Source organism: Bartonella tribocorum, assembly GCF_002778015.1.
GTDB classification, from domain to species: Bacteria; Pseudomonadota; Alphaproteobacteria; order Rhizobiales; family Rhizobiaceae; genus Bartonella; species Bartonella tribocorum_B.
Genome location: NZ_NJPP01000007.1, coordinates 1 through 57,671, shown reverse-complemented (window position 1 = coordinate 57,671; position 57,671 = coordinate 1). Strand labels below are relative to the sequence as shown.

The window sequence follows — 57,671 nt, the reverse complement described above, 5'->3', positions numbered from 1 at the left end:
AACCAGCCCCCTCACAAGAATACCCTTTAAAACAGCGCGCAATAAATAAAGTGCACAATAAATTTTAAGCACTTGTTCATCCATCTAACATGACCCAACCAACATTGGCCCACCCATCATGGCACCCTCATTCATTTCCACACAAGCTTAAATGCCCTATATGCTCTCTCTAAAATTGCCAATAACCTTTGATCTTTAAGCCCCTCTCCCCCTTTCAGCTTAAGGAAATTCACCTTGCCTGAAAATAAACCTGGGGTTTTCTATTATGCCCAGCAAATATTTTTGACAAACTTAACCCTATCCCATGTAAAGCCATGACCCTAGTTGCAACCCAAGTTTTTGGCAATCATACCAACGTAACATTTTTCACAAGCCAAGGACATTTTGAACCAAACGTTGCTAAACCTGTTATTGGCTACAACGTTTTACAATCGTTTATCGTTTTATATCAATGAAAAAACCTCATAGAATAATGCTCTTCCCCTTCACCCCTTTTTATTCTTCATATTGCCTCTTCTCATTTTTTATATGTCATCAAATCAATCCAAGCGATGCGCTTGGATTATCACAAGCAAACATAGCCTATCGATAAAAAATAATTTAAAATAAAAAAAATTGCTCTTTTCCTCACATCCTCAAGGCTATCGGCATATAAAAGTATTCGCCATACAAAGGCACGCACAATATTGAAGACTGACAAAGAATATGAGCAACCACCATGCACTTTTTTAACACAAGGCACATCCATATTGTAATATATTTATATTATTAAGCATCAACATAATAACCGTTATGGATAATACATTGATCACTAAATAATAAAATTATTTTTTATCTACAAAATATTTTTTTAAACAGAGAAAAAAATGAAGGAAATATATCCCCCCAAAAAAATCCTTAAAACTAAGGTTTATATGGGAGTGCAGCAAGACAAACCCGTTTCAAAAAAACGCTTAATTATGAAATGACAATAGATCTTCACAGTATTTTGTATTCATAATGATATTAAATGTAGATTTAATTAAACAATTTATGTATAGTGCGATTTGCAATTTTAAATAAATTAGGGATCTTTTATGAATACAAAACGTTTAATTACACTATCTCTTTTCACTTTCATGACCACTTTAACAGCGCAAGCAGCTGATACGGTAATCTCTCAGCAATCAAGGCTGGGTATTTCAGCACCAAGTGATTTATCGTCACGGATTTCACCGGTTACTGTTTCTGCGCCTTTTTCTTGGACTGGTTCTTATTTTGGTGCACAAATTGGATATATTTCTGGTAAACACACTTTAGATTACGCATCAGAAGCAAAAGAGGGAAAATGGGCTTGGGTTGATAGAGATTTATCACCAAAGCCATCGGAATTTGCTGGGGGGATTTATGCAGGTTCTAATATTGATCTAGGACATAACTTTATTATCGGTCTTGATATGGATATGGTCTGGTCTTGGAAAAAAAATATCCAAACGGGCGCCGGAAAGCAAATTCTAGATAAATCAGACACCATTAATGCGGTCTTTAAAGAAGCTGGAATTTCTACGATAAAACCTGCCACTCTGGGTGAACCGTCCTCTAATTATGGTGATATTATTGAAAGCAGTGTAACGTTGAAAGAAAAATGGACAGGTGCAACACGTGCGCGGATTGGTTTTTCTTACCATCGTCTTATGCCTTATATTGCAGGGGGCATCGCTTACACACAGACGCAATATATCCTATCACTTTCAACAAAATCACAAAAAGATTCGACAATACTAGCTTCTGGCAATGTGTTCGATAAAACAAAAAAAATGATTGGTTATACTGTTGGTGGTGGCTTTGATCTTGCCATGACAAACAACATTATCATGCGTACAGAATATCGTTATACAGATTTTTTAAAACAGAAATTTGAAAATGATGACCTTAAAATAGGCACAAAAACGCATAATTTTCGCCTTGGCATCGCTTATAAGTTCTAATATCTTCTAAGAGAAAATTAAACGTTTAAAAACCCTGTAAAAACAGGGTTTTTTGTGTCTCTCTTCCCCTTAAAAAGACGAAGTTTTTTAAAAACAAGCGCTCAACTGTCAACAAAGGATTGTGCAACAATCCAGCTTCTAGCAAGTTTCTATCCTCTCACCCTTTTATAGAACGCATTTGAAATATAAGAGCTTTACCATTACACCATTGGCGCCCTCATTCATTTCCACACAAGCTTAAATGCCCTATATGCTCTCTTTAAAATTGCCAATAACTTTCTATCTTTAAGCACCAGTCCCTCTTTCAGCTTTTAGCCCAAGCCGGCTCTTGGTTCAATTAAAGAGAGATGTAACACGCATGCCTTCCATTTAGCATACAAAATCAGCACACAAAAGAAGCAACAGCGAATAGGGTTCATCTGTCTCAATGTGGTGTCTTAACCCTGCCAATGTATTCGCTAGTTGGATATTACTTTACATGCATCAAATACAAGCTTTGTTAGGCCAACAAAATCATAAAATCGCTCATAGAGTCGCGATAAATTGGAGCAATATTCCAGCTTTTTACAAAACGATTTGCCAAAAAACAGCCATAACAACACCTGCCTTTGCGTTTACTTATTCTGTAACGACATGGCCCTAAACGCCTTTAAAAACAGCATTTTACAACTGTTTTAATACCAAAACGAAGTATGGAAAGCACTTATTTCTAAAAAAACAACAACGCTTCAGTGAATTCCTCCTAACTTTCCCTCTAGGCTTCCCATTTCATGGGTTTCACTTAAAACTTAAAATACTATGCACAAACCCTGCTCTAAATATTTAAGCTGACCTAAATACTTAAATACACGGAAAAAACACTGGAACATTTCAAGGAGACTAGCCTTATATCACCACACTTCAAATGACCATGTTTTACAACTGTTTTAATGGCAGAGTGATGCATAGAGATCAGCTATCTGTGTTGCTATAATTTATTGTTAACAAATTGATTTTATAATGATAATTTATCATCTTGAATGAGAAACTACGAATAGCCTAGGATTCTTTCTTTTAAAATTCCAGTATTTTTCAATTAATATGATGTAACACAACAGGATCAAGGAAAATAGGCCTAAAGTGGTACGGTTTTGATAAGCCATAATCCGGCTCTATCCGCATATTTACCTTTAGGCAAATTTTTTATAAAAAAGGCAGATAATCTATCACGTGTTCTTGTTTTCCTACTGACTTTTTAAACCACCTTTTGCATTGCATTTTTGACAAATTCACCAGATATCAAGACCGCCCACAAATGGTAAAATAATTGAATAGAAATAACGCGTTATGAATGAAACAAGATGAACAACGAAATCACGTGACAGCGCATGAGATCGATTAAGTGGTGCGGGTGGTCGGACTCGAACCGACACTCCTTTCGGAACCAGATTTTGAGTCTGGCGCGTCTACCAGTTCCACCACACCCGCACTGTATGATAAAAGACAAATCTGTTATAAAAGACAGCCTTATCGATTATTCCTTTGCACTACATGAAGAAGAATAGATTCGTCAACAGAAGACTTCTTATTTTTTAAGAATTCTTATCATTTTCTTATTTGTTTTATGAAATATTTTCTTTATGGGATTTATAGCAATCTCATTTGTAAAGTTTTTACCTCTTAAATTTATAAAAAACCTTATGATCTTAAACAAATTAAAGCTTTGGACAATTTCTTTAGCAAATCGGCGTACAGCGCCACACTGGCTTGGTTTCATTGCCTTTATTGAAAGTTCTGTTTTTCCAATTCCCATAGACGTTTTATATATCCCGCTGCTCCTTATCCGTAAAAAGCGGGTTTATCGCTATGCTTTAATTGCGACGATCTGTTCTGTTTTAGGAGGCATTGCCGGTTGGTTTATCGGACATTTTGCCTATGACACCCTTGCCAAACCCATTTTAGAATTTTACGGTAAAGTTGAAAATTTTGAAGCTTTAAAAAACAGTGCAACCCTGCAATTTCTAATTATTTTGCTGATAACATCAGGCTTTTTTCATCTTCCGCCCATCAAGATTGTCACAATTTTGGCCGGCGTAATGTGTGTACCTCTTGAACTTTTCATTCTTATTTGTATTTTGTCCAGAGGTGCCCGTTTTTATCTTCTCGCGTGGCTGATTAAACATTTTGGACAAAAAGCAATGAATTTTCTCATACAGCATTTCAAATGGATTATCCTCACAGGGTGTGTTAGCATCCTTTTGATTTTTGGAATTTTTATTGTTTTTTTTAACAAGCAGCTTTTATAAGGAACAGCCCAATGGCATGTGCTTTGTCTTCCCATCTACTTTTAAAGAAGCACCTTCATCTTGAACCCAGCAGAAAAGAACAAAGTTTATGGGCTTTTTTTCTTGCTTTTTGCTTGTCTTCCACAATAGGTCTTGCCCTTGGTTTTGAACATATTGGAGGGTATATTCCTTGCGATTTATGTTTTATCGAGCGCTTACCCTATTACAGTGCTATCCCATTTTTGCTCTTAGCAGGTTTTGGTGCATGGTTTTTTCGCATGTCTTCTTGGATACAACTTTTATTTTTATGTGTTTTTGTTTTAATGAGCATCAGCCTTGTTTTAGCCGTTTATCATGCAGGTGTTGAATATGGCTTTTGGACCGCTCCCCTTAGTTGTGGTTTAAAAGTTGTGCGCAAAACCACAAGCATTAACCAACTTCTTAACCAATTAAACAACATTCACCCTCCTTCTTGTTCTGAAGCATCCGCCCGTTTTCTTTTTCTGTCATTTGCTGGTTGGAATGTTGTCTCAAGCCTATTATTCACCCTTATGAGCCTCTACATTGCTTCAAAAGGCATTCTTTCATGCCACAAAAAGCCATAACAATAGAGCAATTTTTACTCTTAAAAAACACCTTATAGCGTATGGGGTCTCCACAAGCAAAAACCTCCATCACCAAGCCTCCAGAGCACAATGACCCCAAAACATAAGGGGCCCAAAGCACAAGCCTCTATAGCGCAGCTCCATACATTTCTTCCCCCACGCCACCAACACACCACATTTTCCCAATCCTCTCTCCTTTCAACAATACTGATAGCGTTCTGCAGCAACAATTCCCTCACCACAGCTGCCTACAAGGCCCTAACATCTTTTTTCTCATCCCCTCACAGCTTGTCTTATAGCAAGAATTTTTCACGAGCCTCTCCCCTCACACACAACATTATTTAGCAATATTATTTATTCAATACCGTGATCTATAATGATCATTCACTGTTTTGCATATTGAATGAGAGTCTCGGATATCACAAGATTTTCTCACTCCAACCCCTCTCAGATATGATCAATTAATATCACCTGCTTGCACATCATAAGCGGGTGGGCCCATGTGGGTAAACATGTGGGTAAAACTGTATAGACAAGAAATCAAAATGGCTCTTATGAATGCTCTCAAGTGCCAAGGGTTGGTCCGCAACATGGGAGCAAAAAAGTATGAGAGTGCCGGCTTGCTCTTTTATGCAGCTTGAAAGTAAGAAGACTCAATGGAATTTTTTATTATTGTATGGAGATTTTGCCGCTCTACTCTTCTTATATTCTTCACATATACTCTTCACGAGAACCCTTGCAAAATAGGCTTTTTTCTCTTGAAAAAAGTCTCCTTTAAAGAATGACCTTAAATTGCAAAAGTTGTTATCGTCTTTTAAACCCCTCAAATGAATAATGACATAAGCCTCTTCTTTCCCTATATTCTCGAGCATCAAGACATTAAAAATACGCCATCGAAAACACCCCTTTATAAAATAAAGCATATTTTCTCTCTCAATGCTTTCACACGGCTTTCACGCCCCCTCTCGACTCCACTTAATAAATCTCCCCACCTAATAAATACCCCCACCTAATAAATACCCCTGAACTTCCTTTATTTTCCAGCTTTACTTTCATGACATCCCAAAACTTTTTTTCAGCGTAACCTTTTTGCAGTTTTGTAGTTTTTAACTTTTAGCTTGACTTTCAGTTTATTTTTTTTATGTTTTAGAATTATTCTAAAGTGCAAAGGAACAGAAAATGTTGAAATCGTTTTTTTCATTTGTACAGCGTAAAGCTCTGTTCTTTCGTTCAACACAAAAAAGGTTGCTTCAAGCGCTCAAAGCAAAAGAACAACATGCCGCGCTTTATTTAAAATATGCCAAAGCTCTAGAACATTATTCCTCTAAGGAAGCTGCGGTTTTTACCGCCATGGGGCTTCAAGAGCTTGAAAATTATAAGCAACTTTTGTGTCTTTCTTGCCATAATCGCGCACACACTGCTGATGAACTGTGCCGCCGAACTTCTTTTGTACAAAACAAGAGGAGCCAAGCTTCACAGAAAAAAACAGCAGCAAATCACACCATAAAAAAGCCTTCGAAAGCGCAAAAACAAACACTTTTGACATGGATTCAACCAGGTCTTGCGGGATTAATGGACGGCTCTGTCTCCACCCTTGCTCCCATTTTTGCTGCAGCTTTTGCCACAGGAGAAACGCATCAAACTTTTTTGATAGGGCTCTCAGCTTCCATTGGTGCGGGACTTTCAATGGGTTTCACAGAAGCAGCCCATGATGATGGAAAATTATCAGGACGTGGTTCACCATTGAAAAGAGGTCTTGCCAGCGGCATTATGACAACATTAGGGGGATTAGGCCATACGCTGCCCTATTTAATCCACTCTTTTTACCTCGCAACAGTGATTGCCTTTATCATCGTTTTTTTCGAACTAGGCGCCATTGTCTGGATTCAGAACAAATACATGTCGACCCCTTTTTGGCGCGCCTCTTTACAAGTCATCATTGGGGGGGCTCTGGTTTTTGCCACAGGGATTATTATCGGGAGTATTTAAAAAAACACATACCCGATATTCCATTGGTGCAGGACTTTCAATGGGTTTCATAGAAGCAGCCCATGATTGATGGAAAATTATCAGGACGTGGTTCACCATTGAAAAGAGGTCTTTCCAGCACCATTATGACAACATGAGAGGGGATGAGGTTATAGGCTGCCCTATTTGATCCACTCTTTTTACCTCGCAACAGTGATTGCCTTTATCATTGTTTTTTTTTCAAACGAGGTGCCATTGTCTGGATGCAGAACAAATCGACCCCTTTTTGGCGTGCCTCTTTACAGGTCATCACTTTACAGGTCATCATTGGAGGGGCTCTGGTTTTTGCCACAGGGATTATTATCGGGAGTATTTAAAAAACACAGACCCGATAATTTCGATCTTGCATACGGCGGTTTCTTTTAAGAAAGCATCAAATCATTTTAGACAATGCCCTTAGGTGCTCTTATGATGCTTTAATATTTCTGTAGTATTTAAAAAATCTTGCCGAACAAATCATTGAGAACTCAAATAAGCCCATGTTTCTTCATAGGCATCATCATTGATCATGCTATTCTTAAAAATTTCACGTGCTTTGGAGTCTTATGGATCAACAAGAGATGATAACCAAGCTCTGGGGACAACCTATATCAAAAACCTTTATCGACTTGTTTTATGGATATCTTTTGTTAAAGTGTTCTTTTTTCTAGAACGCATATTTTGGAAATACCTTGATCATGACGCATACTGAAACCAACGCCCCTCTAAACAACCAAGAAAATGGTGTTTCTTCTCACTCTTCACATTCTGTGACTTTATTTGTTCAACGTCTTGCACACGGAGAAGGTTTAGAACTTCCTCACTACGCGACAGCAGGTTCTGCCGGTCTTGATCTGCGTGCAGCCCTTGGAGAAGAAGAAACGCTGGTCCTTGCACCAGGGCAGCGTGCCCTTGTTCCAACGGGTCTCATTTTTCATTTATCACTTGGGCTTGAAGCACAAATACGTCCACGCTCTGGCTTAGCTTTAAAACACGGCATCACATGTCTCAACACCCCAGGAACGATTGATAGTGATTACCGTGGTGAAGTCAAAGTCCTTCTCATCAATTTGGGCCAAGAAGACTTCTCTATAAAACGGGGAATGCGAATTGCTCAAACAGTCATCGCTCCCGTATCCCAAGTCAACGTTTGCGCCATTGAACCAGAACAACAAGACAACCAAAACTATAACCAAAGCCGTGGAACAGGCGGTTTTGGTTCAACAGGGCATACTTAAAGCGAAAAATTATCAGGGCTTGGTTCTCCATTGAACAGAGGTCTTGCCAGCACCATTATGACAACATGAGGGGGATGAGGTCATACTCTTCCCTATTTGATCCACTCTTTTTACCTTGCAACAGTGATTGCCTTTATCATTGTTTTTTTTCGCACGAGGTGCCATTGTCTGGATTCAGAACAAATACATGTCGACCCCTTTTTGGCGTGCCTCTTTACAGGTCATCATTGGAAGGGCTCTGGTTTTTGCCACAGGAATTATTATCGGGAATATTTTAAAAAACACATACCCCATATTCCATTGGTGCAGGACTTTCAATGGGTTTCACAGAACCAGCCCATGATGACAGCTTTTAAAGAAACATAGGCTCATTCCAACGACTCTTCTACCTCTGGCACTTCTGGAACTTTTGGCACTTCTAGCTCTTCTGGCACTTCTAGTTTCCTTGATTTTTTTGGGGCTCTTTGGGCGTTAAAGCGTAGGAGCATACGGCGCGTTTATGCCCAAAACTCTTTCGCTAAACACGCCCCTAAAGCAGCGTCCTTTTTTTCCTATCTCTTCTTCAAGCTTTACAATCGCATACCTTTATCAATTCAACCGTCTTGCGTGTGAAACAATGAAACTTCCTCATTACAACTGGTTTTGCGGGTCTTGATTGACATACAGCCTCCTAGAGAAGAAAAAAACCGAAGAAAAAACCTTGGCACATGAGACAATGCGCTTGTTCCAACACGTCTTTCATTGATCCCTTTCATTGTGATCCATAGGGGCTTTTAAAGCACAGCATGCCCACACTTCTCACGCAGCCCACACCCTTCCATGTTTCTAACACCCCAAGAACGATTGACGATAATGCCCCAGAAGACGCATCATCTTAACTGCTCGATTGGATTAAGAATAATGCATTGTCTGGTAAAATAACAGAGCCAAATGCCATGAGACTTTCTCATTCCCAATCTGTTTGTGCACCCATCAAAGCCAAGTCTCTTATCCGTTACAAATCCCTTACAAGCACTGCTGGCCCGTGTAGATAAAAAGGAGATAAAAATTGGAAAAATTCTTCCTTTTAACCCATGTGCCAAAGACTGTCACAGTCTTGCACAATAAATTGATTTATAATAACAATTCATTGTTTTGCATGTTGAGAAAGAGTCCCGAATGCCATGAGATTTTCTCATTCCAATTTATTTTGAATCAAGCAAAACTGTTCGCTTGCACGCCATAGAGCAAGATAAGCGTGTGGATAAAAACTGTACAGACAAGGATTAAAAATGGCTCTTATGAACGCTCTCAGTACTAAGGGTTGGTCCGCGCAGCAACACCCACGCGCCGGCAAAGTGTGTGATGGTGCTACTTCTCCAAAAATATAAAGATGGTGGGGCTCAATGGATTGACCATTATACCCTTCACAAGTGCCGTCGTGAAACGGGCTTAAGTGCTCTTTAAGAGATGTTTCTTTAAAACCAGCCCGTGAATGTGCTACTGGATGGCGCTCTGTTTGACATGAAAGTCATAATCCTATTAAAAAACGCGACAAACAAAAGCGTAAAGTAATGCATAATCTACATTCCTTAAAAGAGTTTGCCATGAATGCTTTTAAGAAAAGAGGCAAAACGTATAATGATACCCGCTTGCTCTTTTTTGAAGCATCAAGATGAAGATTCCAAGCAATTTTTTAATGATTATTTTATGAGAACATCCTTCATAGATGCCGTTGCAAAAGCTTTAGATGCATGAAGACACAAAGAACAACAGTTTCTTATACCTCCCCTCTTGCAGAAAAGTTGGGAGAATTTTGCAATCCAACAAAACTTAATTTTACGATATCCAGCTCACGCGTGATCTAATCAATGAACAACAGTCCTCTCATCAATTTCACTCTATCACTTTAATGAAGCTGCTTTATTGCCTTTTTAAAAAGGCTATTTTTATCATGGGTCAAAAGCCGTTCCAGAAATATGCGCATTTACATCATCACTCATTGTTGCTGCCTCATGACCAACCCCATTAGCACCCCCTCGCTCAATAGCACCGTCTGTCACAACAGCTCCCTCTGTCCCAGCAGCTGTTTGCTGATTGCCCTCCCCTCTTGCAGCAAAATTGGGAGAATTTTGTAATCCAACAAGACTTAATTTTACGATATCCAGCTCACGCGTGGTCTAATCAATGAACAACAGTCCTCTCATCAATTTCACTCTATCACTTTAATGAAGCTGCTTTATTGCCTTTTTAAAAAGGCTATTTTTATCATGGGTTAAAAGCCGTTCCAGAAATATGCGCATTTACATCATCACTCATTGTTGCTGCCTCATGACCAACCCCATTAGCACCCCCTCGCTCAATAGCACCGTCTGTCACAACAGCTCCCTCTGTCCCAGCAGCTGTTTGCTGATTGCCCTCCCCTCTTGCAGCAAAATTGGGAGAATTTTGCAATCCGACAAGACCGATTTTACGATATCCAGCCATGCGTATTTGGTTTAACAAATCGATTACAACGCCATAATCAATTTCACTATCCGCTTTGATTAAAATTTTTGTTTCTAAATTTTGCTTGGTTTCCCTTAACAAAGTTTCTCTCAAGGCTGCTTGTTGTATCAAATGATCCGCAATATAAAGAGAACGATCTTTTTGCAAAGTAACATATAAAGGTTCATCAGGTTGAACCATTGCAGGCACTTGAGTCATAGAAGGAAGTTGAACAGGAATAACAGATGTTGCCAATGGTGCAGCAACCATAAAAACAATCAGCAACACCAACACAACATCAATAAAGGGCGTCACATTAATTTCGCTGTGCAACCCACTGTCATCTATTTCCCAGTCATCATTAAAGCTTGCTTTCATTTTGTATGACTTTTCTGTTGTTTTTGTCGATCCAGTTCACGGCTCAAGAGTCTTTCAAGAGCAGCAGAAATATCTCCTAAATCACTGCGATAACCATTCAAAGCACGCATAAGGCTATTATACATAACAACGGCAGGAATAGCGACAAAAAGCCCAACTGCCGTTGCAAATAAGGCCTCAGCAATTCCAGGCGCCACCACATCAAGCCGCGTTGTTTGCGATTGAGCAATCCCAATAAAAGAATTCATAATTCCCCAAACCGTTGCAAAAAGACCAACAAAGGGTGCAATGGCGCCAATGGTTGCAAGAACAGCGTTCCCACACGCAACACGCCGTGTTGCCGCCAGCAAGCAGCGCGACAAAAGCGAATGAACTCTTTCTTTTAAACCTTCATGAACATCGCGGACATAACCATCACGAGAAACATCGCCATATTGATTATTTTCCTCATAAAAGAGAAGATCTTTAAGCATTTGTGCACTCTTCTTTGAACTTGCTCTTTCACCAGAGCTTTCGCTTGTCCCTTCAGGAGCCATAAAATGAACCTGTTGTGTAGAAAGATAGACCTCTTTAAGAACTTCTTTGAGAAAAAATACCCCAGCACCTTTGCTGTCTTTCAAACTCGCAGCCAAACGTGTAAGAGTCTGAGCATTAAGAACCAATCGAAGTTCATGACGCACACGTCGTTTTGCCAAAGTGATCTCAACAATTTTTACAAAAGCAATTGTCCAAGACATCAAAGAAGCAAGCAACAAAAGAATGATAACAGCTTTTACCACCCAATCAGCAGCCATAAACATAGAAAAAGGAGAAAAATCATGCATGGCCAATACAGCAGAATGACTTTCTAAAGGGACTGTCTCAGATTCCATTTCTCTCTCACATTCTTATAGTCTTAATCTTTTTTATGCGCTCAATCCTCATCCTGCACAGCATCACTGTTCCACAATACCCCTTCCCTTCAAACGTCACGTTCGCCTTCCTCTTAAGAAAAAACTTGATAAATAAAGTATAGTTTTATTTCCTAAATTCTCTCTTATTCTAGAGAAATCATTCAAGAAACTTTTTTATAACCCTTCAACCCGTTTATCTTATCCAATAAATTTACTCTATAAATTTGGCAAAATGATAGACTTGTAAGAAATATCCCATACAATATTTAGTTTATAAAGATAACGCATCATATTTCTACTGACAACACATTGGCTTATTAAGAATAATTTACCATCCCTCTGTTGCATAAGTCTCTTATATTGCAAGCTTTTCTCATTTCAACGGCTTTTATCAACCCAACAAAACATTTCCTTGTATGGGATAATTTATACGGGATAAACAGTAAAGATAACACACTTGAAGAAAAAAGGATTTTTACCTCTTAAAAAAATCAATTCTTCTAAAATCCTCTTCTTACCATTAAAAATATGCCATAAATCTCTAAAAAAAGGACGGGTGCACTCTTAGAATATAATGAAGGGTGTTCATTTACCCCCTCAATGCATAAGAGACAAAAGAGTAAGCAACATTATTTTTTCTTCTCTGCTTCAAAAGCCTTAAAATTTGCAAAATTTTTCCTGCAAAATCACCACAATCATATTTTTACCCTATACCAAGTCTTAAAAAAACAAGTTCCAACGTGCTTCTTTAAAAAACGACACCATAAGATGCTAGAGAATGATGCTAACTTCCTTTCAAAAACATAAGATAATTTCAACAGATGGGAAGCTTTAGGGACAGAGCCCATCTTATAGTCCGCATTATAAGCGAGATTTATTTTATCAAAAACAATTTCAAATTCGACAAAATGAAGGGAACTAAAAAAAACTTTTTGCGTTATCCAAGCAGTAAAAATTTTCACTCCAATGCAAATGATTACGATGAACACACCAACACAAATATAAACTAACAATATACAAGAGAGGGAAAAACATCATGGCCAAGAATAAAACAACACAAACCAATAAAACAGCCGCAGAAAAAGACCTACAAAACGAGCTCCAAGGACAGTTAGAAACGTTACGCCATGAAATTTCAGGGATGACCTCAACATTAACAGATCTTGGTGCAAAAAAATTCAATGCCGCCAAAGACAAAGCAGAAAAACTGTATCACTCAGCGAAAGAAAGTGGTGAAGACATCATGTCTCAAGCAAAAGACAAAATCAGTGAACTTGAACAAACCATGAATCAATGCATTCGCAAAAATCCTGGCAAAAGCGTTTTGTTTGCCGCAGGCGTTGGTTTTATTCTTGCTCAATTACTACGTCGTTAAACAATGCATAAGTTTATCGCACCTCTTTTAAACCATCTTGTCGGTGGAGGGCTTAAAAGCACAGTCAAGCAAGTGCGCCTTCAAGCCATTTGCTGTGGGATTATTGGCATTTCATTTTTTATGGCTTTGCTTTTTTTATGTATCGTTGGTTTTCTTGCGTTATGTACTGTTGTAAAGCCTCTTACCGCTGCCAGTATCATGTTTTTAATTTGGTTTTTTCTTGGAGCTTTAAGTCTTATGATCAGTCGGATTCTTAAGGCTTATCAACGCTATGATCAACAAAAAAAGACCGAAGAACAACGCCACAAACTGATGACAGATGCAACTGTTTCCAGCCTAGCTGTTCTCAGCCAACATCTCCCTTTTGCTAAATTGAGTGTCCCCATTTTGGGACTTGCAACTTATTTTCTGTGGAAAAAAGATAAAAAAGATCGCTTTTCAAATAAAAATATGTAAAACTACTATCAAATTCTCCCCCCCCCGGGTATTTTCTTTCCTTTGGAGAGAAAATACCTTTTTATTTTCGCTATCTTTTTAGCTTTTCCAAGCTTTTGAGAAGAAATCCCTTTCATTTTAACTCAAAATTCTGTGGATCCGCTTAAATTCCTTGCACATCGCCCCCATGTTTTCACGATCTATGAAGTAACAAGCCGGCCTCATCATTATATTTGCCAAATTATATATATTTGCAGTTGGGCGTCCTCGTTTTATACCACGTTGACGAGCAACACTTAACGCTTCTTTTGTACGTGTTTGAATTAAATGTCTCTCAATCTGCGCTACCATACCTAATACAGTCGCGATGATATCACTTTGTAAACTCCCATCCATGATAAGGTTTTGTTTCGTCACGTGAAAAATTAAACCACGTTCACTAGCGGCTTTGAGAATTTCTAGGACAGCAAGAGAAGAACCAGCTATACGAGAAAATTCAGGAGTTAATAATACATCTCCTCGTTCTGCTTTTTCAATTAAAGCACCAAGCTTACGCTTGCGCCAATCTTTCCCTCTACTTGCAATTTCTTCTTCAATATGGAGTGGAGCAAAGCCATGTTTGTTAGCATATTCTAACAAACCAAATTTTTGATTTTCTGTATCTTGTCCATCACGAGAAACACGTAAGTAAGCATAAAATTTTGTCATATTCAGTAAAAACGTCAGTTTACATTTAAACTGATATATTTTCATTTAAAAAAACGTCAAATAAATATATATTTTTGCATCAGAAGAAATGATCGTTTTTGCTGATATAATATTACTCAGTATATTAAAAATATCATCATTTAAAACGGAAAGATAAGCAATAAAATTAAATTTTTAAATGTTGAGAACGCTGTTGAATAATATTAATGATTGCATCAAAAACTTCAGAACGCAAACCTTCACTCTCGAGTTCTTTCTTTAATTTTATTGCCTTATCATTGATTGAATCAGTCATTCTTTTTATTTGCTTTTTTAAGGACAATTGAGAAGCTTTAGTATCCGCGACTATTTTATAAAAATGACGCAAATATGTATTTTTAGGTATATATTCTCCTCCTATTTTCATAGCCATTTTTTGAGATAAATCTGAATAAATAGCTGTGCTTAACAAATCATATGCAGGAGCAAGTTCTGGTTTTTTCTGTTGGTAAAGTAGTGAAAAGTTTTTGCCATGCGCATCGGCATTACCAATTAAATAATTAAAAATAATTATATTAAGGAAATTCAGTTGATCAACAGCAGGACGCAATGTATGCTGGAAAATAACGGTTTGACACGCAGCAATACTAGGTCCTCCTTCACATTCATATTTAAATTCTGGAGCTATACTAAGTGCTTGACAAAAATCCTCTTGATGAATACGCAAAATTGTTCCGTTAGAAGATATTTGACGGTCATATCGAGTGATAAGACAATAAGGTGTATTATTCACAAAATGTAAATACACTTCCGGCACATTAATACCTACGAGTTTTGCCAATTTCATACAAAAAAGCTCATTATGCGCACTGTCATTAATATGTTCAATGAGAAGTTTCAAAATATGCGTGGTCGGTGCACCCCCTTTAATGAGTTGAACACGGTTATCTTTAAAGCCAACCGCTAATTTATCTTGTGCACCCGCAAGAGACAATCTGTAGCCATCTCCACCAGCAAGCATTGGACGACGTTTAATACACTCAAGAATTTCTTTCAATTGAGTATCATCAAGAGTTTCTACATCATCAGTTGGCAAATTTGGAACTTGTCCATGTGGATATAAAGCGAGAGCACCAGCACAATCTCCCCCAACAACTTCAAGCAAAGCAAAAGCATTTCGTTCAGAAAGACCTAAATAAGTTGCTAAACGATATCTTACATTATCATCGGGTAAGAGACCGGAAAAAAAGGCTTTTACTGCTTGACCTTTATAAGCTTCAACACGAGGAGGTAGAGAGACAGAGATGCCCTGTAAATCTTTATACAAATAATCAGTATCGTAGAGAAACGTGAGATCTCCACTTTTTTGTTGTTGTAATTGACCTACTAATTTTGCGTGTAAATAAACATCAAGTGTACGGGTCATAATTTTTCATTTTCAATCTGAATATCAAGACCAAGCATTGAAAGCACATGTATGGTTTTTCCAACATGACAAGACTCTTTGCCTCTTTCTAAATCACGGATAAAACGCACACCAACCCCTGATGTAGCTGCTAACTGTTCTTGTGTTAATCCTTGTTTTTTACGTGTATTTCTAACAATAAAACCCAATATTTTCATTCTGCTTTCAATCATAATCGTCCCTTTCGGGATTATTTTATCATTTTATGCTTTTATTACAAGAAAATAAACCTGTACGGGACGTTTTTATCCCATATACTCTTAAAGCCTTATCCGAAGAACAAAGAAGAGTGCATATTTTGCGTATACTTCATGCAAAAAAAAACTTCAGTAGTTAACTGTATCTAAATTGAATCCGGCTGTGTTTAATAGTTCAACAAGTTTTTGGATCGTCTCTTTTACGTGTTCATTAAAAGGAATGTAATTAATCCCTTCATAATCTAAAGGCACTTCAACATCTCGTTTTTTTAAAATAGCAATATTTCTGCAAGAAATTTTAGGAATTAACATACCCATTTTAAAAATAACATTTTGATTAGCGCGCGGTTTTGCGTCTTTTTTATCAGCAGATTTTTCATATCCAATCTCATCGGGAGTAAGTAGCACAATACCAAATTTTGGAGAATTAATTTGCATACTAATTTCTTGTTTAAAATCCTCAATAGTAGTTAAATTATCACTACCAAATTTCAGAACGTATGGTTCCAATCCAAGCTTAAAAAGAACACGTTCAGTTTGTTCTAAAGTAGTATGATCATTATATACAATAAAAATTTTTGGCATTTTTATATCCCCTATAAAATATATGCATTTATCCCAGAGGGCTTATTATTTTTTATCAACGAATAATTGCGATAAAAATTTCTCCCAATCTATATTTTCCTTTAATTTATCATTAGTCTCTTTATCAAATTTTATTTTTTTACCATTTACAGTAAAATAAAATTCAACACTTTCGATATCATCATGATTGAGCATTACCAACACCTATAATTTTAATTATGTTCCATGTTTTATTGAGTTTAATGGAAATTTTAATACCTTTGTTTTTACATTGCTCTCTGAAAGCAGGCGCCCCTATAAGCTCTCCTTCTCATCATGATTTCGGAGCCGCGTGAGAAGGATAAAACAATCCGTTTGGTTCTTTGTCAAGGACGCCGTTAGGCGCCCCAAAGGGGTTTCCTTGACCTTAAGAACCTAGGATTGTTAGTCCTTCGATAAACGCGGGTCTGATCTCATGATTTTGGTGAGCGTACGGAGAGTTTGAGAGGCGGATAGCCTCTCATTAAAAATAAGGATTAACTGAAAATATTTATATTTTTCATGTTTCTTTAAAAAGTATAAAAAACTAAAAAAGTAATTGCTAAATGAAAATGTCTTGTATATATCTCTTTTTCGGAGGGAGGGACCCCTACATGATATCCCCCGCAGGGTTGTTATAGTAAATCTCTTTCTCCATTCAATCAGAAGAACTTCATTTTATCTGTTTCGTTAGACATTTTTTCTCCTTTTTTAGTTTTTATCAAACTTATGGTGCAATTTTCTTTGAATTTGTTTGCATGTTTAAAGTTTTAAGAACTTCATTTAATTCTGATTTGAATAAAGAAATTTTTTGATCTGTTAATTTTGATGACTCATTTTTCTCTGTTTTTTGCCCGCACCAATTATTCAGCTTTTCTTCAGAAGCTTCATTGAGTAGGGCATAGAAAGAACGTTCTAGATAGAGCTCTCCTCGATTTTCTTTGGCAATCATGCCGCGCAAATATCCTCCAGATGATTTAATTAATTCTTTGCAATGTTTTTCGAAAATGATAGCAATGGCTAGAGCAGCTTTTTTAATTCCCATAGTTTTTTTAGCGTCTTCAACAGCATGAGAAGAAATCCCCTTCATTTTAGCTAAAAACTCCATAGACCCAATTAAATCTCTTTCAGATTGCAATCCATGTTTCATAAACATAGCAACATTAGGCAATGCTTGCGTTAAAAGTTCTGGTTTGATTTGAAGCGATTTGCTGTTTTTTGAAGGTAAGGTGGATTCAGTTTTGCCTTTCTCTATATTTTCATAAGCATTTTTTGTACAGTTGTCGGTTGTCTCTAGGTTTTGGTTATTTTCGTTAAGGTTTGAATTTTCTCTTTCGTTACAATTACTAATTAGATTAGGGGTTGTATATTCTATGTGTATCTTGTCAGCACAATACGTGTATCTTGTTTTTGATGTTTTTTGCGTAAAAAAACGCTGTAAAATCCACTGAAAAAGACCAATTGCTTTATGCAATTGTTTCCACCGAAGCTTTGGCTGGCCGACCAATAATGTGAAGGATTTTTTGCATTCTCGAAAAAAGCAAAGATGTAAATGGTGTCGCTTCAATTGATGCATAAGAAGCTTTAATTTGTCGCACTAACCCCTGAAAACAATGCAAAGCATCCTTTTGTCTTCTCTGAGCCTCTAAAACTTCATCAATTTTTTGTTTAAGTTCATGGTATTGAGACACAAGAATACGTAAATCAATCCCACAAGCTGTTATAATTCCATGACTACGGCTTCGCGATGAATAGCGTTTAAAATTACCAGAATCCTGCATGACAACAAGACCACAATCATAAAGGCGTGAAAGCAATATACTCACGCGTGATTCACTACGGCAAATTTCATTACCAAGACAGTAATTGCTTTTAAAAACGATAGGAACTCCACCTTTTTCAAATGAAGACGTCGAAGCTGTATTCAATAAAACTAAGAGAAGTTTTGCTTCTGTCTCTCGTATAAAACCAGCTATCTCTAATTTTCTAGCCAATCCAATTAATTGTCCTCGACTTACAACCCCCATTTTAGCAGTTTCAGCTAATTTTCTAAATTCTATATGATGTGCACTTAACTTTCTTCCGAATGTTTTTTTAACCATAATTGTTTTAACCTCTCTGTCAGAGGCAAAAAAAAGTAAAAAATACTCCTTTTCTACAAAATTTCTCTTGCAGAATATATCGCGATAAATTAAAATGAGAATTACTTAGAATTTTTAATTCGCCGCATAGGTATTTTAGAAACCCTTCTGTTAACGCAGTTGGGTTTTTATTTTTTTTGCCATTGTTTTTTCCTCATTTTGAAAGTGACTCATAGCTTTAAAAAAGCATGTCAAGGTAAAATCTATATTAAAAAACAAACACTCCCCAATGCCCCAAGGATTGTCGGGATATTTTTTCTTTTCTTACATACGAATTTGCTCAAAAAATAAAATGCGTTCCCAAAACAAAATTAAAGATGGAACCACAAAACGACATCGCTTTCACTCATATAAACCGCCAATCCCTTTTTATACACCCCCTTTATATTAAATGTACAAAGGATAAAATTCCACCATCACAGGAAGGCAAAAACTCTTTCACCAACCGCTTCTTTAGCGGCTCGATTACCGCTCTAACTGGCTGCTTACCTGCTCTTCCTCCGCTATAACTCAAGAATTGCAACCTCTCACTCAAGAAAGACCTTCTAGCACATACAGACCTTCTCTTAAGCCCCCCTCATTATCATAGAAAACATTCCCCAAAGGCCAACCGCTTTTCTTCAATGAACATTCCTCCAACAAATCATTTCAAAAACTCCCTTTTGTTTTTCAACAGATGACCTGATCGCTTATCCGTACAGCATTCAAGATTCCTTAAAGCTCAAGCACTTACAAGCGTATCATGATGAGTAATAACATCCATTAACTCTGTCACAACCGTGTCCAACACTTCTCGTGCATCACCTTCAGCCATAAGGCGGATAACCGGCTCAGTTCCAGAAGCACGGATCACCAGCCGTGCTTCTTTTCCCAATCGCTTTTCTGCTTGATCAATAGCCGTTTTGACGGGATTTTTTTTCAGAACATTTTTATTTTTAATTGTTACATTTTTTAAAATTTGCGGGACAGGTTCAAACCGTTTACACAATTGGCTCATAGTGCTTTGACTTTCCTTCATACAAGCTAAAATCTGCAAAGCCGCCACCAACCCATCACCGGTTGTTCCAAAATCACTAAGCACGATATGCCCAGAAGCCTCACCTCCAACATTATATCCCTTTTGACGCATGGCATCGACAACATAACGATCTCCAACTTTTGTCCTGATCAGTTCCAGCCCTTTGCCGTTCAAAAACCGCTCCAGTCCCAGATTAGACATAATCGTTGTGACAACCCCATTGCACCGTAATCGTCCCATTTTATGCCAATTTTCAGCAATCACAGCAATTAACTGATCCCCATCAACCGTTTGTGCTTTTTCATCAACAATGAGAACACGATCACCATCTCCATCAAGAGCAATCCCTACATCAGCACGCACTTCATGTACTTTGCGTTTTAAAGAGCTTAAATCGGTTGAACCACATTTTTGATTAATATTGGTCCCATTGGGTTCATCATGAATAGCAAAAACCTCAGCCCCCAATTCCCATAAAGCACGGGGAGCGGCTTTATAAGCAGCCCCATTGGCACAATCCACAACAATACGCACAGCATCCAAGCGAACGTCACGGGGCAACGTTCGTTTAGCATATTCAATATAACGATAAATATCCCCCTCAACCCGTTTTGCAGAACCAATTTCAGCAGAACTTGCTAAAGATTTTGAAAGATCTGTATCGATCAATTGTTCAATTCTTGCTTCCATCTCATCTGAAAGTTTAAAACCATCAGGACCAAAAAGTTTAATTCCATTATCATAGAAAGGATTATGAGAAGCAGAAATCATCACCCCAAGATCCGCGCGCAAAGAGCGACAAAGCATAGCAACAGCAGGTGTTGGGACTGGCCCCAATAAAAAAACTTCCATCCCCGCAGCCGTCAATCCTGAAACCAAAGCATTTTCCAACATATAGCCAGATAATCGAGTATCCTTGCCAATCACCACACGACGCGATTGATGTTGTGAACGGAATAAAACCCCTACAGCCATCCCCACTTTCATAGCAAAATCGGGTGTCATGGGAAATGAATTGGCTTTCCCCCGAATTCCATCTGTACCAAAATATTTTTGCACCATGACTCTTTCCTTTATTTTCTTTCCTTGGGCTTTTCTTTAAAACTCTAGCAGTATCCCCTTGGTACAATAGCCCCCTTCACCATAGATCCTCTCACCCTATAAATGAAACCATTGGACTCGCCCCTCATCTTTTTAGACAATCAAAACCCTATTCACCATCTACACATCTAAACCACTTTCAACCAATGGTGTTTGTACACCTCACCCACAAAGCAACATTATCTTCTAAAACGGCTTTACACACCCTCGACAAAAACCCACAAAGCCCCCCATCATCAAATCTCTCAAACCTAGACCAAAATCCACAAAGCAATAAACCACCTTATTCCCTGCTAAAGCCGCTATGATACAACAGCTTTAATTAATTTTTTGCTTCAATAGTTTGGCACACTTTACATCAAAAACGCGAACAAACTTCTCAAGCCTAAACCAAAACCGCAAGGCAACCCATCACCTAACCTCACACCCTTTCCAAACTTGCAAGGTAGCCCATCATCAAACCTCTCAAGCCTAGACCAAAATCCACAAAGCAATAAACCACCTTATTCCCTGCTAAAAACACTATAATACAACAGCCTTACTTAATTTTTTGCTTCTATATTTTGGCAAAGTTTACATCAAAGGCGCGAGCAAAACTCGCGCCCTTCTCAAAAAATTTAGAAGTTTTCCTAAAACAGAGTCATTTAAGCGTTAAGGCTCTTATTTTCCTTTATCAGATCCCGCAGGTTTGGACTTTTTTTCAGCACTCCTTTTACTTTGAGAAGGATTGTCTGATTTTGTGGAACCTTTTGCACCTGGTGTCTTTTTCTCATCCTTATCCGATTGCGCTTTTTTAGACTCAGTATCCTTGTATTGAGAATTGCTGGACTTTACTGTTTTCTTCCCAACAGCGCCCTCTGCTTTGCCTGCCACATCTTTAACGGTCTCTTCTTTATGGGGCGCTGTTTTAAGCGCTGTTTTAGCATCTTTTTCATCGACCACAGAGTCCTCGACCTTCACTGTTCCAGTTTTTGGAACAGAAGAAGTCCGCGGCGCATCACCCTCATCCTTCTGTGTGCGTGAAGGAGGCTTTCCTGCAATGACCTCGTTAATTTCAGCGCCCGTTAAAGTTTCATATTCCAACAAACCTTGTGCTAAAGCAAACCATTCTTTTCTTTTTGTTTTCAAAATATTGGTCGCACTTTTATAAGCATCATCAATAAGCTTACGCACTTCCATATCAATCATGCGTGCTGTTTCTTCAGAAACATTTTGTGTTCGCGCAACAGAATGGCCTAAAAAGACTTCATCTTGGTTATCGCCATAAGCAACATTTCCAAGCAGATCAGAAAACCCCCACCGTGTGATCATGGCACGGGCCAATTTAGTTGCCTGCTCAATATCAGAAGAAGCTCCCGATGTGATATTTTCCTTACCAAACTTCAATTCTTCAGCCACACGCCCCCCCATCATGATAGCCAAACGCGAAATCATCCACCGATAACTCATAGAATAGCGATCACCTTCAGGCAATTGCATCACCATTCCCAAGGCCCTTCCCCTTGGAACGATTGTAGCTTTGTGGACGGGATCAGCAACTGGCACATTAAGAGCTACGATAGCGTGTCCAGCTTCGTGATAAGCAGTGAGTTCTTTTTCCTCTTGTGTCATAGCGGTTGAACGACGTTCAGCGCCCATCATCACCTTATCTTTTGCATCTTCGAATTCTTGCATTGTCACGACTCTTTTATTACGGCTCGCGGCCATAAGAGCAGCTTCATTGACGAGATTCATCAAGTCTGCACCGGAAAATCCTGGTGTTCCCCTTGCCAAAACTTTCAAATCAACATTCGGGGCTAAAGGCACATTGCGCACATGCACTTTCAAGATTTGCTCACGCCCCGAAACATCAGGGTTTGGCACAACAACTTGTCGGTCAAAACGCCCTGGTCTCAATAAAGCAGGATCAAGCACATCTGGGCGGTTTGTTGCAGCAATCAGAATAATACTTTCATTGGGCTCAAACCCATCCATTTCGACAAGCAACTGATTTAAGGTCTGCTCGCGTTCATCATTTCCACCACCAAGTCCAGCCCCGCGATGGCGTCCAACCGCATCGATTTCATCTATAAAGATAATACAAGGGGCGTTTTTTTTAGCCTGTTCAAACATATCACGCACACGGCTTGCCCCAACCCCAACAAACATTTCAACAAAATCAGACCCTGAAATAGTGAAGAATGGCACATTGGCTTCACCGGCGACAGAACGCGCTAACAAAGTTTTACCGGTTCCTGGAGGACCAACAAGCAAAACACCGCGTGGAATACGCCCCCCTAAGCGTTGAAATTTTTGTGGTTCGCGTAAAAATTCAACGATTTCTTGGAGATCTTGTTTTGCTTCTTCAACACCAGCAACATCTTTAAAGGTAATACGTCCTTGAGCTTCATTAAGCAATCTTGCTTTTGATTTTCCAAATCCCATTGCGCCGCGTGATCCATTTTGCATTTGTCGCATAAAAAAAACCCACGCCCCAACAATAATAATAACAGGCAACAGAGAAAAAAGAAGATTGAGGAAGATACTATTTCCAGAACTTTCCGGAATAGCTTTAACATTCACGTTTTTGCTTTCCAATTTTTGTATCAAACCTGGATCACGTGGCGCAAAAGTTGAAATAGTTCGATGTTCGACAGTTTGTCCTGTTAATTTTTGACCTTGAATGGTCACCGATTTCACTTCACTATTCTCAACTTTTTTCAAAAATTCAGAATAGGAGACTTCTCCACCACCAGAACGTTGACTATCTCCATTAAAGAAAGAAAACGACACAATCAAAATCAAGGCAATAACTCCCCAAATGAGGAGAGAGCGATAATTGGAATTCATATTCAGCCCACTTAATCAAATATAGATTTCAAACAGTTCCCCTTAACATATAACCTTGTCAGCCCCTTGCCAAGAGAGGAGAGAAGGTTTATTCTCTTTTAGAGTTACTTTTCTTTATCTTTTTACCTCAAAATTAAAAAAAGGTTCCACAACATTTACCAGCGCAGCATCTTCGCGTGAGGAAAGCCAATCAAAAGGCGCCATAATCCGCTTGATAATAACATTTTTATGAATAATCGCTTGAAAAATCAACTCTGGAATATCATACCCTTTATCATTTGAAATCATCAGCAGCGATTGTAAAGAGGGAAAATGAGGCTTTTCAAGATCAAAATCGCTGTTTTGCAATAAAGATTTCAGCTGTTCTAAATTTGCTGCTCCAACCTTTATAGCCTCAGATCCATGATTTGTAATGTGATAGCGCCCATCCCATATAAGCGTTTCATCTGGTTTCACAAGAACCTCTTTCATATTTCGCCCTTCACGCCACAAAGCAATTCCCCCTTTGTTATATTCAATAACACAGCCAGCACAAGTAAAACGCTTCTTTTCTGGAGAATTAAGACAGAGTTTTTGAACAAGCGTGCTTAATTTTTGATTGGAAAGCAAATAAAATCCCCCTCCCATCAACACTGCAAAGAGCCCTACAACAAAAGGAAAACAAGAATGTTTCTGTAAAAATGGAGAAGGTTTCACAATAAAACAACGCCCATATTGAACTGTAATATCCAGAGCTAAGATCAAATCGGCAATATTTTGTGCTTGTTGACGACGCTGCCATGCGGCTTTATTTATTTTTTTAGCAATATCGACAAGCTTTTTCGCAGAAAGAGATTGGCGCACACGCACACGTTCAAAATTGCGATCTTCATTGGTTGGATCATCAATCCATGTTTTTCCTTGTAAGCGTAAATAATTCCGTAATGTTTGGCGTTTTACACCAAGGAGTGGCCGAATCAAACGTACTTTTCTATGCAATAAAGCTTCACGCGGAATACAGGATAAACCACGCTCATAGAGGACTCCATCGTTTTTTTCAGCAATATTTTTTCTCGTTTCTTTGGCATAAGATTCATCACGCATAGCACCAGCTTCACCATGCAACGGTTCAGCAAAACCGCCCGCAGGAACACCCTCACGCATAGCAGAAACGTCACCGTGCAACGCACCAGCAAAACCGCCCGCAGGAACACCCTCACGCACAGCATCAACGTCACCGTGCAACGCACCAGCAAAATCGCCCGCAGGAACACCCTCACGCATAGCAGAAACGTCACCGTGCAACGCACCAGCAAAACCGCCCGCAGGAACACCCTCATGTACAGCATCAACGTCATCGTGCAACGCACTTCTACTCTTTTGGAGACGTTGATACCGCATATGATAGGTCTCAATCTGATCATTGAGGGTATGACCCGTCATAATAAGGGATGCGCCTTGTTTTTTGGCTTCTTTAACCAAGAGATCATAGCGTGCAACACGAGCACTGGAAGCAAGATGCGTCTTTGGTTTTTTGCCTTCCCACCGCACAGTAATATGTTTAATATGATGGGTACGACAAATTTCCGCAACAGTTTCTGCTTCACGCGCGGATTCTTTACGCAATTGATGATCAACAGTAACAACAATCATTTCCGGAGGAATTGAGAGCGTTTCGAAATACTCTTTGACCAAAAACATCAAAGCCAAAGAATCACTCCCCCCTGATACGGCAAGAATCACTTTTCGACAGCGAACAAAATCCGATGTTTTAAAGAGATTTTTTGCCAGTCTAACATACACCAAAAACGACCTCGCTGCTTATTTTGTGGGTTTACAAAAAACAGACTCTAACATTTGATGATGTTTTGAGTTCTTTGCAAAAAGAGCGCAATCCTTTTCATTTTTCTCAAGAGCAATCATACTTCTTGCTAATTTTAGCAAAATCTCAGAGGTATAGAGCTTCTTTTTATCGGCATACCATGCAGTGAGATAAACCTGTGCTGCTTCATGATAGCGTTTTTGTCCCAACAAAGATTCAGCCAACCAAAACAAAGCATCATCATTCAAAGGATCTTTTTTGTAACGATTTTGAAAAGCACAAAAGCTTTTTTCAGCATCAACATAGTTGGCAGAACGAATAAAATCATAACCTTCCTTATACAAAGCTTTAGCAGAAGAAAGGGGATTACTCTGATGTGCTTCACTACGGGCACTTACCTCATGCGCTTTTTTTAAATGATCCCCCGTTTGCTCCGTATCATGATCTTTCACATCAGCAATTTTCGTCTGATCACCTGCGTTAAGCTCCTGCACCATTTCTTCTTTTACACTCTGAGACTTTTCATCCAAAGCGGCATTTTCAAAGGAACAAGAATAAACAGAAGAATCTTTTTTATCAAAAAGCCGGTGAAATTGCTTTTGAACATTTTTCAAATTGTTATGTTCAAGCACCATCCGGATCTTATGTAAAAGCTTATCTAAATCATAATCTTTAAATAAGACTTGCTGATTTTCCAAAATAATCCCTTTATGCTCCGCAGTATCCGAAGCTTTCTCTATCTTCTCGGACGCAGCTTTATCAGCAACATCAGTGGCTTTCTCCACCGCATCAGACGCAGCCTTATCAACAGCCTCAGTGACTTTCTCCACCGCATCAGACGCAGCTTTATCAGCAGCATCTGTGGCTTTCTCCACCACATCGGACGCAGCCTTATCAGCAGCATCTGTGGCTTTTTCCATAACATCAGACGCAGCTTTATCCGCAGCATCAGGTGCTTTTTCCACTGCATCAGAAGCCGCCTTATCGGCAGCATCAGTGGCACTCTTCTCCGCACCGGACGCCGCCTTATCAGCAGCATCTGTGGCTTTCTCCACCACATCGGGCGCAGCCTTATCAGCAGCATCTGTGGCTTTCTCCACCACAACTGCATCGGACGCAGCCTTATCAGCAGCATCAGGTGCTTTTTCCACTGCATCAGAAGCCGCCTTATCGGCAGCATCAGTGGCACTCTTCTCCGCACCGGACGCCGCCTTATCAGCAGCATCTGTGGCTTTCTCCACCACATCGGACGCAGCCTTATCAGCAGCATCTGTGGCTTTCTCCACCACATCGGAAGCCGCTTTATCGGCAGCATCTGTGGCTTTCTCCACCACATCGGAAGCCGCCTTATCGGCAGCATCAGGTGCTTTTTCCACAACATCGGACGCAGCTTTATCAGCAGCATCAACTTTATCCGTATCATGTGCTGGATATTCAGAAGTCTTTCGTGCCATACTTTCAGCAAATGAAGTAGAACAAGCGATGAAAACCGCCATATAAAAGAGTGTTTTCCAATTCATTTTACGACGCATTCTTTTCTCCCCTTAAGAGCTGATTGAATAATTTAAACAAACAATTTGCTTTTTTAACGACTGTTCATGTCACATTTAACGACTATTCATGTCACGCAATGTTGTCACAGCACGTCGATTTTGATTCCAACAGGAAATGTCATCACATACTGCTACAGGCCTTTCTTTTCCGTAAGAAATTGTTTGAATCCGTTGCGCAGACACACCAAGAGACACCAAATAATTTCGCACAGAAACAGCACGGCGCTGTCCAAGTGCCAAGTTATATTCACGTGTTCCCCGCTCATCAGCGTGACCTTCGATCATAATAGAATAATAAGGATAATGAAGCAACCATTCTGCTTGACGCGTTAAAATACGTTCAGCATCCGCATCCAATGAAGAAGAATCGAGACTAAAAAAAACGCGATCCCCCACATTAACCGTAAACTCTCGTCCTGAACCTTGACCCTGATTCAAACCAGCATTATTCATATAAGTGCCATTCATCCCATTAAATGCACCGATATTTTTTTTATCACACCCACCCAAGAACAGTGAGAAAAAAAAGAGAACAGCTAAGGAATGGTAGAGAGTATTTTTGGTAGAGTGCATGGTTTGTTTCTCCTTGAATTTCGTAAAGAAGGGTCAATTCTTAAAAATATTTTTAAAAATAACCTTTAATTCCTAATGAAGACGAAATCTTTCTGTTTTTTCATTATCATTTTTCAGTCTCTGCCAATTTTTCCTCCCGCTATTCCTCTAACACTTCAAGAAAAATTGAGAAATATTGCGCTTATACGTCACGCTGTTTATATATCCTCTTGATCTTGAGGATTTTTTTGCATCGCGTTCAATTTTGCAAAAACTTTATCAGCATCGAAAGTCTTGTGTAGATTTTCTTCACCCTCATTTTCATCAAAAGCAGCGTTTTCCGTCACAGAGGCAGGAAGCAATGACCTGTCTTCTTCTGTGGCAACAGGGCGGCCTTTTGCCGCACGCTGGACTTCAAAATCTAAATCGATTTGCGAACACAAGCCAAGTCCTACAGGATCAAGAGGAGACAAATTCGCGCTATTCCAATGCGTTCTCATGCGGATCTGTTCAATTGTTGCTTTTGTTGTCCCAATTAACCGTGCAATTTGTGCATCTTTCAACTCGGGATGGTTAATGACCAACCATAAGATACCATTGGGACGATCTTGACGTCGAGAAAGAGGGATATAGCGTGCGCCTTTACGTTTTTTTTCCGGAATGTGTACCCTCGATTGAGAAATTTTCAAGCGTGCATTTTGGTCTGCCTCCACCCGTGCAATTTCACTGCGTGTCAATTGTCCAGAGCTTATCGGGTCTAAACCTTTAATACCATAAGCCGCCTCCCCATCGGCAATAGCTTTCACCTCCAAGACATGCAATTTACAAAATTCTGCAATCTGATCAAAAGAAAGAGCTGTATTATCAACCAACCAAACAGCTGTCGCTTTGGGCATCAAAAGTTGCGTTGCCATTTTTTATAAATCCTCTTTTTTGCCTCTTCTATGAGGCAGGTTACCGCCCACTCAAGAGCACTGAAACTTTTTATCATATGCCTGTTTTTCCACCCACCCTTATAAATAAAGCGAGATATGGAATAAACCATTTTGCCATGAGATTATTCTGTTATAGCGTGATTTTTGCTCAACGACAAGAGATCTCTCTTGGAATGCTCTTCAACGAAGATGTCTTTACCTTTAAGATGAATTTTCTTATAAAGGATTTATTCGGTTATTTTATCCCATACTGTGGCACATTTGTTCTGGTGAAATGCGTGCTTTATCGCCTTAAATTCTAACAAAGCACCCAACCGGAAGGACAGCCCTCAAATAGGAAGGAAAACTATGGCAGGCCATTCACAATTTAAAAATATTATGCATCGTAAAGGGCGTCAAGATGCAATGCGCTCGAAAATATTTTCCAAGCTTGCACGCGAAATTACCGTCGCAGCAAAACAAGGTGCTCCTGATCCCGCCATGAATCCACGTTTAAGGCTGGCGGTTCAAAATGCCAAAGCACAGTCAATGCCGAAAGATAATATTGAACGCGCAATTAAAAAAGCTTCAGGAACCGATGTCGAAAATTATGATGAAGTCCGCTATGAAGGCTATGGACCAGGCGGTGTTGCCGTCATTGTTGAAGCGTTAACAGACAACCGCAACCGCACCGCTTCAAACGTGCGCGCGGCCTTCACCAAATCAGGAGGAGCACTAGGGGAAACAGGCTCTGTAAGTTTCATGTTTAATCGGATTGGAGAAATAATTTATAAACCAGAAGCAGGAACAGCAGACAGCATCATGGATGCCGCAATTGAAGCGGGTGCCGAAGATGTACAATCCGAAGAAACCGGACATCATATTACCTGCGCATTTGAAGATATTGGTGAAGTTTCAAAAACACTCGAAGCAAAACTTGGTGAAGCAGAATCAATTAAAACGATTTGGAAAGCCACCACCCTTGCTCCAATCGATGAAGAAAAAGCTTTATCCGTTTTACGACTGATTTCAACATTAGAAGAAGATGATGATGTGCAAAATGTTTATGCTAATTTTGATGTTAGCGATGAGATTTTGGCAAAATTGTCCGTATAATTCCTACCTTTTCGCCCTCTCTTCACCTATGGGGGACTGAAAAAGCATCTGTCACCTCTTCTCTTTACCCGCACTATAAAAACCCCGCTTCAAGAGCGGGGTCAATCATTTATAACGACCAAGAAAACCACAATCAATTGCAATAAATTGCATAAAAAAGCTGCTTGAAGAAAAAAATCATAAAGCAGATACCCTTGAACGCTCAAATAATTTTGATGATAAAAGCCTACAAAACTCTATCGTTTCACACTTTTCTTCTATATTCTAAGAATAACCCCTATAGCCCCTCTCTCTTTGTTCTTTAAGATTAACCTTTCCGCCACCCTCCTCAAGTAATGAAGATTTTGCCCTAATCTGATCTGTAAACAATTGGGATTTTTTAGGTGCATTCCTCTCATCACACATGAAAATTCACTCGAAACTGAAAGCACCCCCCTCTAAACACGTATCCCATTGATTGATATAAGGAGAGTTGAGGATTTATATAAAGAGAGTTTAGCGTTATTTAATTTAAATGAGCTCCCCCAAATAGCGTCAAATTCACTCATTTCGAATCTATGGGTCAAATCTGCGGGGCAAATCTGTGTGTATAGTGCATCAATCAAAATTATGCGCTTTTGCACATTATTAAATAGAAAAAGCCCGTGTGACGTAAAATTTAAAGGAGAAAAATACCCCTTATGAACTTGTCTCAAAAGCCATAGGGCTGTTGCAACATTGGGGGCTTGTATGATGCCGGCTTGCACTTTTATAAAGCATAAAAAACTTTTGGAAACATTCAAGATTTTTTTAAAGATGTGATCCATAGTCTTAAGAGAGGACTTGCCCATAAAGTTTCCTTTAGTTTAAGAAAAACACACCAAGAAAGCAGCAGAGAAAACCTGCTTGACAAGAAGAGGCATAGCAAAAACCATTTCGCCATGAGATTATATTCGCGTGCTTTTTTCTCAACGACAAAGGATCTCTCTTGGAATGATCCTCAACGAAGCTGTCCTTACCTTTAAGATGAATTGTCTTATAAAGGATCTATTCGATTATTTCACCTCATACTGTAGCATATTTATTTTGGGTGGTCTAAACTCTGCGCAAACCAGATCAAAAAGAAAGTCAAAAACATCTATAGCAATAGTTTGAAGAATAAAGGCAACCTGAAACCCTCAAAACAGCTCTATTTTCAAGGAATATTTTTTTAAAAGCATTATCCCCAAGCAAATTTCACCATCGACAAACGACAGTGGGTGTGGATGAAATCGATATAACCACCCATACCCCCTATCACAAGTCCCTTCTTTTATTATCTCTTCTTTTAAGTAATTAAAAACCATTGAGATTGCATAGACTTGAGACTGTATAAACAGCATTCTTTCTACGTTCTATTTTTAAGCATTTTTTATTGCATATTGAGCAAAGGTGACCATGCTGGATCAGAAGCATCATTGAGCGTGGGGAGTTGGCGCTCATTGCGTCCCGTAATGTCAATGGTATAGATTTTTGGCCCCATACCGGGATTTTTGCGAAAGAACATCAGCACACGTCCATTGGGGGCCCAAGTTGGTCCTTCATTATGAAACCCTGTGGTTAAAATTCGTTCTCCTTGTCCATCAGGACGCATAACCCCGATAGAAAATTGTCCGTCTAATTGTTTTGTAAAAGCGATATAGTCTCCCCGTGGTGACCAAATAGGAGTCGAATAACTCCCCTCATTTAAAGAAATCCGCTGAATATCACTCCCATCCTCATTCATTTTATAGATTTGTGGCTTTCCGCTACGATCTGAAGAAAAGACGATTTGTGTCCCATCCGGTGAATAGGAAGCAGATGTATCAATAGCAGAGCTTGTTGTAAGCCTCTTCATCGTACGGGTCTGTAAATCCATGGTGTAAAGATTTGCACTGCCATCATTTTGCAACAAACTCATGATGACCTTTTGTCCATCAGAAGAAAAACGTGGCGCAATTGTCATGTTATGAAACGTTCCGATCAACTCTCTTTGTCCCATTTCAAGTTGTTGGAGATAAACATGAGGCACTTGATTATCCTCATAAGCCATATAAGTTATTTCTTGTTTTTTGGGTGAAAAACGCGGTGTAAGCACCAATTCACTTCCATCAGACATATAAACCAAATTTGCGCCATCTTGATCCATCATTGCTAAACGTTTAATGCGTGCATTCTGGGGACCTGTTTCATCGATAAAAACAATTCTTGTATCAAAATAACCACTTTCCCCTGTCATCTCACTGTAGATCTCATCTGCGATTATATGGGCCACACGCCGCCAATGTTCTGTCGCGGTATAAAAACGCCGTCCTTTCAATTGTCTCTGTCCAAAAACATCCCATAAACGAAAATCGACCCTCAAACGCCCGTCAGTTTCTCTTATGACTTGCCCCGTCACCAAACCTTGCGCTTTTATTTTTTGCCACGAAGCAAAATTCGGTTGTTTATTCGGATTTAAAATTTTTTCAAAAAAGTTTTCCTTATCAAGCGGTAAAAAAAGCCCCGACCGTTCAAGATCGTTTGTCACCACAGCAGATATTTTCACCCCTATCGAATCATCGGAAATAAAATCTGTAATGGCAATAGGAATGGGATTAAAATCAGCGCTTGAAATCGTCCCTTTTAACTGCGCATAAACAGATGAAAGACTTGAAAGCCACCAACCACAAGTGACAATAAACCAAGCAAAAACGTTATATCGCCTTATAGTCATCATGGAATATATCCTTTCGTTAAACGATTTTTTCTCATCTATCACCTTATTTCTTGGAGGGGATCAACATTAAAGTCAAAACCCTGCCCCCACAGGTCATATTGATCACGGGGAAGATCTGCATAAGGTTGGCATGAAAAGACAGCCGCATACACCTGCCTTATCATAATCGCTTGTTGACTCTCAAGACCACTTACGGGATCAATAATAGGATCGCCCACAACCCTCCCTTCACGGTCTAAGTAAAATCGCAAGCGCACAATGGGACGGTTTTTTAAATCGCCACCAAGCGCCACAAGTTTAAGCTTCTGTTGAATACATCCCCCTGCAATGTTGACCAAAGTTTGTGCCATTTTTGTGGTATCATTAATATTTTTTCTTGCCCCCAAAGCTTCTGGTGTATGAGAACTTTTTGCCCCGCCACCTTGTGACCGTGCACGATTGAGCAAATTATTTTCCTCCATGGCCAAAATATCTTCAATGGTCTGTTTTTCTTTATTTTTCTTGTTAAGTTTTAGTGTCTTTTGATTCAATACCTCCTCTTTTTTTATTGGAAATTCTTCGTCAAATTTTGGTTTAAACTGCGGAAGAAGAGGTTTTTCTGGAAGTGCAATTTTGAGCGCTTGCTGAACAACCTGCTCTGCTGGTGCCTTTTGTACCGTTGAAGTCAATTCTTTCAGTGATCTCATCTCTTCATTTTTGTGCGCAAGCTTAGACGCCCCCTCTGATGCTTCCAAAGGCATCTCAGGCGCAACCTTCGGCGCCTCCTCTGCCGCTTCCAAAGGCATCTCAGGTGCAAGCTTTGGCGCCTCTTCTGGTGCTAGAGGCGTCTCAGGTGCAAGCTTTGGCGCCTCCTCTGGTGCTAGAGGCGTCTCAGGCGCAAGCTTTGGCGCCTCCTCTGGTGTTTTTGAAATCTCTTCTGTTTTTTCCTCTACTGGTTCTGTAAGTTTGGATATTTCTGGCGAATTGCTTGGCGGCGGCGGTGTTGTCTCAGTGGAGCGCGGCTTCTCCTTTGGTTGAAAGGGTGCAAGACTATCGAATTGTCCCTCTCCAATATGGCGTGCCTCTTCTTTCTCTTGGGGGTTAGTGGTTGGTTTAACAGCAGGGATTGCACGGATAGGAGCCTTCACGGCTCCTTGTTGAGAGGAGAACTCTTCCATCAAAGGCGCAAGAGTGATGGGAATTGCTTCCAATGGTTGAGGCAAAGAGACAGACTGTGTAAATTGAACAGCACCCCAACTAAGAAAAATAACATGGGCCACAAGGGATAAAGCCAAGCCTCGTTTCATGCTATGATAAGAGTCTCTGTTCATTTTTTATGCCTTAATTTATACCTTGTTTTTTTCACTTTTAATCACACGGTTCTCTTTTGAAAAAATTTAAAAGCAATTAGTTAAGTACATTTTATTATTTACAAATTTTATTATTTATTGCGCTAAACTTGCTAAAGCCACTTGAGAAAACCCGGCTTTTTGAATATCTGCGAGTAACTTTAAGACTTGTTGATATTCAACAGTTTTAGCAACCCGCACAAAAACCCGTTGATTTTTTTGTGTCGCATCGGCTTCCAGAAGCGTTTTAAGCTGTGCAATCAGCGCTTGTGAGGTTTCATAATAATCTTGATTAATGGCAAAGCGCCCCTGCGCATCAAGTGAAACCGTAAGGGGTGTTTTTTGCGCGCGGACTAGCCCCGCTTGACTGCGCGGCAAATCCAAAGGAACACCGTTCACCAAAAGAGGCGCAGAGACCATAAAAATAATGAGCAACACCAGCATCACATCCACAAAAGGGGTAACATTGATCTCACTCATCAGCTGGCTTCGTGAATGATGCCACCTACGTGTTTTTTTTTGAGAAGAAGAAGCAACAGAAACGCCCATAGACAAGCTCCTTTTTATAAAGACGAAGGTGCTGAGCGTGTTTCATCAATACGCCGCGAGACAATTGTTGAAAATTCATCAGAAAAATTTTCTATTTGTGCAATGATGCGCACACTTTCATAGGTCAACTTATTATAGGCAATAACGGCTGGAATTGCCGCAAACAAACCAATAGCCGTTGCCAAAAGCGCTTCTGCAATTCCTGGCGCAACAATGGCAAGAGAAGTATTTTGAGAAGCTGAAATAGAAAGAAAAGATTCCATAATACCAATTACGGTTCCAAAAAGACCGATAAAGGGTCCCGCGGATCCAAGTGTTGCAAGAAAACTTAATTTTGATTCTATTTTTTCACTTTCACGTCCCAATGCCAAATCCATAGCCTTATCAATTCTACTCTGCAAACTTGTCGATGTATGGGTCCCTTTTTCAAGAGATTTTTTCCATTCACCCATTGCCGCCATAAAAACGGCCGATATGCTATTGGTGCGTTGACTTTTACATGATGCATAAAGATCTTCTAATGCTTTTCCTGACCAAAATATACGTTCAAATTGCTTTATTTCACGCCGTATTCTTCGATATGTAAAAATTTTATCAAAAATAATGGTCCAACTCCAGACGGAAGCGAGCAGCAATAAAACCATAACAGCTTTAACGACGAAACCCGCTTGCATAAATAAATGCAACATGCTCATTGTTTCCGGATTCGTTAGTTCTACATGCGGCATAATTTTTGTCCCTCTAAATGAAAGGTGCCTTGATTAAAACTTTATAAAACAGATTATTTTATAGTTTCTAAATCTAAATAAAAAACTTCAGTGTCACATAAATTCATGGGCTAAAACAAGACCTGTTTTTTTAATTTCTTTAAAAAGTGATCATAAGAAGCACCTCTCAATACACCTCATCCCCATTTCACAACGGCATATTTATAAAAAATAACCATAAAACCTCCCCTCCATAAATAACATAAAGCATGATATAAAATCTATTATACATCCCATCTTTACATTTATGAAAAAACGCTAGACCCTCATGCGCATTCCCAGCCCAAAATGTTTGCGATAACTCTCCAGCTTTATAAAAGGCAATTTTATTTCTTCCCCACAGTTTTGTCTCCACTCACCAACCCCACCAGTAACAGGTTAAAAATGTAGCAGGTAAAAAATGTGACAGGCAGGAAAATAATTTTGGTGAATTCATAAAAAAGCTTGAAAAAAGAAAGTCTCACAAGCCTTCTTTAAAAGTGACAATGCCATGAATGATCATGATCAATCAATAGAAGTCCATCATGAAAGATTATGCATTGTTCTCAGGTTATTATTTCTCTCATTTTTCCTTAAGTTTAACAGCATTGCCCCTCAGACACACAAAAAAACCAAAAATAAACCACCATAGAATGCCGCACCCCATGCCCCTCGTCCAATGTCCCGCACCCCACGTCCCTCGCTCATGTTCCCACATAAGTCTTCTATAATCGCGTGTAAATCTCATGCAATCTCGTTATTCTATGAATTAGCTTGTGCTATAGCCCCTTTCAATGGGCATCGTCTGCTATCACACCATTGTATAGCCTCAAAGCTTCCATGGCATGCAAAAAGCCTTTTCATCCTCTTTGACTTTATAAAAACCACCCCTTCATTCTATTGGCTCACGTGCGATCTTTAACCACGATAGCATTAAAGAGGATACATAAATTATTACATATTTTTCAATGACTTATATACTACTCTCTTATAAATGTATAAGCGAATGACTTTAATTGTTTCAAAATCATTATTTCGACATAGAAAAGATTTGAAATAAGAAAATTTAACGACACCCAAAGTTCGCATCCAAATTGAAGAACGCTCTATTTTTTTATAAATTAATATATTATAGATTCAATGCACAACAGTTTTAAGCAAGCATTTTTGCAAAAAGCTCTTTGGGTAAACGTCGTGGTTTTGCCTCCTCATTAATCAGAGCAATTTCAACTTTCGCTGTAACCAACGTAGTCGCCTCATGCACAATAGCTTGCTCCATAAAAAAGCGTGCTCCTTGGATATGATCAACACGTGTTTTAACAACTAAAAGATGATCAATTTTGGCTGGTCGCAAAAAACTAATTTCCATATGGCGCACAACAAAAAAAAGTTTTTCCCCCTCAGACCCTGCTGCTAACATCTTATTATTAAAACCGGTATCCCGTAAAAACTCTGACCGCCCCCGTTCAAAAAATTCCAGATAACGCGCATGATAAACCACACCGGAAAAATCTGTATCAGCCACATAAACGCGCACCTGAAAATTATGAAAAGCATTTTTATGATCGCTCTTAAAAGGTTTTACTTCTGTCATTGCTTTCATGTCCCATAAAATTATTTAAGATAGAAAATTATTTATCACTCAAAAGATTCAGCACATTTTTGTGTTGAAGTTGTGAAAAGCCAAAGTATAAAATCTTCCATCGTCCCAAATTTTTCGGTCAAAACCCAGTATAAGAAGAATGTCTTTTGTCCTTATAAGAGTTTGCGATAAACCATCTGCACAATTTTTTTTAAAAAATGCCTCAATCATCTTCCTCATCCCATAAAGTTTTCTGAAGTGCTGCACTGTCTTGAGCATCAGAAAGTTGAGCGCGCCTTTGTATAGACGTTGAGGCAGGAGCAGGAAGTCCTAAATGATTCCAAGCCTTTTCAGTGAGAATGCGTCCACGAGCCGTTCTTTGAATAAAACCTTGTTGGAGAAGATACGGCTCCACGATATCTTCAATAGCATCGCGTGGTTCTGATAAAGCAGCCGCAATGGTTTCAATCCCCACCGGTCCTCCTAAAAAAGTTTCTGCAATCAGGAGCAAATAACGCCGGTCGAGCGGATCAAGCCCAAGATGATCCACCTCAAGGCGCGAAAGCGCTTCATCAGCAATTTTTTGATCAATTTGTTTTGCTTGTTTCACCAAAGCAAAATCACAAACGCGCCGTAAAAGCCTTCCCGCAATGCGCGGGGTCCCCCGTGCTCGGCGTGCAATTTCATGCGCACCATCATCACTGATCTTGACAGCAAAAAGCCGTGCATTACGCTGCACAATATATTCCAATTCTTCTATCGTATAAAAATTGAGACGAATGGGAATACCAAAACGGTCTCTCAGCGGTGTCGTCAAAAGTCCCAACCGTGTGGTTGCTGCCACCAAAGTAAATTTAGCCAGATCAATTTTAACTGAGCGTGCGGCCGGCCCCTCCCCAATGATCAAATCAAGTTGATAATCTTCCATGGCTGGATAAAGAATTTCCTCAATCGCTGGATTTAAGCGATGAATTTCATCAATAAACAAGACATCGCGTTCTTCAAGATTGGTCAAAAGAGCGGCTAAATCTCCTGCTTTAGCAATGACGGGTCCTGAAGTAGAGCGAAAATTAACGCCTAATTCTTTTGCCATAATCTGTGAAAGCGTTGTTTTTCCCAGTCCTGGGGGGCCTACAAACAAAACGTGATCCAACGCCTCTTGCCGCGTTTTTGCGGCTTCAATAAATATTTTTAAATTAGCCCGTGCCGCTTCTTGACCAATAAAGTCATCAAGAATTTGTGGTCTTAAGGAACGATCAGGATCGTTAGGAAGGGATGCGGAATCCAGAAGGCGTTGATCTTCATCTTTATGCATTGTTACCTTTTATTTAAGTAGGAGAAGAAAGCAATTTCAGACTATGGCGGATCAGCAAGGCAGAAGACACAGCCTCCCCCTCAAGAGCATTCATCGCAAGAGCAAGAGCACGGGCGGCTTGCTCCCGTTCAAACCCTAGCTTCATCAATGCGGAAAGTGCATCATGCGCAGGTCGATTAGTTATCTCGCGCTGAGGAACTGAAATAGTCTTGACCGCCTGTTCAAAGGGGAGCGTTTTACTTTTCAACTCACCCACAATTCTTTCACTGACTTTTTTACCAACGCCCGGCGCTCGACTAATCATCGCCACATCGTTTAAAGCAATAGCTTGTGCAAGTTCATCGGGTGATAAAGCCCCCAAGATTGCCAAAGCAACCTTTGCCCCTACGCCTGGAACATTTTGGAGCATACAAAACCACTCCTGTTCAGCTCTAGTCGCAAAACCAAAAAGGCGGATTGCCTCTTCGCGAACATGCGTTTCAATAAAGAAACTTAATGCCTCTCCCACAGAGGGCAAAGAAGAACGCAAGCGATTTGAGATAAAAACAACATACCCCACACCATGAACATCAAGAACGACATAATCCTCAAAGACATGTTCAAGAATACCCTTTAACTTGCCAATCATATCGCTATCCTTGCCTGATAAGATTGATCAATTCTCTTACGATGCATGCTATGACAAAGAGCAAGAGCAAGAGCATCTGCCGCATCATTGCTATCAAATTCAGCCCGTGGGAGAAGCACCTTTACCATCATATGAATTTGTTCTTTAGCGCCATGCCCAACACCAATAACTGATTTTTTCACTTTGTTGGGTGCATATTCAAAAACAGGAAGATTTGCTTGCGCAGGAACCAACAGCGCAATCGCACGCGCTTGCCCAAGTTTTAAAGTTGCTGTAGCATCTTTATTGACAAAAACATGCTCCACCGCAGCTTCATGGGGCATAAACTGATGCACAATCTTTGAAAGACCTTTATGGATTTGACATAATCTAGAAGCCAGATCACACCGTACATTAGAAGAAACCGTCCCTGCAGCGACAAACTGAAGACGATTGCCCGCAAGATCGATAACGCCCCATCCAGTATACCGTAATCCGGGATCAATGCCTATAATACGAATCGTCTCTGCCATAGCTTTCAGTTTATACACTTTTCCCTCTTTTGAATAAAGGCTTAAGCCGTAAAGAAAGCATCAGCAAAGGACAAAACCAGTAAAAAGAGGATCATGCATCATGAATTTATAGATGATAACGCGCAACACACAACAGCTTTATGTAAGACACAAAGTACAATCAAAAAACTTTCCCCCTCACAAGAAAGCAAAGCATAAAAGTTTTCCTTCTATCTCATATCTCCCCCTTCGATATCCACTCCAATATCATAACGATTAAACCATCATAAGAAAACAAAGAGAGGAACCATACTTTATAGGAGCCATATTTTATAGGATCCGTACTTTATAAATGTAAAGACGCTCCTTTTATGGATGGTATATATTTCACGGGGTCTTTTTCGTCATACCCCACCCATTTATAAACGCATGCTATGATTGCGAACAAACATTGAGAGGTATTTTTTTAACATAACCATCACAACATAATAACATTTAATAAAGGACATTGCATGAACAACATGGACCCCTTGGAATATTCCATAGAGCCCTATAGAACACTGCCCCTATAAGGCATTGCCCCTATAAGGCATTGTATGAGTATGACAATTTATTTGAGTGTTTATTTTATGGGAAGAGAATGCTTTCCACTAAAAGTGAGAGAAACCAAATAACAAAACAACACATCATTACCACAAGACAACACATTGATTTATAATCATAACCTCGCATTATCTATATCGAATGAGAATCCAAATATCGAAAGATTCCTTCATTCCAAATCTGTTTTAGGTTGTATCAAAAAAACCACTCCCTTGCTCATTACAACTTGCACATTACAACCGCACAAGCCACGTAGAGCGAAACTGTCCAATAAAGAGCATACTTCTCTCAAATTATCCTATGATGAACCTTCTTAACTGTCAAGCCGTGGAACAACACGAGAGATTGACAAAGTATTGATGGAGCTGTTTTACTCTTTTATGGACGATAAAGATGGGGATGCACAATATATTTTATACACTTTAGAGGATATTTTACACTTCATGGGGGAAATCTACCGTAGAGATTTCTTTCAAACAAGCTACGCAGATTGTAACACAAGTATATTCTGTTTGGGTATTCATTCTTGATGATAGGCGTTCATTAACAACACACGCTTTCCAGTAATTTTATGAAGCATCAATTATAGAGCTTTCCCTTCTCACCACATCTTAAAGGGCGAAGATCCCTACCCGCATTGTTATTTCATAAAAAAACAACACCTCTCGGTGGCTTCTCACTGCTGATACCCCTTACTTCTGACAATCTATGTGATTGACGTCATAAGCGCTAGGGATAAGCCCTATCTTCAACACATACACACTGTAATTTTAAATACTTAATCCATCACAGTTATATGCCTTACATCTCCACTTTAAACGACAATCCTTTAAGATAGAATAGGATAAATTGATATCCAAGAGCTCGGTTCATATTCGGCATAGCCTAGTCATCCTCATAGCCAAAACAAAATCACACGATATCAAAAGAAAGCATTCCAGCAACAATAAACTAAAACCTATTCCCACAAGCTCCCCCCTATCCTATGCTATAATTCGAAATCAATGCCCCTCTCTGTCATAAACTCAAGATATTTTCCCACACGCCAATAGAAGCTAAACAAAAAAATACAAAACAAAAAACAATCAATCCAGATCAGTTTTATTCGCAACAACGAATATACCACTCGAACCATCACACAAAACAAGCCAAGAAAATATCCTCTACGAGCSYCCAAAGGCTGTTTTTAGCAATTCGATTTGTTTGCCTACTGGATTTTCATCACTCAACTCACAAGAAGCAGGCGTCTCCCAYCCTGCRCGTAAATAYTGTATGCGTGCCTCTAAACGCAATGAATGAGCAACAAATTGGCGGAAAATTTCTGGCAAGTCGTTCCAATAAGGGGTTTCAAGTTCCAACGTCGGTGTCTGAAGGGAGACTTTGACGATTTCTTTTTTTATTTGCTCAGATGACATTTCCCCTTCGCGCTCTGCTCGAAGAAGAAGAAGTTGAGAGGCAATTTGCATAAGTCGTGTACTTAAATACATCGCCTCTTTCGCATAGACTGCAGAAATTTCTGCCGAAAGAGAACGTGCCACTAATTTGCCTTCTGAGTCAATGTATTCTGCTGTTTTTTCAATCAACGCCATTGTCTCTTCATAAAGACGATTAAAAGCATTTTCAAAAGCATTATGCTCAATCATGATAATAGGTTCATCATAGGGACGCTTATGTACGCTCACGCTTTTATACTCCAAGTATCAGCACAAAACCACACCACTCAACGAACAAAGTCTTAAAAAGTTTCTTTTGTTACTGTATAGAATGCTTTTTTTGAAATGATTACCTCTTTTAAATTTTTTGCGCAATGCACTTTTTACACTAAGGTTAACACCGCCGAACCCACATCACGGGCCGCCTTTCTTATAAACGGATCAGTCTCCCTGAAAACGCCCCCTGCACAGAGCGCCGTTTTTCACAATAATAGGCCACTACAAATTGCAAAGCAACACCCGTTATCATTAAGAGGCTATCGGAAAAAAACGTTCCTGTCATCACTGTTTTTACAATTTGTCCAAACATCGCAAAAATGGTTCCAGTTACAAAGACCGGTAAAGGATATTTTCCTAAGATTGCTAAAGGATGTTGCTCTGAAACATAAAACCATTTATTGACGCGCGGCAAAGACAGAATGAGAAAGGATAATGCAAGAACATGGAGCAAACGTGGCAAACTTAAAAAGGTTTTATTAAAATTCATCAACGGAGAAGACCAGCCCAACCAACCCAAAATGCCCCACCAGTTTAAGCGAACCCATAACAGCGCCAACACGAGATACGCTGCCGCACAAACCAGCCAAAAAGACTGAAAAGCGATTTTTTTTCCTTGTTTAAGCGCTAAAGTGCTGGTCAAACCTATGACAAATAAGAATTGCCAAGACAAAGGATTTAAAAACCACTTTCCCTCTATGGGATAAGAAGGAGGAGCAATTTTATAAAATCCGCAAGTAAGATAGAATATAAACGAGCCCCAAAGCAGCCACTTTGTCTTTTTACAACTCAAATACAGAATAAAAGGTGCAAAAAACATCAACACGATGTAAAGCGGAAGAATATTATTATAGCCCAACTGATGCCCCAAGCTTAAGGTGCTTAAAAATGCGATAACAGGCTCTGTAAAAAAGAGTCCCACATTGTTCATCGTTAACAGCTTTTCTGTTCGCCATAAGAAAAAAGCCCCTAAAAACAGGCTTAACGTAACAAAAGTAGTCAAAAGATAGGCTCCATAGAGCTGAAAAGCTCTCTGCCAATATTTTCGGAGAATAAAAGCAAAAGGCTTATGCTGAAACCGCCCATGAAAACTTAACCCCAGCGAAATCCCTGAAAGCAAAACAAAAACCTCTGCAGAATCAGAAAACCCAAAATTTTTATGGGTTATATGCTCATAGAGCGTTCCAGGAATATGGTTGATAAAAATCGTCAATAAGGCTAAAGAACGAAGAACATCAATGCGTGTATCACGACGAAAAGGCTGCGTATTATGATCAAAAACGGCTTGGTATTTCATAAATGGACTCCCACACGTCACAAAGCCCCTAAGTCACATAACAAAAGTCGTTACGCTCATCACAAAAAAAGAAGGATGAAACTTTAATTTTTAAGAGTCAAGTTTCTTTTTAAGTGTTATTTTTTTAAGGCAAAAGGATGAAAAAACACCCATGCGTCTATAAAACCCCCTATGCGTATATGACAACGAAAAGACTGTATCGTATGCTCAACAACAGCTTGGTATTTCAAACACCTTGCTCGTTCATCAATGCACTCCCACACATCTCCTCTTGAAATCATGGGAAAATAATGGTTACCCTCATCGCAAACAAGCATGAACGGAATAAAACTTTAATTTTTAAGCGTTATTTTTTCTAAGAAACAGGGATTTGGCATGACACAACAAAAAAATAAACCGATTGAATCCCCTCTTTTTCCTCAATTGGTTTTAACACTCGATGTTCGACGCAATACCGCGCATGGCTTTTTGCGTCCTATTTTGCAAACAAAGTCCTTTGCATGCGTCATTCTTTATGATTCTGAAAAGCAAAAAGATGATGGCTCTTTTTTACAACAACAAGCGCAAATTTACGCAGAAGATATTCAAAACAATGAGGCTTCTCTTCTCATCGCTGATGACAGCCGCATTGCTGGACGCATAAAGGCTGATGGTTTGCACATAGAAGATGATCTTAACGCTCTTGAAAGCTTTAAAAATCAGCAAAAGGAACAAAAAATCTTAGGCTTTGGCAATCTACGCAATCGCCATAGTGCCATGCTTGCAGCAGAAACAGGTGTTGATTATCTTCTGTTTGGCAAATTAGGAGCTGATAAAAAACCCCATGCGCACCCCCGTAATCTCCAATTTGCAGCGTGGTGGGCAGAGATTATGGAAACCCCTGCCATTATCCAAGCAGGAAGTGATTTTACAATGTTTGATGAAGCCTTAAAAACTGGATGTGAATTTGTCGCTGTAGAAGAAGTCATCTTTGCTCAAGACGCCCCCTTATCCCTGCTTAAAACAATGCAAGAAAAATGTAAAAACACCCCCTTGTAATGTGGGAGAGGAATTCATAAATTAGGCGTTAACCCTTGCGTCGTTGCCTATATATAAAAACATAATGGAACATAAAAGATGAGAAAAATTCGTTTCGTTCACTCATAATTCAATCAGATAACTTCATAACGCAGTAGAATTTCCCACGTTGCAATCAATTGAATGGAAGGTAACGGTTTTTTTGTGCATAGTATAAAAAAATGAAATAATAAAATTATTTAAATTCAAATAGTTATAAAATAAACCACCATTTTATATTAACAGCGAGCAATATTGAAAGAATATACACAGTGAAATATAGCGGAACGTTCGAAGACCTTAAAAATATAGTTTGCAAATGTGGATATAAAATCAAAGAAACTAAGTCTCTATCCCTTAATTCTTCCGGAGGATATCAGATCAAAACCTGCGATGGAGGCACTATTAATTGGTATGAAAGTACAGAAACGCTCAACTTTCAAGGCAACGAAAATATAAAACAGAAGTTAAGAGAAGATTTAGCAGAGTATATAGAAAAATCACAAACTTCTTCCCCAAAACTGCGTTCAATACCTCAAATAAAAAAGTTTTTATCGTTCATGGTCATGACCACGTTGTCCTAGAGCAACTTGAACTTATTCTTCGCAGGCTTGAGCTCGAACCATACATCTTAAAAGATACTAGTGGTAATGGTTTAACCATCATTGAAATTTTGGAAAAAGAAACTTGTAACGATTCTACAGGATTTGGTATTGTACTGCTGACGCTCGATGATATAGGCTATGCTATATCTGACGGTGAAACAAAAGCACAATTCCGCGCGCGACAAAATGTTGTTCTCGAGATGGGAATGTTAATCGCCACACTTTCTCGTAAAAATGTTGCTATTCTAAGAAAAGAAGGCATTGAAATCCCTTCAGATGCTCATGGCATTAAATACATTGCTTTTAAAGAACACGTAAAAGAAGCACTTCCGGATCTTTTTGATCGACTATGTGAAGCCGGCTACAATGTAGATGCAAAAAAACTTACTAAAGCATCACGTTAGATTTGAATAACGCTTAATCTTTAGTTTTTAAAACGCACGCCCCCCAAAAAAACCATAGCACTCCACCACATCCCATAGAACCCCCATGTTTTTTAAAAACAAAGAAACGGTCGCTCCCTTCTCTTGTTCAATAGCCAAGCGATTGTGCACATTTTAATAAAGAAGCCGCTTGTAAATTCATTACCGTGGAAGAAATCATTTTAGACCTCTCAATAAACGCGCGGCTCTGATATCATGATTTTGGTCATCGTTCCAAAAAGCTTGAGAAGCGGATAGGCTCTCATTAAAAAACACAACTCTCATTAAAAACTATTTTTTATTGCCAACCTCATGAAATTACTTTATGAATTAAAAAATGTTTTGGTCGCATACGCAACGACCAATAGGGATTCAAAAACCCGAAACCTCGTACATCAATTTACCCCGCTTTGCGGGTATCCCGGAATTCCGGGAGTTTTTGCTATGTCCAGGTGCTTTAAGCACTAAAAGCAAAAAAGCTGATTCGAGGTCAGTATTTTTGACTCCCGGAATACTTATGCGAGGGCGCTCGCAAACCGGTGGGGACAATGCAAAATCAAAATCTTAATATTGATCTTTTTGTTGGCAAAAAAATTCGCTTGAGACGAAAAATGTTGAAGATGTCTCAAAAAACATTGGGGCAACATTTAGGTATTACCTTTCAACAAATTCAAAAATATGAAAACGGCTTAAACCGTGTAAGCGCGGGGCGGTTAAAGGAAATTTCTGATATCCTTAATGTTCCAATTTCCTTTTTTTATGCGGATATCATCACGAAACAACAGCCCCCTTATCATCATGATGAAATCATCTCCAGCACAGAAGAATACCAAATGCTCAAAAAATTTAGAGTTTTGACAACTGTAAAAAAGAAAGCCATTTTGCAGTTACTCTCTGATGAGAATACAAGCTAAAATCATGCGATAGCGCATACCACTCTTTTATAACACGACACGCTCTATAGAGTCTCTATGTTCTCTTCATCAACATTCCGCGTTCTTTACCAGTAATTCCCCCTCTTTACCAGTAATTCATTGCATATTTGTAAAAGGATAGCCTCATCATAGACGTTTTTTAGAGTGATAAGCATTGATAAAAGAAGAGAGCCTCTCTGGATAATTCTTTCATCATTGTTGTTTTAAAGTTATTTAAAATAGGATTGTTTAAAACAGTCTGGTTCTTGTCGATGTTTATGCTATTTTTATAAATGTTCCCAAACCTAACTTAACTGAGAGAAAAAATAAGATAGCGATAGAATTCTTATATGGCTTGTAATGATGTAAGAAAAATGTGAAAATTCTGATCGGTATGAGGAGGAGAAATCGATGATCAAGAGAAACGTTAAGCTGCTTATCCTAGGCATAATGGGGCTTGCAAATTCTGTTGTAGATTCTTCTGGAAACATTGAAAAACTCTCAAATTTTGAACGCTCTTTCAATACGATTCAAGAATCTTCAACCCCAGAAGAACCTTTCCAACCTTTAAAAGCTGGAGATTATGACCAAGCCTATGACTATTACATCCAAGGCTATTATTTAAAAGCTTTTCGTGAAGCCCTGCGGCGTGCTGAAAAAAATGATCCTTTTGCCCAAACGCTTCTTGCTAGAATTTATATGGAAGGATGCGCTGTTCCTATTGACGGGGCACGTGCAGCTTTATGGTTTGAACGCGCCGCAAAACAAGGGGAACCCCAAGCCCAACTCCGCTATGGGCTTATGTTGTTTGATGGACATTTTGTAAAACAAAATCAAGAGCTTGGTGAACAATTTATTCGAAAAGCTGTCAACGCAGGTGTCAAAGAAGCCTATTTTTATTATGGACAACTTCTTCTTTATAAAGCCTCACAGGAAAAACAAAATCTCCCCGGTGTCTCTTCCCAAAGCCGTGAAAATGAAGTAATCGAGCAAGCTTTAAAACTGTACTTAAAAGGGGCCGCTCTTGGAGATGCTGAAGCTGCTTTTTCGGCTGCAAAAATTCTTTCCTTAGGCACATTAAATCGCCCAAAGGATGAGCGTAACGCCCGCAGACTGATGGAGATAGCGGCTCAAAACAACCACTTAAAAGCGCAACTTCATTTAGCACAATGGCTTATTCAGGGCCGTGGAGGAGCAAAAGATTTTGACCGTGCTTTTCATTTGCTGCTTCACAATGCCACCAACATGATCGCCCCAGCACAAATTTCTCTTGCAAGACTTTATCGAGACGGCATCGGAACAAAAGGGGATATAATCATGGCAGCAGCTTGGTATATGCTTGCAAAGGAGGCAAAAATGCAAGCCCCTGATCTTGAAAGCATGCTCCAAGGCATGAACAATACACAACGAGAAAAAGCCTACAAAGAAACCATAAAGCTCCTTCCTATTTTCTAAAACCACTATAAAAAAAGACACAAGACTGTCTGATCAAATGTGAGCGAAAAAACAAACAAAAAACATAACAGAAGCGCCCTACAGCCAACCAAAATGCAAACCCCTTCTCTAAAAGGAGCCCTCTCATTTATTTCATGCCCCTCCTTGTACTTTATAAAAGTTGTAAGCTAACACCATCACACGCTTTGCCAATCCTCAATATTTCCTCCCTTGTAACGCTTGAGAAAAGTCATAAAAGGCTTTTTATTTCTTTATCAGTCATTTTTCTCCACAAAATACTGGCTTATGATATGTAAGGAAATGCTATCCTCTTCTTTCCCCATAAGAAGTTTAAAATGGGATAGTCATACAATATCACGTTTATTCCTCAACATTCCAAACAACAAACTATCATTTAAACCAATATGTTATACAGAATTTGGCGGTATAGACAGCATATGAACGAGAAAAAGCACGCAAAAAAGCAATAAAACATCCTTTTATTTTTTGAAAAGTGCTTGAGAGAAATGCTATCCTCTTCTTTAAAAAGATAAAGTTGATAGAAATTCAAAGAGATCTCGTACTATCTAGGGGCGATAAGCACTAAAAGCAAAAAATCTGTGTAGGTTTCAGTATTTTCAAGCTCTTGGAATACGCATAAAAGGGCGCACGCACTTGGCAGAAAGCAATGCCCTCTCAAAATCTTAAATTGATCTTTTTATCGGCAAAAATATTCGCTCGAGACGACAAATGCTAAAGATGTCTCAAAAAGCCTTAAGGCACGCTTTAGGTGTAAGCTTTCAGCAAATTCAAAAATATGAAAAAGGCGCCAACCGTGTCAGCGCGGGGCGGTTAAAGGAAATTTCCGATATTTTTAATGTTCCAGTTTCCTTTTTTTATGCAGATATCATCACAAAACAACATGCCCTCTCCCTGCACGATGAAGTCATCTCCAGCACAGAGGAATACCAAATACTCAAAAGATTTAGAACACTCACTTCGATAAAACAAAGAGCCATTCTACAACGCATCGCTGATGAGAACGCAAGCTAATATCACACGATAGGGCACACCATAGTCTGCTCTTGCCTTAAACACCTCAACGGAAAAAAATCCCTTCCCGATCTTGTTAGCAAACAAGCTGACTTCTCAGAACGGGACTCATTGCGCTTGCCATTTCATGGTATTCACGACACAAGATTATCCAGATAAGCTCCCCCTCACATATTCACCACACATTCTCATAAAAACATCCCATGTGCAAAGTTCATGCCTTATAGCATCACACCTCAAACGATAATATTTTACAGTACAACAGAATAAGCATGCATGTATATTTTTAAAAAGGTAGCCCTCAAAAAGCAATATTTGAAAATTGATTTTGTCGCTCTAGAGCCGCACCTAACGCATCATTTTATAATGGCGATAGAGAACATGATCTTAACATGAAAGCACAAAAAAATATTTTTTATCACAATCACCAAACGCAGCCGTTTATTTAAAAAGATACCGCAAGAAGCACATGAAGTAACCTTAAAGCTGGAGTCATTATTCATTGGTGAATTACCACTTGATTTGAGACCAATATTTGTATAACTATAAGCAAAATTGCTCTTATTTCTGGAATAAAAGCTTCGCAGGAGAGCCTCACAAAAAGCCCAACATAAGCAGGGGGGTTAAGATGTTAAAATATTTATTTTTGTCACCGGTTGTGTTTGTGGCTGGCTGCGTGTCCGTAAGCAGTTATTCATCAAATTATGTTGATCAAAATCTTACGAAGCGTCAGGCACAATTAGTCGCTAACAATTTTATTAGAGGTAACAAAGGATTTTTACCACCCGCTACAACCACACTTCTTATAAAGAAAAATAATATAGCAGACAACTTCACGCCTTTATTTATCAGTCTATTGCGACAGAATGGATATAATGTGATTTATACAGATCAACCCCAAAAACAGCAAAACATGGGTGTGAATTTGAGTTATAGAATAAAATTAAATAGTAGCACTATAGTATCTCTTTTTCAGTATAACGTGAACGGAGAACCGCGTTCTTACATAAATACTCACCCTAGATGAATCCGCTATTGAATGTGAATATTCTTTATATTTTAAACGTAAAGACTTAAAAATTCTTGCGAAGGACGAAGAGATTTGCACTTCTATAAAAACCCTTGTTTTTAGCCATAAAAATAAATTTTTTCTGTATTTCATAACGATACGAAAATGATGACTTTAAAAACAATGAAAAATGCTCCTCACCCTAGTAAATGATTACGCGAAAATGTACGTGCACAACTCGGCTTATCCGTTACTAAAGCAACTGAATAGCTTGCTCTGTTTCGTAAAAAAATTTTTTAGGGTTTTAAATGGGAAATCTGCTATGGGCCCCTTCACTTATTCGGCTTTAAATAGCTGGTGTAAGTGCGCCTCATATATTTAGCTAAATATTGCCAAAATTATGATTTGTCGTAAACTTTAAAACGCAAACAGCTTAAGAATACTCTTATCCTAACGTATGCTCATACCTTCCCTACCCTATCGGAACGTTTTCCTTATGGTGCTGAAACGGCATACAATGTGTGAAATTTAAAAAACGCAAAAAGCTCAAAACCTCACACAAGCCCTTCTATTTTATACAACTCTCAAAATCTTAATATTGATCTTTTTGCCGGCAAAAATATTCGCTCGAGACGACAAATGCTAAAGATGTCTCAAAAAGCCTTAAGGCACGCTTTAGGTGTAAGCTTTCAGCAAATTAAAAAATATGAAAAAGGCGCCAACCGTGTCAGCGCGGGGCGGTTAAAGGAAATTTCCGATATTTTTAATGTTCCAGTTTCCTTTTTTTATGCAGATGCCATCACAAAACAACATGCCCTCTCCCTGCACGATGAAATCATCTCCAGTATAGAGGAATATCCACTGCTCAAAAGATTTAGAACACTCACTTCGATAAAGCAGAAAGCCATTCTACAGCTCATCACTGATGAGAACGCAAGCTAACCTTATGTGATAGTGCACTACATTCTCTATAACGCGATACGCGCTATAAGGTGCTACACGCTCTGTTCTTAACAGACCTCATACACCTTAAAGGAGACAAGCCCCTTCCCGACCCAATTTCTCAGCAATCCAGCTTCTCAGAACGCAACTCATTGCGCTTGCCCTTTCATGGCATTCACGACACAAGATTATCCAGATAAGCTCCCCCTCACATATTCATCACACATTCTCATAAAAACATCACGTGGTTTTACAGGACCTCTATCATCAACCTCAATAATATTTTACGATACAATGACATAAAATTTCCCAAAAAACCAAAAAATTTTGCCCAAAATCTCAAAAAGTTTTGTGCAAATTTTTAAAAAGCTTGCGTCTAAGCGCTTTTTATGGTCTTGCAAAGAACTGAAAAGCAAAAATACATCAAGGTCCTTTTGTACTTAAGTTTTTCTCTTTGCAAAAACCATGCGCAAGAAAGTTCGAGCGAAAACAATAAAGAGCACGCAAAGGACTATACAGGGGACCATACAGGGGACCATGAGAAAGTCGCGAGGCTAATCAAGGGGATTTGAACCCAAAATAACAAAAGCGCTCACGGTTAAAGGCAGCAAAGAAAAGCGCCATAAGGACAACAGAAGAGCTCTTTTTGCAAGAATGGAATTGGATAGAAACGATGAAAATTAATGGCAATGAAATTCGTCCTGGTAATGTGATAGAGCATCAAGGAAGCTTGTGGGTTGCGGTGAAATGTAATGCCGTTAAACCAGGAAAAGGTGGTGCATTTAATCAAGTTGAACTAAAAGATTTACTTGATGGTACAAAACTCAATGAACGCTTTCGTGCTGCTGAAACGGTTGAAAGGGTGCGCCTTGAACAAAAGGATTTCACCTTTCTTTATCAACAAGGGGATGCTTTGGTCTTTATGGATTCAGAATCTTATGAACAACTTGAGCTTCAAAAGGACTTTGTTGGTGAACGCGCAGCTTTCTTGCAAGATGGGATGACTGTCACGGTTGAGCTTTATCAAGAAAAGCCTATTGGCATCTCACTTCCTGATCAAGTTGCTGTCACGATTGTGGAAGCCGATCCGGCTCTCAAAGGGCAAACAGTCACCGCTTCTTATAAACCAGCCATTCTTGAAAACGGTATTCGTATTCTTGTTCCTCCTTTTATGAATTCTGGTGAGCGTATTATTGTTGACACCAACGAGTTGATTTATTTGCGCCGTGCAAATGAAAAAGATAAATAAAGGAATAAAACATGGCCCATTCTGCAATAATGAATGTCATGGTGCAAGCTGCCATGAAAGCAGGGCGCTCGTTGGTACATGATTATGGTGAAGTGCAAAATTTGCAAGTGTCTTTAAAAGGGCCGGCCGATTACGTCAGCCAAGCTGATCGCAAAGCAGAAAAAATTATTTTCAATGAACTAAGCAAAGCACGCCCCAAATTTGGTTTTCTGATGGAAGAGTCTGAAGAAATCATTGGTGAAGATTCCCAACATCGTTTTATTGTTGACCCTTTAGATGGCACAACAAATTTTCTCCATGGCATTCCTTTTTTTGCTGTTTCTATTGCTTTAGAAAGCCAAGATAAAATCGTTGCGGGTGTTATTTACAATCCCGTGAGTGATGAACTCTTTACCGCAGAACGCGGCAGTGGTGCTTTTTTTAACGACCGGCGCTGTCGTGTTTCTGCACGGAAAAGACTAGAAGATTGTGTCATTGCCACCGGCATGCCTCATTTGGGATGCCCAGGTCATGGAACCTATCTTATTGAATTGCGCAATATGATGATGGAAGTTGCTGGACTTCGTCGTTTTGGCGCTGCTGCTCTTGATTTAGCTTATGTTGCTGCGGGTCGAACCGATGGATATTGGGAAGACAACTTGCAAATTTGGGATATGGCTGCTGGAATATTGATGGTTCGTGAAGCCGGAGGTTTTGTTACCGATAAAGAAGGCGGTGATGATATATTTTGCAAAAAGAACATCATCGCTGGCAATGAACATATTCGCACCAAGTTAGAAAAAACCCTCAAAAAAGGCATTTAGCCCTCACATTGAAGTCTCAAAAGGGCGTCTTTTAAAAGGCAATGCGGAGCGCCCCCTCTGAATATCCTTCACCATGCAACCTATCTCATCAAATTACACAATGCGATGAGAGCATCCGGAAAATTGTAGGGAGCTTACAAAACTGCGCCGTCTTAGCTCTACTGCCTTTGATTTAACTTATGGGACCGCAGAAAGAACCAATGACTTTTGGAAAGACAATCTTAAAAACTTGAATAGAACAACCAGCATACAGAGTGGTTCACAACACCGGAGGTTTTGTCACTGATAAAGAAGGAAGTGATGATATATTCCGCAAAAGAACATCATCGCCGGCAAGGAACACATTCGCACCAAGTTAAAAACAACCCTCAAAAAAGGCATTTAGATCTCAAAAAAAGATCTTAAAGCCAGCAGATTCCGTTAGCCAAAGCCAATCGCAAAAGCAGAAAAAATTATTTTCAATGAACTAAGCAAAGCACACCCTAAATTTGGTTTTCTGATGGAAGAGTCTGAAGAAATCATTGGAGAAGATTCCCAACATCGTTTTATTGTTGACCCTTTAGATGGCACCACAAATTTTCTCCATGGCATTCCTTTTTTTGCTGTTTCCATTGCTTTAGAAAGCCAAGGTAAAATCATTGCGGGAGTCACTTACAATCCCGTGAGTGATGAACTCTTTATCGCAGAATGCGGCAATGATGCTTTTTTAACAACCGGCGCTGTCGTGTTTTTATAAGCCAGCACCCTCACACACTTTGCCACCCTCCAATGTTGCTATAATCTTTGAAACTTGAGAGGATCATAAGAAACACTGTTCTTTCTCAAGTGTTTTACGCCATACAAACGTCCCTGCTTGGTATATGTAAGAGACCTGATTTTGATTGGTTCACCATACACAAATTTGAAGTAAGAAAATCCTATGATATTAGGATCTCTTATCCAGCATACAAAACAATGAATTATCCCTTATAAACAATGTAAAAGTGCTGTTATAAAGAGAGATTTCCCCTTTAATTCATAGAGATTAACTTGGCATCGTTTTATCTTCTACATAAAGAAAGCGTCTTTATAAAGATGCGCCACCTCAAACAGAGAAAAAACAATCAGAATTCAAAAAGAAAACGCCTCAATTTTTGCCTCTCTTTTCGTCTTAATTCTTGTTCCTCTTTTTTCCATGCACCCTTAAATTAATAAGCCTCTGCCTGTAAAGCGTGATTTTGCGCCCAAGAACTTCTCTTGTATCAAGATCTCTTATTCGGGTGAAAATTGCAATTTTGCCAGATAAGCATAAACGCCATTTTTTGCGACAAGTTCAGCATGGGTTCCTTCTTCCACAAGGGCACCTTTATCCATCACAAGAATACGATCCGCTTTTAAAATGGTTGCCAAACGATGCGCAATCACCAATGTTGTGCGGTTTTGCATCAAGCCTTCTAAAGCATCTTGCACGAGCTTTTCACTGTTTGCATCCAAAGCAGAGGTTGCTTCATCAAGCAGCAAGAGGGGTGCATTTCTTAAAATCGCCCGTGCAATACCAATGCGCTGCTTTTGCCCCCCAGAAAGCATGGTCCCACGTTCTCCCACCTGTGTATCCAAACCATCGGGTAAAGATTCAATAAATTCAAGTGCATTGGCGGCTTTAGAGGCCGCAAGAATTTCTTCTTCCAGAGCATTTTCAGTTCCAAAAACAATATTATCACGCAATGTTCCATCAAAAATAGCAACATCTTGCGGAACATAAGAGATTGCACCACGTAAATCTTGCAGAGAAAGGCGATCAATTTCCGTGCCATCCAATCGAATTTTTCCACTTATTGGATCATAAAAACGAAGGATCAAAGAAAAAAGTGTGCTTTTTCCTGCCCCTGAAGCCCCAACAAAAGCAACTGTTTCACCGGCTTTGATAGAAAATGAAAGCGCATGTAAAATCTTTTCTTGTGGTCTAGAAGGATAGGTAAAATCAACATGATCAAAAACAAGTTCGCCTCGAACAGGATGCACCAATGATAAAGGATTTTTAGGTGTTAAGATCATAGGCTGTTCTTGCAACAATTCGGCCAATCGTTCCGCAGCACCTGCTGCTTGAATGAGTTCCGCCCCCAGTTCTGATAACTGCGCAAAGGTTGAAGCTCCAAAAACGGCATAAAGGACAAATTGCCCTAGTGTCCCCCCTGTCATCGTTCCATTCAAAACATCGCGTGATCCAATCCACAAAACAGCAACCACACTGCTAAAAACCAAAAAAATTGCAAAACCAGTAAAAAAGGATCGCAAAGTTACAGAAGCCCGCGCTGTCTGAAAGGCGCGCTCTACCAACTGTGAAAAACGTGTCGCAACAAGTTTTTCAGCAGTAAAAGCTTGCACCGTGCGAATAGCGCTAACCTGTTCTGTTGCAACAGCATTGGCATCAGCGAGGCGATCTTGCGCCGCACGCGTACGCGCACGAACTTTACGTCCAAAAACCACCAAAGGAAGTGCCACAATAGGAATAGCAGCCAAAACCAGTAAAGATAATTTCGCATTGGTGATCACCATCATCACGACAGCTCCGATCACGATAATCAGTTGACGCAAAGCGGTAGAGGCGGTCGAGCCAACAGCCAATTTTATTTGTGTCGTATCTGTTAGAAGTCTTGAAACAATCTCTCCGGAATGCGACCGATCAAAAAAAGCAGGAGAAAGTTTCATAATATGGACAAACACATCACGCCGTAAATCAGCGACAACCCGTTCTCCCAATGTGATAACACAATAATAACGACAAGCTGAAGAAAATGCGAGAATCAAGGCTAATAAAAACAAAATCCCGAAGTAAAAATTGATATGTCCATGGCTTGAGCGAGAAAACCCATGATCAAACATTTGGCGGATTGCTATAGGTAAAGCTAATGTAACAAGGGCCGCAACAGACAAAGCAAAAAAGGCAAAGATAAACAACCAACGATAACGCAAAAGATAAGGAAAAAAAATGGCAAGCGAAGAAAAAGAAGATTTCTCAAGAGAAGATTTTGTAGATTTTTCTGAATGACGATATAATTTCATAAAACTTCGCTCACTATATTGAAGGATTTATAATACTTGACACAATGATGCATCTTAAACACTTGTTTTTTAATGCATGCTCAGCTATAAGAATAAATACTTTAATCAATGTATCAAAAAGACAAAGGAAGCGCACTTAAAAAATCGAGTAGGTGTTGTTTCATTCTATAAACGTAAAAGGTTTGACGCATGAAAGCGAATATTCATCCTAACTATCACAAAATTACCGTTGTTATGACGGATGGAACTCAATACACAACGCGCTCCACTTGGGGAAAAGAAGGGGATACCCTTAATCTAGATATTGATCCAAGAACGCATCCAGCTTGGACAGGTGGTTCTCAAACACTCGTAGACCGTGGTGGTCGCCTCTCCAAGTTCAAAAATCGTTTTGGCAATATTGGTATGTAAAAACCTCATTCTCGTGAGGTATTAAAGGTTTTAAACAAAACGATGACCTCATGAAGCGAGTAGTTTTTTGTGCTGTAAAGAGTGATTCAAAAACGCATCCAACATAAACTAAAGGGAGATCAAACCTCTATCAACCGTGATGGTAGCGTTTTTTTGATTCAAAGGTCATTTTGAAAGATCAGTATAAGTCTCTCTCTCGAGGCATAAAGACTTCCGATAAAATGATTGCAAACAGTTCATCTTTTTTGAACTGAAAATGCTATGGCAGAAGAAATTTCGCCGCCGCTAAAGCAGCCAATGCACTTGAATTGATTCAAGCTTTACCTGATGGTTTAGAGACACCAGGTGGAGAACATGAGATCATGCTTTCTGTAGGGTAAAAGCAGTGCATTGGTATTGCATGGGGCAATTTTAAGAAAGGCACCCTGCAAAACTTTCCCCTGATATCATGATTTCAAAGCCGTGTGAGAAGGACAAAACAAACCACCTTTAATGTCTTATGTCAAAGGCGCCGTTAGGCATCCCCATAAGGATCTCCTTGATTTTTAAAAGAACAAAGGCTTGTTAATTCCTTTATTAAACGCAAATCTGTCGTCATGATTTTAGAGAGCGATTATTAAGAATTTGAGAGACTATCCGCCTCTCATTTTGATTTGTGTGCAAATGAAGTGCACTCTATTTACTCAAAGAGAATAAGATCATACCCTTCAGGTGCCAAACGTAATAAGAAAGCGTCATAACCCCACATACCATACAGACAACAAACAGAAAAAACACCCTCACCAATTACTAAGAGTAATGTGAGCGATATCCCAGCTTCATCTGCTGTTGCTTCGCGGCGTTGTAAGAGGTATCCGAAAAAAAAAAGAAAAAACACGCTAATCCACTCGCACCCGCAAAGAAGCTTAGTGCGGTATGAACCAGTCCACGCATTTGGAACATGATAAGAAAAATTGTAAAAATAAACAGTCTAAATATCCCAGCTAATATTATACGTATTATATTGAATACTTTACGTATTATAATTGAAGGAATGCTCTTTTTTACGTCTGGATTTTTTTCTTTGATATTGCTCTTGTTAGCAGATATGCCGTTCACGACTCCCCCCTCTATTCTTCAGCCACACTACTATAAGTACTATAAAAGTGGGTTATTTTTCATCATAGCCTCACAAATACAAGAAAAATTTATTCATTGTAACGAAAAAACATGCATTTTATTGAAATGCAAATCCACTTTTACTAGCAAAAACTGCTAAATCCGCTCGTTAATAAAAAAAACTCCCCCATTGATAGAGAAAGCTATCCTGATGCACAAAAGCTTCGCTGTATGCCTAGCAAAAGCTTTCAAGCCTAAAGCGTCCCTGTCACTTTTATCATGATGAAGGCATCCTACACCCCGCAGAAACATGCAAAATCTTCCTGCATTAAAGCATAGATCTTGTGCTTCAAACGCTCACCTTTTCCTGATCTTTTGTCCATTGTCCTAAAGCCGCAAGGTGGTTCATCTAAGCACGACGACAAAATGCCTTGTGCGCAACAACGATATTCTCATCTTTTCCAGCCCATGCTTTTAAAGCAGCCGCTTGCAATGCGCGTCGATCAAGAAAAAGTCAATTTCCAAGGCAATGCACCCATAGAATTCATAGCCGATAAATGTGCCGTTGCTTCTTGATCTGATTATCCGTAAGACAAGAAAAGCAATTCCTGGAACAGCGGAAGGCACGGTTTGTTTAAGCACATGGACGGTCTTTTCAGCCACTTCTTCAACATTTGCATCTAGGACAATCACCACACACCCTTATGGGAAAATTCAAGTCTATGACAGATTCAAACGCTCACCTTTTCTTGGCTCTTTAGTCCATTGTCCTAAAGCTGCAAGGTGGTTCATCTAAGCCACGATGACAAAATGCCTTTTGTGCAACAACGATATTCTCATCTTTTCCAGCCCATGCTTTTAAAGCAGCCGCTTGCAATGCGCGTCGATCAAGAAAAAGTCAATTTCCAAGGCAATGCACCCATAGAATTCATAGCCGATAAATGTGCCGTTGCTTCTTGATCTGATTATCCGTAAGACAAGAAAAGCAATTCCTGGAACAGCGGAAGGCACGGTTTGTTTAAGCACATGGACGGTCTTTTCAGCCACTTCTTCAACATTTGCAT

At 39.3% G+C, this 57,671-nt stretch carries 44 protein-coding genes, 1 tRNA gene and 9 pseudogenes (1 of these 54 running past the window's edge); 22 read left to right on the top strand and 32 right to left on the bottom strand.

Annotation, left to right across the window (positions count from 1 at the left end; translation table 11 throughout):
* Positions 1-84, bottom strand: the 5' end (the start) of a protein-coding gene (locus CEV08_RS09490) for a hypothetical protein (RefSeq protein ID WP_180753544.1). The gene continues 90 nt to the left of window position 1, outside the view; the window shows 84 of its 174 coding nt (coding positions 1-84); the start codon lies at positions 82-84; its stop codon lies beyond the left edge, outside the window.
* A gap of 992 nt (positions 85-1,076) precedes the next feature.
* On the opposite strand from CEV08_RS09490, the gene CEV08_RS03735 reads away from it, so the two are divergent.
* On the top strand, positions 1,077-1,967 hold the full coding sequence (locus CEV08_RS03735; protein WP_100130425.1) for an outer membrane protein: 891 nt from the start codon (positions 1,077-1,079) through the stop codon (positions 1,965-1,967).
* Positions 1,968-3,349: 1,382 nt separating this feature from the next.
* On the opposite strand, the gene CEV08_RS03725 is transcribed toward CEV08_RS03735, so the two are convergent.
* Positions 3,350-3,434 (bottom strand) — tRNA-Leu (locus tag CEV08_RS03725).
* A gap of 212 nt (positions 3,435-3,646) precedes the next feature.
* On the opposite strand from CEV08_RS03725, the gene CEV08_RS03720 reads away from it, so the two are divergent.
* From CEV08_RS03720 to CEV08_RS10255, 7 genes and pseudogenes are all read left to right on the top strand, one after another.
* On the top strand, positions 3,647-4,252 hold the full coding sequence (locus tag CEV08_RS03720; RefSeq protein WP_100130430.1) for a YqaA family protein: 606 nt from the start codon (positions 3,647-3,649) through the stop codon (positions 4,250-4,252).
* Positions 4,253-4,263: 11 nt separating this feature from the next.
* Positions 4,264-4,836 (top strand): disulfide bond formation protein B, encoded by a 573-nt coding sequence (locus tag CEV08_RS03715; RefSeq protein ID WP_100130423.1) that lies wholly within the window; start codon positions 4,264-4,266, stop codon positions 4,834-4,836.
* A gap of 1,179 nt (positions 4,837-6,015) precedes the next feature.
* Positions 6,016-6,825 carry a VIT1/CCC1 transporter family protein gene (locus tag CEV08_RS03705; RefSeq protein ID WP_100130421.1) on the top strand — a complete coding sequence of 270 codons (810 nt, stop codon included), beginning with the start codon at positions 6,016-6,018 and terminating at the stop codon, positions 6,823-6,825.
* A gap of 19 nt (positions 6,826-6,844) precedes the next feature.
* A pseudogene (locus tag CEV08_RS03700) lies at positions 6,845-7,181 on the top strand (hypothetical protein); the annotation flags it as partial.
* A gap of 360 nt (positions 7,182-7,541) precedes the next feature.
* Positions 7,542-8,081, top strand: coding sequence for a dUTP diphosphatase (dut, locus tag CEV08_RS03695; RefSeq protein WP_100130420.1), 540 nt, complete (start codon positions 7,542-7,544; stop codon positions 8,079-8,081).
* A gap of 6 nt (positions 8,082-8,087) precedes the next feature.
* Positions 8,088-8,355, top strand: a pseudogene (locus CEV08_RS09850) (hypothetical protein); the annotation flags it as partial.
* 997 nt (positions 8,356-9,352) lie between these two features.
* Positions 9,353-9,688 (top strand): annotated as a pseudogene (locus tag CEV08_RS10255) (integrase); the annotation flags it as partial.
* Between the two features lie 640 nt (positions 9,689-10,328).
* Here the strand turns inward: CEV08_RS10255 and CEV08_RS03680 are convergent.
* Both CEV08_RS03680 and CEV08_RS03675 read right to left on the bottom strand, forming a co-directional pair.
* Positions 10,329-10,925, bottom strand: a complete 597-nt coding sequence (locus tag CEV08_RS03680) for a biopolymer transporter ExbD (protein WP_100130419.1) — start codon at positions 10,923-10,925, stop codon at positions 10,329-10,331.
* Positions 10,922-11,797 carry a MotA/TolQ/ExbB proton channel family protein gene (locus CEV08_RS03675; protein ID WP_100130418.1) on the bottom strand — a complete coding sequence of 292 codons (876 nt, stop codon included), beginning with the start codon at positions 11,795-11,797 and terminating at the stop codon, positions 10,922-10,924. The genes CEV08_RS03680 and CEV08_RS03675 overlap by 4 nt, the downstream gene beginning before the upstream one ends.
* A gap of 1,057 nt (positions 11,798-12,854) precedes the next feature.
* On the opposite strand from CEV08_RS03675, the gene CEV08_RS03665 reads away from it, so the two are divergent.
* The gene (locus CEV08_RS03665; protein ID WP_100130416.1) at positions 12,855-13,193 is read left to right on the top strand and encodes a DUF883 family protein; all 339 of its coding nucleotides are present in this window, start codon (positions 12,855-12,857) and stop codon (positions 13,191-13,193) included.
* 3 nt (positions 13,194-13,196) lie between these two features.
* Complete coding sequence (locus CEV08_RS03660) at positions 13,197-13,649, top strand: hypothetical protein (protein WP_100130415.1); 453 nt, start codon at positions 13,197-13,199, stop codon at positions 13,647-13,649.
* 117 nt (positions 13,650-13,766) lie between these two features.
* On the opposite strand, the gene CEV08_RS03655 is transcribed toward CEV08_RS03660, so the two are convergent.
* The 14 genes and pseudogenes from CEV08_RS03655 to CEV08_RS03600 form a co-directional block, all read right to left on the bottom strand.
* A complete protein-coding gene (locus tag CEV08_RS03655; protein ID WP_245407023.1) occupies positions 13,767-14,336 on the bottom strand; it encodes a recombinase family protein in 570 nt (189 codons plus the stop codon).
* 166 nt (positions 14,337-14,502) lie between these two features.
* Positions 14,503-15,741 (bottom strand): type II toxin-antitoxin system HipA family toxin, encoded by a 1,239-nt coding sequence (locus CEV08_RS03650; protein ID WP_100130414.1) that lies wholly within the window; start codon positions 15,739-15,741, stop codon positions 14,503-14,505.
* Complete coding sequence (locus CEV08_RS03645; protein ID WP_100130413.1) at positions 15,738-15,953, bottom strand: type II toxin-antitoxin system Y4mF family antitoxin; 216 nt, start codon at positions 15,951-15,953, stop codon at positions 15,738-15,740. The genes CEV08_RS03650 and CEV08_RS03645 overlap by 4 nt, the downstream gene beginning before the upstream one ends.
* 153 nt (positions 15,954-16,106) lie before the next feature.
* Positions 16,107-16,562, bottom strand: a complete 456-nt coding sequence (locus CEV08_RS03640) for a TIR domain-containing protein (RefSeq protein WP_100130412.1) — start codon at positions 16,560-16,562, stop codon at positions 16,107-16,109.
* A 45-nt stretch (positions 16,563-16,607) separates the two neighbouring features.
* Positions 16,608-16,757 carry a hypothetical protein gene (locus CEV08_RS09485; protein ID WP_173051581.1) on the bottom strand — a complete coding sequence of 50 codons (150 nt, stop codon included), beginning with the start codon at positions 16,755-16,757 and terminating at the stop codon, positions 16,608-16,610.
* Positions 16,758-17,307: 550 nt separating this feature from the next.
* The gene (repC, locus tag CEV08_RS09845; RefSeq protein ID WP_245407022.1) at positions 17,308-18,054 is read right to left on the bottom strand and encodes a replication initiation protein RepC; all 747 of its coding nucleotides are present in this window, start codon (positions 18,052-18,054) and stop codon (positions 17,308-17,310) included.
* Positions 18,047-18,682 carry a helix-turn-helix domain-containing protein gene (locus CEV08_RS09840; protein WP_245407021.1) on the bottom strand — a complete coding sequence of 212 codons (636 nt, stop codon included), beginning with the start codon at positions 18,680-18,682 and terminating at the stop codon, positions 18,047-18,049. The genes repC and CEV08_RS09840 overlap by 8 nt, the downstream gene beginning before the upstream one ends.
* 760 nt (positions 18,683-19,442) lie before the next feature.
* The gene (glmM, locus tag CEV08_RS03630; protein ID WP_100130411.1) at positions 19,443-20,801 is read right to left on the bottom strand and encodes a phosphoglucosamine mutase; all 1,359 of its coding nucleotides are present in this window, start codon (positions 20,799-20,801) and stop codon (positions 19,443-19,445) included.
* 699 nt (positions 20,802-21,500) lie between these two features.
* Positions 21,501-23,669: an ATP-dependent zinc metalloprotease FtsH gene (gene ftsH, locus CEV08_RS03625; RefSeq protein WP_100130410.1), complete on the bottom strand. Its 2,169-nt coding sequence runs from the start codon at positions 23,667-23,669 to the stop codon at positions 21,501-21,503.
* A gap of 114 nt (positions 23,670-23,783) precedes the next feature.
* Positions 23,784-24,773: pseudogene (locus tag CEV08_RS10250) on the bottom strand (ATP-binding protein); the annotation flags it as partial.
* A gap of 180 nt (positions 24,774-24,953) precedes the next feature.
* A pseudogene (gene tilS, locus CEV08_RS10245) lies at positions 24,954-25,451 on the bottom strand (tRNA lysidine(34) synthetase TilS); the annotation flags it as partial.
* Positions 25,452-25,469: 18 nt separating this feature from the next.
* Positions 25,470-27,002, bottom strand: a complete 1,533-nt coding sequence (locus CEV08_RS03610; protein ID WP_100130409.1) for a tetratricopeptide repeat protein — start codon at positions 27,000-27,002, stop codon at positions 25,470-25,472.
* A 75-nt stretch (positions 27,003-27,077) separates the two neighbouring features.
* Positions 27,078-27,596, bottom strand: coding sequence for a peptidoglycan-associated lipoprotein Pal (gene pal, locus CEV08_RS03605; RefSeq protein WP_100130408.1), 519 nt, complete (start codon positions 27,594-27,596; stop codon positions 27,078-27,080).
* A gap of 197 nt (positions 27,597-27,793) precedes the next feature.
* A complete protein-coding gene (locus CEV08_RS03600) occupies positions 27,794-28,489 on the bottom strand; it encodes a DUF1013 domain-containing protein (protein ID WP_100130407.1) in 696 nt (231 codons plus the stop codon).
* A gap of 369 nt (positions 28,490-28,858) precedes the next feature.
* Between CEV08_RS03600 and CEV08_RS03595 the strand changes: the two genes are divergently transcribed.
* Entirely contained in the window at positions 28,859-29,605 is a 747-nt protein-coding gene (locus CEV08_RS03595; protein WP_100130406.1) for a YebC/PmpR family DNA-binding transcriptional regulator, read from the top strand.
* 1,390 nt (positions 29,606-30,995) lie between these two features.
* Here the strand turns inward: CEV08_RS03595 and tolB are convergent.
* The 10 genes from tolB to CEV08_RS03530 all read right to left on the bottom strand — a co-directional run bounded on the left by tolB (position 30,996) and on the right by CEV08_RS03530 (position 42,569).
* The gene (tolB, locus tag CEV08_RS03580) at positions 30,996-32,321 is read right to left on the bottom strand and encodes a Tol-Pal system beta propeller repeat protein TolB (RefSeq protein ID WP_100130403.1); all 1,326 of its coding nucleotides are present in this window, start codon (positions 32,319-32,321) and stop codon (positions 30,996-30,998) included.
* Between the two features lie 38 nt (positions 32,322-32,359).
* Positions 32,360-33,631 (bottom strand): cell envelope biogenesis protein TolA, encoded by a 1,272-nt coding sequence (locus tag CEV08_RS03575; protein ID WP_100130402.1) that lies wholly within the window; start codon positions 33,629-33,631, stop codon positions 32,360-32,362.
* Between the two features lie 114 nt (positions 33,632-33,745).
* On the bottom strand, positions 33,746-34,198 hold the full coding sequence (tolR, locus tag CEV08_RS03570; RefSeq protein WP_100130401.1) for a protein TolR: 453 nt from the start codon (positions 34,196-34,198) through the stop codon (positions 33,746-33,748).
* 14 nt (positions 34,199-34,212) lie between these two features.
* Positions 34,213-34,926, bottom strand: coding sequence for a protein TolQ (gene tolQ / locus CEV08_RS03565; protein ID WP_100130400.1), 714 nt, complete (start codon positions 34,924-34,926; stop codon positions 34,213-34,215).
* A 1,171-nt stretch (positions 34,927-36,097) separates the two neighbouring features.
* Positions 36,098-36,538 (bottom strand): tol-pal system-associated acyl-CoA thioesterase, encoded by a 441-nt coding sequence (ybgC, locus tag CEV08_RS03555; RefSeq protein ID WP_100130429.1) that lies wholly within the window; start codon positions 36,536-36,538, stop codon positions 36,098-36,100.
* 211 nt (positions 36,539-36,749) lie between these two features.
* A complete protein-coding gene (ruvB, locus tag CEV08_RS03550) occupies positions 36,750-37,841 on the bottom strand; it encodes a Holliday junction branch migration DNA helicase RuvB (protein ID WP_100130398.1) in 1,092 nt (363 codons plus the stop codon).
* 13 nt (positions 37,842-37,854) lie between these two features.
* Complete coding sequence (ruvA, locus tag CEV08_RS03545; protein WP_100130397.1) at positions 37,855-38,469, bottom strand: Holliday junction branch migration protein RuvA; 615 nt, start codon at positions 38,467-38,469, stop codon at positions 37,855-37,857.
* Positions 38,466-38,981, bottom strand: a complete 516-nt coding sequence (ruvC, locus tag CEV08_RS03540) for a crossover junction endodeoxyribonuclease RuvC (RefSeq protein ID WP_100130428.1) — start codon at positions 38,979-38,981, stop codon at positions 38,466-38,468. Before ruvC ends, ruvA begins: the two co-directional genes overlap by 4 nt.
* Positions 38,982-40,726: 1,745 nt before the next feature.
* The gene (locus tag CEV08_RS03535; RefSeq protein ID WP_100130396.1) at positions 40,727-41,245 is read right to left on the bottom strand and encodes a DUF1465 family protein; all 519 of its coding nucleotides are present in this window, start codon (positions 41,243-41,245) and stop codon (positions 40,727-40,729) included.
* A gap of 181 nt (positions 41,246-41,426) precedes the next feature.
* Positions 41,427-42,569, bottom strand: a complete 1,143-nt coding sequence (locus CEV08_RS03530; RefSeq protein ID WP_100130395.1) for an OpgC family protein — start codon at positions 42,567-42,569, stop codon at positions 41,427-41,429.
* A 375-nt stretch (positions 42,570-42,944) separates the two neighbouring features.
* On the opposite strand from CEV08_RS03530, the gene CEV08_RS03520 reads away from it, so the two are divergent.
* The 10 genes and pseudogenes from CEV08_RS03520 to CEV08_RS03475 form a co-directional block, all read left to right on the top strand.
* On the top strand, positions 42,945-43,607 hold the full coding sequence (locus tag CEV08_RS03520; RefSeq protein ID WP_100130393.1) for a thiamine phosphate synthase: 663 nt from the start codon (positions 42,945-42,947) through the stop codon (positions 43,605-43,607).
* A 517-nt stretch (positions 43,608-44,124) separates the two neighbouring features.
* Complete coding sequence (locus CEV08_RS09830; RefSeq protein WP_348602885.1) at positions 44,125-44,634, top strand: nucleotide-binding protein; 510 nt, start codon at positions 44,125-44,127, stop codon at positions 44,632-44,634.
* Between the two features lie 566 nt (positions 44,635-45,200).
* On the top strand, positions 45,201-45,566 hold the full coding sequence (locus CEV08_RS03510; RefSeq protein ID WP_100130392.1) for a helix-turn-helix domain-containing protein: 366 nt from the start codon (positions 45,201-45,203) through the stop codon (positions 45,564-45,566).
* A gap of 411 nt (positions 45,567-45,977) precedes the next feature.
* Positions 45,978-47,021 carry a tetratricopeptide repeat protein gene (locus CEV08_RS03505; protein WP_100130391.1) on the top strand — a complete coding sequence of 348 codons (1,044 nt, stop codon included), beginning with the start codon at positions 45,978-45,980 and terminating at the stop codon, positions 47,019-47,021.
* 667 nt (positions 47,022-47,688) lie between these two features.
* Positions 47,689-48,053: pseudogene (locus CEV08_RS03500) on the top strand (helix-turn-helix domain-containing protein).
* 628 nt (positions 48,054-48,681) lie between these two features.
* Complete coding sequence (locus tag CEV08_RS03495; protein ID WP_100130390.1) at positions 48,682-49,080, top strand: hypothetical protein; 399 nt, start codon at positions 48,682-48,684, stop codon at positions 49,078-49,080.
* A 552-nt stretch (positions 49,081-49,632) separates the two neighbouring features.
* On the top strand, positions 49,633-50,004 hold the full coding sequence (locus tag CEV08_RS03490; protein ID WP_245407024.1) for a helix-turn-helix domain-containing protein: 372 nt from the start codon (positions 49,633-49,635) through the stop codon (positions 50,002-50,004).
* 673 nt (positions 50,005-50,677) lie between these two features.
* Entirely contained in the window at positions 50,678-51,253 is a 576-nt protein-coding gene (gene efp, locus CEV08_RS03485; RefSeq protein ID WP_100130427.1) for an elongation factor P, read from the top strand.
* Between the two features lie 11 nt (positions 51,254-51,264).
* Entirely contained in the window at positions 51,265-52,056 is a 792-nt protein-coding gene (locus tag CEV08_RS03480) for an inositol monophosphatase family protein (RefSeq protein WP_100130388.1), read from the top strand.
* Positions 52,057-52,460: 404 nt separating this feature from the next.
* Positions 52,461-52,785 (top strand): annotated as a pseudogene (locus CEV08_RS03475) (inositol monophosphatase family protein); the annotation flags it as partial.
* Positions 52,786-53,307: 522 nt separating this feature from the next.
* On the opposite strand, the gene CEV08_RS03470 reads toward CEV08_RS03475, so the two are convergent.
* The gene (locus tag CEV08_RS03470) at positions 53,308-55,098 is read right to left on the bottom strand and encodes an ABC transporter transmembrane domain-containing protein (RefSeq protein WP_100130387.1); all 1,791 of its coding nucleotides are present in this window, start codon (positions 55,096-55,098) and stop codon (positions 53,308-53,310) included.
* A gap of 189 nt (positions 55,099-55,287) precedes the next feature.
* Here CEV08_RS03470 and rpmE point away from each other — a divergent pair, with 189 nt between their 5' ends.
* On the top strand, positions 55,288-55,509 hold the full coding sequence (rpmE, locus tag CEV08_RS03465) for a 50S ribosomal protein L31 (protein ID WP_005774581.1): 222 nt from the start codon (positions 55,288-55,290) through the stop codon (positions 55,507-55,509).
* 679 nt (positions 55,510-56,188) lie between these two features.
* Here rpmE and CEV08_RS03460 read toward each other — a convergent pair.
* The 3 genes and pseudogenes from CEV08_RS03460 to CEV08_RS03450 all read right to left on the bottom strand — a co-directional run.
* Positions 56,189-56,386, bottom strand: coding sequence for a hypothetical protein (locus tag CEV08_RS03460; RefSeq protein ID WP_245407019.1), 198 nt, complete (start codon positions 56,384-56,386; stop codon positions 56,189-56,191).
* A gap of 630 nt (positions 56,387-57,016) precedes the next feature.
* A pseudogene (locus CEV08_RS03455) lies at positions 57,017-57,285 on the bottom strand (class I fructose-bisphosphate aldolase); the annotation flags it as partial.
* A gap of 42 nt (positions 57,286-57,327) precedes the next feature.
* Positions 57,328-57,671: pseudogene (locus CEV08_RS03450) on the bottom strand (class I fructose-bisphosphate aldolase); the annotation flags it as partial.

Coding starts and splice junctions, on each gene's coding strand:
- CEV08_RS03720 (WP_100130430.1), top strand. CDS start 3,647: ATGATCTTAAACAAATTAAAGCTTTGGACAATTTCTTTAGCAAATCGG.
- efp (WP_100130427.1), top strand. CDS start 50,678: ATGAAAATTAATGGCAATGAAATTCGTCCTGGTAATGTGATAGAGCAT.
- ruvC (WP_100130428.1), bottom strand. CDS start 38,981: ATGGCAGAGACGATTCGTATTATAGGCATTGATCCCGGATTACGGTAT.
- CEV08_RS03735 (WP_100130425.1), top strand. CDS start 1,077: ATGAATACAAAACGTTTAATTACACTATCTCTTTTCACTTTCATGACC.
- CEV08_RS03655 (WP_245407023.1), bottom strand. CDS start 14,336: ATGACAAAATTTTATGCTTACTTACGTGTTTCTCGTGATGGACAAGAT.
- ftsH (WP_100130410.1), bottom strand. CDS start 23,669: ATGAATTCCAATTATCGCTCTCTCCTCATTTGGGGAGTTATTGCCTTG.
- rpmE (WP_005774581.1), top strand. CDS start 55,288: ATGAAAGCGAATATTCATCCTAACTATCACAAAATTACCGTTGTTATG.
- CEV08_RS03520 (WP_100130393.1), top strand. CDS start 42,945: ATGACACAACAAAAAAATAAACCGATTGAATCCCCTCTTTTTCCTCAA.
- CEV08_RS09485 (WP_173051581.1), bottom strand. CDS start 16,757: ATGCTCAATCATGATGATATCGAAAGTGTTGAATTTTATTTTACTGTA.
- tolQ (WP_100130400.1), bottom strand. CDS start 34,926: ATGCCGCATGTAGAACTAACGAATCCGGAAACAATGAGCATGTTGCAT.
- CEV08_RS03660 (WP_100130415.1), top strand. CDS start 13,197: ATGCATAAGTTTATCGCACCTCTTTTAAACCATCTTGTCGGTGGAGGG.
- CEV08_RS03650 (WP_100130414.1), bottom strand. CDS start 15,741: ATGACCCGTACACTTGATGTTTATTTACACGCAAAATTAGTAGGTCAA.
- CEV08_RS03665 (WP_100130416.1), top strand. CDS start 12,855: ATGGCCAAGAATAAAACAACACAAACCAATAAAACAGCCGCAGAAAAA.
- CEV08_RS03680 (WP_100130419.1), bottom strand. CDS start 10,925: ATGAAAGCAAGCTTTAATGATGACTGGGAAATAGATGACAGTGGGTTG.
- CEV08_RS03640 (WP_100130412.1), bottom strand. CDS start 16,562: ATGCCAAAAATTTTTATTGTATATAATGATCATACTACTTTAGAACAA.
- glmM (WP_100130411.1), bottom strand. CDS start 20,801: ATGGTGCAAAAATATTTTGGTACAGATGGAATTCGGGGGAAAGCCAAT.
- ruvB (WP_100130398.1), bottom strand. CDS start 37,841: ATGCATAAAGATGAAGATCAACGCCTTCTGGATTCCGCATCCCTTCCT.
- CEV08_RS03675 (WP_100130418.1), bottom strand. CDS start 11,797: ATGGAATCTGAGACAGTCCCTTTAGAAAGTCATTCTGCTGTATTGGCC.
- CEV08_RS03595 (WP_100130406.1), top strand. CDS start 28,859: ATGGCAGGCCATTCACAATTTAAAAATATTATGCATCGTAAAGGGCGT.
- tolB (WP_100130403.1), bottom strand. CDS start 32,321: ATGATGACTATAAGGCGATATAACGTTTTTGCTTGGTTTATTGTCACT.
- tolR (WP_100130401.1), bottom strand. CDS start 34,198: ATGGGCGTTTCTGTTGCTTCTTCTTCTCAAAAAAAAACACGTAGGTGG.
- CEV08_RS03480 (WP_100130388.1), top strand. CDS start 51,265: ATGGCCCATTCTGCAATAATGAATGTCATGGTGCAAGCTGCCATGAAA.
- CEV08_RS03575 (WP_100130402.1), bottom strand. CDS start 33,631: ATGAACAGAGACTCTTATCATAGCATGAAACGAGGCTTGGCTTTATCC.
- CEV08_RS09840 (WP_245407021.1), bottom strand. CDS start 18,682: ATGGTTAAAAAAACATTCGGAAGAAAGTTAAGTGCACATCATATAGAA.
- CEV08_RS03510 (WP_100130392.1), top strand. CDS start 45,201: ATGCAAAATCAAAATCTTAATATTGATCTTTTTGTTGGCAAAAAAATT.
- ybgC (WP_100130429.1), bottom strand. CDS start 36,538: ATGACAGAAGTAAAACCTTTTAAGAGCGATCATAAAAATGCTTTTCAT.
- CEV08_RS03600 (WP_100130407.1), bottom strand. CDS start 28,489: ATGGCAACGCAACTTTTGATGCCCAAAGCGACAGCTGTTTGGTTGGTT.
- CEV08_RS03495 (WP_100130390.1), top strand. CDS start 48,682: ATGTTAAAATATTTATTTTTGTCACCGGTTGTGTTTGTGGCTGGCTGC.
- ruvA (WP_100130397.1), bottom strand. CDS start 38,469: ATGATTGGCAAGTTAAAGGGTATTCTTGAACATGTCTTTGAGGATTAT.
- CEV08_RS03715 (WP_100130423.1), top strand. CDS start 4,264: ATGGCATGTGCTTTGTCTTCCCATCTACTTTTAAAGAAGCACCTTCAT.
- CEV08_RS03610 (WP_100130409.1), bottom strand. CDS start 27,002: ATGCGTCGTAAAATGAATTGGAAAACACTCTTTTATATGGCGGTTTTC.
- pal (WP_100130408.1), bottom strand. CDS start 27,596: ATGCACTCTACCAAAAATACTCTCTACCATTCCTTAGCTGTTCTCTTT.
- CEV08_RS03505 (WP_100130391.1), top strand. CDS start 45,978: ATGATCAAGAGAAACGTTAAGCTGCTTATCCTAGGCATAATGGGGCTT.
- dut (WP_100130420.1), top strand. CDS start 7,542: ATGACGCATACTGAAACCAACGCCCCTCTAAACAACCAAGAAAATGGT.
- CEV08_RS03470 (WP_100130387.1), bottom strand. CDS start 55,098: ATGAAATTATATCGTCATTCAGAAAAATCTACAAAATCTTCTCTTGAG.
- CEV08_RS03530 (WP_100130395.1), bottom strand. CDS start 42,569: ATGAAATACCAAGCCGTTTTTGATCATAATACGCAGCCTTTTCGTCGT.
- CEV08_RS03705 (WP_100130421.1), top strand. CDS start 6,016: ATGTTGAAATCGTTTTTTTCATTTGTACAGCGTAAAGCTCTGTTCTTT.
- CEV08_RS03645 (WP_100130413.1), bottom strand. CDS start 15,953: ATGATTGAAAGCAGAATGAAAATATTGGGTTTTATTGTTAGAAATACA.